Consider the following 55,579-nt stretch of genomic DNA (forward strand, 5'->3'; position numbering starts at 1 on the left):
CGCAAGAACGGCCTCCACATCATCACCGCGCTACGCGACGCCATCACCGGAAACCCCTGGCTGCCAACGAACACCGAAATGCCCTGAACAGTTACCATTCAAGACGTTCGAACGCAGCCGCCCGCTCAGCACCGACCGACCCGAGTTGCGAAGAGCGCAACCAGTTGCGCATCAATCACCGAACCTCACTCATGCGGATGTCGCCATCTCCGCGTGATCCGTGATTAGCTGCGGGCAGAACCAGCAAAAGCCGGAAGGTGGATTCGCATGCCGTACGAGGTCCAGGGGGTCGTTTCGGGGGCGAAGGGCGAGCCCGTTTCGCTGGAGACCGTGCTCGTGCCCGATCCCGGGCCGGGCGAGGCCGTCGTGAACGTGCAGGCCTGCGGGGTCTGCCACACCGACCTGCACTACCGCGAGGGCGGGATCAACGACGACTTCCCGTTCCTGCTCGGCCACGAGGCCGCCGGCGTCGTCGAAGCCGTCGGCGAAGGCGTCACCGACCTCGAACCCGGTGACTACGTCATCCTCAACTGGCGCGCCGTCTGCGGCACCTGCCGCGCCTGCAAGCGCGGCAAGCCCTGGTACTGCTTCTCGACCTTCAACGCCACCCAGCCGATGACGCTCCAAGACGGCACCAAGCTGTCGCCCGCGCTCGGCGTCGGCGCCTTCCTCGAGAAGACGCTCGTCCACAGCGGACAGTGCACGAAGGTCAACCGTGAGGCCGAACCCGCGGTCGCCGGGCTGCTCGGCTGCGGTGTCATGGCCGGGCTCGGCGCGGCCATCAACACCGGCGCCGTCACCCGCGGCGACTCGGTGGCGGTCATCGGCTGCGGTGGCGTCGGCGACGCGGCCATCGCGGGCGCGAAGCTGGCTGGCGCCACGACGATCGTCGCGATCGACATGGACGACCGGAAGCTGGAGTGGGCGAAGGACTTCGGCGCCACGCACACCGTCAACAGCAAGGGCCTCAGCGAAGAAGCCGTCGTCGAAGCCATGCAGGACGCGACGAACTCCTTCGGTCCGGATGTCGTGATCGACGCCGTCGGCCGCCCGGAGACCTGGCGGCAGGCGTTCTACGGGCGCGATCTGGCCGGCACGGTCGTGCTCGTCGGCGTGCCGACGCCGGAGATGCGCCTGAACGACCTGCCGCTGATCGACTTCTTCTCGCGCGGCGGCTCGCTCAAGTCGTCGTGGTACGGCGACTGCCTGCCGAGCCGTGACTTCCCGATGCTGGTGGACCTCTACCTGCAGGGCCGGTTGCCGCTCGACAAGTTCGTCACCGAGCGCATCGGCGTCGACGGCGTCGAGCAGGCCTTCGAGCGCATGCACCACGGTGACGTCCTGCGCAGCGTGGTGACCTTCTGACCCTGTTCACCGACGACGAATACCCGGCCGAGCCCTACCCGGGGACTCGGCCGGGTTATTCGTTCGTGCACGTCGACGGCGTCGGGCATCCCCTCGGCACCGCGCCCGGCGGCTGGCGCGACCGGATGGCCGTCCTCGCTTACGGCTCGAACGCGAACCCGTCGAAGATCACCTGGCTGCGCGGGCGGCTCGGGCTCGAAGGGCCGGTCGTCGTCGCGCACGCGCGCTGCGGCGGGCTCGCCGCCGTGTGGGCGGCCGGCTTCCGCGTGGTCGACGACCAGCGCCCGGCCACCCTCACCGCGATGGACGGCGTCGAGGAGCACGCCATCTGGTTCGTGACGCCGGATCAGCTCGCCGTGCTCGACCGCTGCGAGGGCCGCGGCACGCGCTACCACCTGGCCCGGTTGACCCAACCCGACATCACGCTCGAAGACGGCACCCGCCTGACCGAGGTCCACACCTACGTCGGCGCCGCGCCGATCCGCTACCCGCTGCTGGTGGACGGCAACCCCGTGCGCACCACCGACGTCCCGCAGGCCGACGCGGCGAAGCTCGACGGCGTCGCCGCGGACGGCCACGGCGTCCCCTGCGAAGTGCTCAGACCAGCTTCCCCGGGTTGAGGATCCCGGTCGGGTCGACCGCCGACTTCGCCGCGCGCAGCACCTCGACGCCCAGCGAACCGATCTCCGCCTTCAGGTACGGCGCGTGGTCGACGCCGACGGCGTGGTGGTGCGAAATCGTGCCCAGCCCGGTGATCGCTTCGCACGCCGCCGCTTTCGCGCGCTGCCATTGGCTGATCGGGTCGGTCTCGTCGCGAGCCGTCAACACCGTGAAGTACAGCGACGCGCCGGTCTCGTACGCGTGCGAAATGTGGCACATCACGATCGACCGGCCCAGCGACGCCGTCAACGCCGCCCGGACGTCGTCGCGCAGTTCGTCCACAGTGGACCAATAGGCCGCGGTCTCCAGCGTCTCGACGCAGATTCCTTGGTCCATCAGGACATCCCGCTGCCGGGGACCGGCGAACCGGCCGTGCCGCCAGGACTCGCCGAGCGCCTTCCCGACGCGCACCGCACCCGACGCCTTCAACCGGCGCGTCGTCTCGCGGCGGCGCAGCGCCACGTCGTGCGCAGTGCCTTCCCAGCCGACGATGAGGAAGCACGGCCGCGCCACCCCGCGTGCGGCGAGGTACTTGCGCAGCGCCGTCGTCTTGAGACCGGCGTTCAGCGCCAGGGAGACTTCGGTTTCGTCCCCGTCGGACAGCCGGGTGATGTCCGCGAGCGCGTGGTTCTGCGCGAGGTCGCGGACGGCCTCCCGGCCCGCTTCCCAGCTCGGCAGCGCGTAGCCCTCGTATCGCTTGACCGGCGGCGCCGGGCGCACCCGCAGCGAGACCTCGGTGATCACGCCGAGCGTTCCCTCGCTGCCGACCGCGAGCTGGCGCAGGTCGGGCCCGGCGGCCGACGCCGGCGCGACGCCGAGCTTCCACTCGCCGCGCGGGGTGGCCAGCCGCACACCCTTGACCATGTCTTCGAACCGCCCGTAGCCCGACGACGCCTGCCCGGCCGAGCGCGTCGCCGCGAAGCCGCCGATCGTGGCCCGCTCGAACGACTGCGGGATGTGCCCGAGCGTCAGGCCGTGCTCGCCGAGGAGGCGCTCGGCCTCGGGACCGCGGACGCCGGCCTGGAGGACGGCGAGGCGCGACTCGGCGTCGACCGACACCAGCGCGTCGAGCCGGACGAGGTCGAGCGCGATCACCGACGCCTTGTCCCCGCGCAGCGCCGCGACCCCGCCGACGACCGAGGTGCCGCCGCCGAAGGGCACCACTCCGATGTCGTGCCGGACGCACGCGTCGAGTACCGCTTGGACTTCGTCCGGACCGGCGGGCAGCACGACCGCGTCGGGGACCGGGAAGTCCGCGGTGGGCGAACGCCGGCGCAGCAAGTCGAGGTAGGACAGCCCGGTCGCGCGCGCCAGCCGGGCCGCGTCGTCTACCAGCACGTTCTCCGCGCCGACCACTTCGGACAACGCGGCGACAGCAGATTCGTCCAGTTTCGGTGACGGTATTTCCACCGGCAAATCGCCCGCCGGGGCAGCACCGGGAGCCGTCTGGCCTATACGCTGTTCAAGCCACTCGGCCGCCCGCACGGGCAGCCGGGCGGCATCGGCGGCTTCCGAGGTCCAGGACCGTCGAAGGCGGTGGTCAATGAGCGCGTTCACCGATACAGTGTGACATATGGACGTGAAACGTCACACAATGGAGACCGCGGGATCCTCCGCGCTCGCGGACACCCGCAGCCGTCAGACGGCCACCCGCGTGGCCGATGACGTGCTGCTCGACGCCGCGCGCGCGTGCGTGCTGGCCGTCGGTGTGCGCCGCACCACACTCGCCGAAATCGCCCGCACCGCGCGCGTCAGCCGGATGACGGTGTACCGCCGCTTCCCCGACGTCCGCAGCGTGCTCGCGGCGTTGATGACTCGCGAGTTCAGCGGGTTGCTGCGCACGGCGAGCGAACGCGGCGCCGAGGCCGCGAACAGCCGCGAGCGGCTCGTGCTCATCGCGTCGGCCGGCGTCCGCGCGCTGGCGGCCGACCCGCTGTTCCGCACGCTGCTCGACGTCGACCCCGAACTGGTCCTCCCGTACATCGTGGAGCGGCTGGGCGCGACGCAGAAGTTCGCCGAACAGGCGATGCACCAGCTGCTGGAGGCCGGTCACCAGGACGGGTCGATCCGGCGGGCGCCGGTCGCGGCGCAGTCCCGGTCGGTGCTGCTGGTGGTCCAGTCCTTCGCGTTCTCGCTGCGGCCGGCCACGGCGGACGTCGGCGAGGCGGCGCTGCTGGCGGAGTTCACCCACGTGCTCGACGCGGCGCTGAAACCGTGACGTCCGGCTCGCTCAACGCGCGGCGCCGCGAACGCGAGCTCGCGGAGCTGGCGGCGGGCGAGCGCGTCGACGTCGTCGTGGTCGGCGGCGGCGTCACCGGCACGGGCATCGCCCTGGACGCGGCTTCGCGCGGGTTGTCGGTGGCGCTCGTCGAGGCGCACGACCTCGCGTTCGGGACGTCCCGCTGGTCGTCGAAGCTCGTGCACGGCGGCCTGCGGTACCTGGCGCACGGCGAGTTCGGCTTGGCGCACGAAAGCGCGGTCGAGCGCGGCATCCTGATGACGCGCACGGCCCCGCACCTGACGCGGGCGATGCCGCAGCTGTTCCCGTTGTACCCCAGCACCTCCCGCGCGCAGCAGGCACTGGTGGCGGCCGGTCTCCGGGCCGGCGACGGCCTCCGCCGGGCGGCGCGGACGCCGTCGTCGGTGCTGCCGCGGCCGCGTGCGATCCCGTTGGCCGAGGCGTTGGCCCTGGCTCCCGGGCTTTCTCCGGTGGGCCTACGCGGCGCCTTGCTGGCTTACGACGGCGCGTTGGTCGACGACGCGCGGCTGGTGGTTTCCCTGGCGCGGACGGCAGCGTCGTTCGGCGCCCGGATCTTGACGCGGCTTTCGGCTGCCTCGGTTTCCGCGGACCGGGTGACGGCGGTCGACGGCGTTTCGGGTGACACGCTGGAGATCCGCGCGCGCCAGGTGATCAACGCGACGGGCGTGTGGGCGGGGACGCTGACCGGCGCGGTGCGGTTGCGGCCGTCGCTGGGTTCGCACCTGGTGCTCGCGCCGGGGACCGTTCCGTTGGGCACGACGTCGGTGAACATCCGGGTCCCGGGCGAAACGAACCGGTTCGTGTTCCTGCTCCCCCAGCCGGACGGCCGCGTCTACTTGGGACTTACGGACGAGCCGGTTTCGGGTTCGATCCCCGATGTGCCAACGGCTCCCGAGTCCGATGTGGACTTCCTGCTGTTGTTGGCCTCTTCGGTACTGGCCCGGCCGCTGACCCGGGCCGACGTGGCCGGTTCGTTCGCGGGCTTGCGGCCGCTGATCGAGGGGACGGGCGGGCGATCGGCGGACCTGTCCCGCAAGCACGCGGTGCTGGTGGGCTCGGACGGGCTGCTGACGGTGGTCGGCGGCAAGCTGACCACGTACCGCCGGATGGCGCAGGACGCGGTCGACGCGGCGGTTCGCCTCGCCGGCCTCAGTGCCTCGCCTTGCCGAACCGCGCGATTGCCGTTGCTGGGAGCGGCTTCGCGGCCACATCTGTCTCTTGTGGACGCTTCGCCGCGACTCGTGGGTCGTTATGGCACGGAGGCCCCCCGGGTGGCGGCATTGGGCGAACTGGACGCGGAGTTCGCAGTCCCGGTGGCCCCCGGCTCGGACATCACGGCGGCCGAGGTGGTGTGGGCGGTCCGCAACGAGGGGGCGCTGGACGTGGCGGACGTGCTGGAGCGCCGGACGCGGTTGGCCTTGATCCCGGCGGACGCCGAGGCCGCGCAGGCGCGGGTGGCGGAGCTTGTCGACAAGTCGCTCGCCGGGCTCGCTTGACTCAGGGGCCGGGCCCACCCTTCCCTGGGGCGACGGCAGCCCGAATGTCAAGGCTCCGGCAAAGCCACGGCCGCGTGCGGAGCCGGGTGTCGCGAATGAGTCATTGGGGACGCCGGAGGTCCCGAATGACTCATTCGCGACGTTGGGCGGGGGTTGGCGACGTCATGAACGACTCTTTCCTGTCGTCCAGCGTCATGAACGACCCTTTCATGACGCCCCGCCCCGGCAAACGCGACTTTGCCGAGGCCCTGAGTGCCCACCCTGTGCACCACCGGGCTTGATGTTCACTTAACTTGACGACCCGTTGGGTTTTTGCAACAGTTACCCCATGAGCCCGGTCAGACGCGGCAAAGAGCTGCCGATCTACAACCGGCTCCCCGTGCTCCGGGCCGAGCGCGGGCTGAGCAGGGCCGCGCTCGCGAACGCCGTCGAGGTCAATCCTCAAACCATCGGCGCTCTCGAGCGGGGCGATCACTATCCGAGCCTGGACCTGGCCTTCCGGATCTGCGCGGTGTTCGACCTGCCGGTCGAAGCGGTGTTCAGCCGCGCGCCGTTCACGCCACTGTCCACTCAGGTCTACCGCGAGGGGGGAGCATGACCGCACAACCGGGCCGGCTCGCGGCCTACTGGGAACGCCGGCTGGACGAGATGGACGAGCGCGAACTGCGGCACTCCCGGCGACTGCCGGGCTGGCGCACCCGCCGGCGGCGCCGGGCCCTCACCCGGGCACTCGTGCTCGCCGATCTCGGGCTGATCGCCGGCGCCTCGATCTTCACCACGGGCAGCGAATGGCTCTTCAGCAGCCTCTGGGGCGGCGGCATCCTCCTCGGTGGCGCGTCGTTCGTGCTGCTGCGGATCCTCACCGGCCGGATGAGCGGCGGCTTCTCGCGGCTGCTGGACGAACGCGAGCGCGAGTGGCGCCACCGCGTCACCTACGTCGGCTTCCAGATCCTGAGCTACCTGATGATCGCCGCGATGCTCTACACCGTCGTCGTCGCCCACACCGAAGACGGTGGCCTGCGCGGCGCCATGATGATGTCCGCGCTCCTGGTCACCGGCACGACCATCCCGACCATCGTGCTCGGCTGGTCGCTGCCGGACGACGACCCCGAAGATTTCGAAGAGGGGATGGGGAATGCCTGAGGGGACACTGGAGATCGACGGGATCTCCAAGCGCTACGGGGCCAAAGTCGCGCTGGACGGCGTCACGTTCGACGTCCGCGCCGGCGAACTGTTCGGGTTCGTCGGCAGCAACGGCGCCGGCAAGACCACGACCATGCGGATCGCGCTGGGCGTGCTCACCGCCGACAGCGGTGAGGTGCGCTTCAAGAACGAAAAGATCACGCACGAAGCCCGCACCCACTTCGGCTACATGCCCGAGGAACGCGGGCTCTACCCGAAGATGAAGGTCCTCGAGCAGCTGGTCTACCTCGCCGAGCTGCACGGCCTCGGCGCGAACGAGGCCCACCGCAACGCGGAGAACTGGATCGGCAGGCTCGGCCTGGCCGAGCGCCGCAAGGACGAGGTGCAGAAGCTGAGCCTCGGCAACCAGCAGCGCGTCCAGCTGGCCGCCGCGCTCGTGCACGACCCGGCCGTGCTGGTGCTCGACGAGCCGTTCTCCGGCCTCGACCCGCTGGCCGTCGACGTCATGAGCGGCGTGCTGCGCGAGAAGGCCGCGGCCGGCGTGCCGGTCATCTTCTCCAGCCACCAGCTCGACCTCGTCGAGCGGCTGTGCGACCGGGTCGGGATCATCCGCAACGGCCGGATGGTCGCCGTCGGCACCGTCGGCGAGCTGACCGCCGGCGCGAGCAGCAAGCTCGTCGTCACCGCGCCGGCCGCGCCCGAAGGCTGGGCCGCGGGCCTGCCCGGCGTGCGCGTCCTGGAAAACCACGGCACCACCACCGTGCTCGACCTCGACCCGAGCGCCGACGACCAGGCCGTGCTCGCCGCGGCGCTGGCCACCGGGCCGGTCACCGAGTTCAGCCGCCGTCGCCGGTCGCTGACCGAACTGTTCCGCGACGCGGTCTCAGAAGAGGGGGTCCCGCGATGAGGAAGCTGAGTGGCCGGCGAGCCGTCTGGCTCGTCATGAAGCGCGAGCTGAACACCCGGCTGCGCACGCGTTCGTTCGTCATCGGCACGGTCGTGATGCTGGTGCTGCTGCTGGGGTACGTCGGCTTCCAGACGTCGCTGGCGGGCGCGGCGGACAAGAACACCGTCGGGCTCACCGGCCAGGCCACCGGGATCGCGCGGCAGCTGCAGGTCGAAGCCGCTCAGTCCGGCCGGCAGATCTCGACGGTCACCGTCACCGACCCGGCCGAGGGCCGGCAGAAGGTCGAGGACGGCGACCTGGACGCGCTCGTCTCGGGCAGCGCGGCGAAGCTGACCGCCACCTACAAGTCCTCTTTGGACGACCAGCTGCGCAAGGTGCTCGACCTGGTGGCCCAGCAGCAGGTGCTCGACGGCGTCCTGTCGTCCGCACAGCTCGAACCGGCCGACGTGATGGCGCAGGTCGACGGCACCCACGTGCAGGACGACCCGATCTCGCCCGAGCCCGCGGATCACACGCAACGCCTGATCATCGGCTTGATCGTCGCGTTCCTGCTCTACATCAGCATCATCACCTACGGGATGATGGTCGCCCAGGGCGTCGTCGAGGAGAAGTCGAGCCGGGTCGTGGAGATCCTGCTCGCCAGCGTGCGGCCGTGGCAGCTGTTGCTGGGCAAGGTGATCGGGCTCGGCCTGGTCGGGCTGACGCAGCTGGTGATCCTGGCCGCGGCCGGGCTCGTGGCGGCGTCGGTGACCGGGGTGTTCACGCTGTCCGGCTTCGCGACCGGCACGTTGCTGTGGGGCCTGCTCTGGTACCTGCTCGGCTTCCTGCTGTACGCGACGATCTACGGCGCACTGGGATCGCTGGTGTCGCGCCAGGAGGACACGCAGTCGGTGGTCACGCCGCTCAACATCATCCTGATCGTCGGGTTCATCTCCGGGATCAACCTGCTGCTGCAGGACCCGTCGGGCACGGGGGTGAAGGTGCTTTCGCTGATCCCGCTGCTCTCGCCGATCCTCATGCCGGCCCGGATCTCGACCGGCGCGGCGGCAGGCTGGGAGATCGCGCTCTCGCTCGGGCTGACGATCGCGCTCGTCGCGCTGCTCACCTGGCTGGGCGGCAAGATCTACGGCAACAGCGTGCTGCGCATCGGCAGCCGCATCAAGCTCTCGGAGGCATTGCGCGGCTGAGGTCCGTCCACAGTGTCGGGCTACGGCGGAAACCACCGTCCTGACCGGCAAACCGCTGAACCGGGAGTGATCGAGTGCGTGTTCTGTTGTCCGGGTACGACTCGCGTGGGGGCGTCGAGCCGCTGGTGGCGCTCGCGGTGCGGCTGCGGGCGCGCGGTGCCGACGTGCGGGTGGGCGCGCCACCCGACGAGGAGTTCGCGCGGCGGCTGGCCGGCGTCGGCGTGGAGATGGTGCCGATCGGCCAGGCCGTGCGGCCGCTGGTGACCGGGGCGAAGCCGCCGACGGCGAAGGGCCTCCCCGAGCGGGCGGCCGAGCTGATCGCCGCGCAGTTCGCCGCGGGCGCCGACGGGTGCGACGCGGTGGTGGCGACCGGCCTGGTGCCCGCGGTGGCCGCGGCGCGGTCGGTGGCCGAGCTGCGCGGCATCCCGTACCTGTACGCGACGTTCCAGCAGCTCACGCTGCCGACGCCACACCACCCGCCGCGGCTGACGCACGCGGGCCGGTCGCTCCCGCCGGAGACCGACCACCGGGCGCTGTGGAAGCTGGAAGCCCGGAACATCGACGCGCTGTTCAAGACGTCGCTCGACACCCAGCGGGCGGCCCACGGCCTGGCGCCGGTGGACAGTGTCCTCGGCTACGTGCTCAGCGACCGCCCGCTGCTGGCGACGGACCCGGTCCTCGATCCGTGGCAGGAGACGACCGACCTCGACGTCGTGCAGACCGGCGCGTGGATCGTGCCGGACGATCGCCCGCTCTCCGCCGACCTCGAAGCTTTCCTTCGAAAGGGCGAACCACCCGTGTACGCGGGCTTCGGCAGCATGCCCATGCGTGCTTCGCAGGACGCCGCCCGCGTCGCCGTCGAAGCGATCCGTGCGCTTGGCCGTCGCGCGGTCGTCGCGCAGGGCTGGGCCGGCCTCGGCCACTCCGACGAGCGCGACGACTGCTTCGTCGTCGGCGAGGTCAACCACCAGGCGCTGTTCGGCCGGTGCGCCGCCGTCGTGCACCACGGCGGCGCGGGCACCACGACGACCGCCGCCAGGTCGGGCACGCCCCAGGTGGTGGTCCCGCAGAACGGCGACCAGCCGTACTGGGCCGGCCGCGTCGCCGAGCTGGGCATCGGCGCGGCGCACGACGGCCCGGCCCCGGCCGTCGAGTCCCTGTCCGCCGCGCTCGAGACGGCTCTGGCGGCCCAGGCGCGGGCGGCCGCCGTCGCCGCCACGATCCGCACCGACGGCGCGGACCTGGCCGCGAAGCTGGTGCTCGACGAGATCGCTACGAGGTGATCTTCCCGTACCGCTCCAAGGACACCTGGCGCTCGTGGGCGTGGTCGACCATGGGCTCCGGGTAGTCCTCGGGGCGGTCCTTCAGCTGGTGGACGGCCTTTCCCGCGACCGTCCGCAGCTCCGGCACGTACTTGCGGACGTAGTCGCCGTTCGGGTCGAACTTCTCCCCCTGCGTCGTCGGGTTGAAGATCCGGAAGTACGGCGCCGCATCCGTGCCGGACCCGGCGACCCACTGCCAGTTCAGCTGGTTCGACGCGAGGTCGCCGTCCACGAGGTGCTTCATGAAGTGCCGCGCCCCGAGCCACCACGGCAGGTGCAGGTCCTTCACGAGGAAGCTCGCGACGACCATCCGCACGCGGTTGTGGATCCAGCCCTCGGCCAGCAGCTGCCGCATTCCGGCGTCGACGATCGGGTAGCCGGTCTTGCCCGCGCACCACCGCTCGAAGGCCTCGCGGTCGTCGTCGTGCATCATCGCGTCGAACCGCTTGTCGTAGTTCTTGCGCGCGGTTTCCGGGCGGTGCCACAGGACGTCGGCGTGGAACTCGCGCCAGCAGAACTCGCTGCGCAACGACTTCGCGCCGACGCGGTCGTCACCCTCCAGGTCGGCCAGCAGCGTCCGCGGGTGGACGCAGCCCCAGCGCAGGTACGGCGAAAGCCGCGTCGTGCCTTCGCGGTCCGGACGATCACGATCGGAGTCGTAGGTCTCGATGCCGTCGTCCAGGAACTCGTGCCAGACGTCGAGCGCGGCCTGCTCACCCGGCTCGGGCAGCGTCGCGGAGACCTCGGGCGGCTGGGGGATCTCGAGCGAGCGAGGCGGTACCACCCAGTCCACAAGGGACGGTCCGGTGTCGGCGGGAGAGTGCCAGCCGTGCGCGGTCCACGCCCGGCGGAACGGCGTGAAGACGCGGTACGGATCGCCGTCCGGCTTGGTGACGCGGCCCGGCGTGACGGCGTACGACGAGCCCGTCTCGACCCAGTCGATGTTGTTCTCCGCCAACGCTTTCGCGACTTCGGCGTCCCGGCGGCGGCCGTAGGGCCCGGTGTCTGCGCTGACGTGCACCGCAGCGGCACCGATCTTCTTCGCGGCCTTCACGACCTCGGTGGCCGGTTCGCCGCGCACCAGCATCAGCCGTCCGCCGAGCTGCTCGTTCAGCTTCTCCAAGCACCCGTAGAGGAACGCCTCGCGCGGCGCGCCGCCCGGCTTCAGCAGCGCCTCGTCGAGGACGTACAGCGCGAGGACGTGCTTGCTGTGCTTCGACGCTTCGAGCAAGGCAGCGTGGTCGCCCAGCCGCAGGTCGCGGCGGAACCACACGACGACGGGTGCTTCTTTGGTCACGCGGCCCAACGATAAGCGCCCCGCCGTGCCAGTGCACGACGGGGCGTTTACGTCAACCAGCCGGGGCTCAGCGCTCCGACATCGGGGTGTAGTCCCGCGAAGCGTGGCCGGTGTAGATCTGCCGCGGGCGGCCGATCTTGGTGGCCGGGTCGTTGATCATCTCGCGCCAGTGCGCGATCCAGCCCGGGAGCCGGCCCAGCGCGAACAGCACCGTGAAGAACTTCGTCGGGAAGCCCAGCGCCCGGTAGATCAGGCCGGTGTAGAAGTCCACGTTCGGGTACAGCTTGCGCGAAACGAAGTAGTCGTCCGAAAGCGCGGTCTCTTCGAGCTTCTTGGCGATGTCGAGCAGCTGGTCGCCGCCCTTCAGCTTGCCGAGGATCTCGTCCGCGGTGTTCTTGATGATCTTCGCGCGCGGGTCGTAGTTCTTGTAGACCCGGTGCCCGAAGCCCATCAGCTTCACGCCCTTTTCCTTGTTCTTCACCCGCTCCACGAACTTGGCGACGTCGCCGCCGTCGTTCTTGATGCCCTCGAGCATGTCGAGGACCGCGGCGTTCGCGCCGCCGTGCAGCGGGCCGAACAGCGCGTTGATGCCGGCCGAGATCGACGCGAACAGGTTCGCCTCGGACGAGCCGACCAGGCGCACGGTCGAGGTCGAGCAGTTCTGCTCGTGGTCGGCGTGCAGGATGAACAGCAGGTCGAGCGCCTTCGCGACGTCCGGGTCGACCTCGTACGGCTCGGCCGGGAAGCCGAACGTCATGCGGAGGAAGTTCTCGACCAGGCCGAGCGAGTTGTCCGGGTACAGCAGCGGCTGGCCGACGGACTTCTTGTACGCGTACGCGGCCAGGGTCGGGACCTTGGCGAGCAGCCGGATGGTGGACAGCTCCACGTTCGGCTCGTCGAACGGGTCGAGCGAGTCCTGGTAGAAGGTCGACAGCGCCGACACCGCGCTGGACAGCACCGGCATCGGGTGCGCGTCGCGCGGGAAGCCGCTGAAGAACGCCTTCAGGTCCTCGTGCAGCAGCGTGTGGCGCTGGATCTTCCCGGTGAAGTCGGCCAGCTGCGCCTCGGTCGGCAGCTCGCCGTAGATCAGCAGGTAGGAGACCTCGACGAAGGTCGACTTCTCGGCCAGCTGCTCGATCGGGTACCCGCGGTATCGGAGGATCCCGGCGTCACCGTCGATGTAGGCGATGGCGGACGACGCGGCGCCGGTGTTGACGAACCCGGGGTCGTAGGTGATGTACCCCGTCTGCGCCAGCAGCTTCCCCAGTTCGATCCCGGGCGCGCCCTCGACCGGGTGGACGATCTTGAACTCGTGCTCGCCACTCGGCAGGGTCAGCTTCGCGGTTTCGCCGCCGGACTGCCCCGCAGTCGTCGCGTCGGACATACAAGTCCCTCTCACGTTCGGCACGGGTCGGCGGCGCCTGCGGGTTCCACAGGTAGCCACGTGTTGACGCGAGGAAACACTGGCGCCTCGCTGCACACCGCCCCGCTGGGGTATGAAGAATGCCTCTCTACGCTAGTCGAGAAACGGGTGTTCGCGCAGCGGTGGCGTTGCTCATGGGGGCCCCTTTGGGACCAGGTTCACACGGCGGCCGCAATATCGGCGGACGTGGGCGGCTCGGCCCCGCTCCGAGAAACGGTGATGGACGCCGCCTTCGCCGCGAATTCCAGCGCTGCACGCCACGCTCCCGCGTCGAGAGAGGCCAGGTCGGTGATCTCGCGGGTGTGCAGCCAGGCCAGCAGCGCACCCTGGATCGTGTCGCCGGCGCCGATGGTGTCGACCACCGTCACCTTCCGCGACGGCACGTGGGCCAGCTCACCTGCGGCGGTGATCACCGCGACGCCGTCGGTGCCCCGGGTGAGCACCACGGCGTCCACTCCGGACTCGATCCACGTCTTCGCGGCGGCGACCGGGTCGGCGCCTTCGGTGAGCCACGCGGCGTCGTCGTCGGAGATCTTGAGCAGCCGGACGTCCGGCAGCCAGGACGTGAACCGGGCCCGGTAGGCCGCCGGGTCGGTGATGAGCGCTTCGCGGATGTTGGGGTCGAGGACGGTCAGCACGCCGCGGGCGGCCTCGCGCCGCAGCATCGCCTCGTACGCCGACGCGCCGGGTTCGAGGACCATCCCGAGGGTGCCCAGCGAGAGCGCGGTCACGTTCTCCGGGAGCGGTCCCGGGTCCGCGACGAGCCGGTCCGCGGTGCCCTCGACGTAGAACGTGTAGCGCGCGGCGCCCTTCGCGTCGAGGGCGACGACAGCGAGCGTCGTCGGCTCGTCACCGCGCTGCAGCAGCGCCGTGTCGACGGCGGAGGCGTGCAGCCGCTCGACCATCGCTTCGCCGAAGCGGTCGGTGGACACGCGGGAGAGGAACGCCGTCGGCACGCCGAGGCGGCCGGCCGACAGCGCGACGTTGTACGGACCGCCACCGAGCCGCGGCAGCAGCGCGCGCAGCCCACCGTCCACAGTGGAATCCAAGGGGTCGCCGGGAACCAGGTCGACCAGAGCTTCTCCGCCTACGACGATCACGCACGGAGTTTAATGGAGTTCCGGCTGACAATTCCTGTCCGCTATTTGTTCAGGCCGCCGAGCAGCAGCTCACCCAGGGCGGTGAACGCTTCGGCGTCGGACACGTCGATCCGCTGGCCGAGCACGCCGGTCTGGATGCCTTCGACGATCAGCCCGGTCATCTCGGCCACGAGCCGGGCGTGGACGTCGCGGAAGACGCCGTCGGCGACACCCTGGTCGATGAACTGACGCAGCCGCTGGGCCGCGAACCGGCTGTTGACCTGGTAGGCCTCACGCGCGGGGCCGAACTCGGCGAGGTCGCGCATGAACGACGGCGACGCCCGGTTCAGGTGCTCGGCGACACCGGCGAGGTACTCCCCGATGAGCTTGCGGGCGTCGTCGATCCCGGCGATCCGCTCTTCGATCCGCTCGCCGGCGCCGCGGAAGAAGTGGGTGACGACCTTGACGGCGAGCTGCTCCTTGCTCGGCGCGAGCGCGTAGAGCGTCGACTTCGAGCAGCGCAGGCGGCCGGCGAGGTCGTCCAGCGTGAAGTCGGCGAAGCCCTCCGCGAGGAAGAGCGCCTCGAGGTCGCCGAGCAAGGCCCGCTGACGCGCGGTCGGCCGGCGGCGGGGTTCCGGGGGCATGGCTCACTGTCTCCTACGTCTTCCGGCCACCCCAGGCAGGTCTTACTGTACTCTAAGCGGGCCCACAGTACTGTTTTCAGTACTGTTTTCAGTACCGCTTTGGAGGACGACGATGCCCGCCGAACGCCTGCTGCCGGATTCGGACGCCGAAGACCTGGTCGCACTGGCCCGGGAGATCGCCCGTGACGAACTCGCGCCCCGGGCGGCGGCCGCCGAGGAGGCCGAGCAGTTCCCGCGCGAGCAGTTCCGCCTGCTGGGCAAGTCCGGGCTGCTGGGCCTGCCGTACGCGGAGCGCTGGGGCGGCGGCGACGTCCGGTACGAGGTGTACCTGCAGGCCCTGGAGGAGATCGCGACCGCGTGGATGACGGTCGGCGTCGGGCTGTCGGTGCACACGATGTCCTGCTACGCGCTCGCGGAGTACGGCACGGACGAGCAGCGCGACGAGTGGTTCCCGGACATGCTCGAAGGCTCGCTCTTGGGCGCGTACGCCCTGTCGGAGACGCAGGCGGGCTCGGACGCGGCCGCTTTGTCGACACGCGCGCGTCTCGACGGTTCCGACTACGTCGTGAACGGCACCAAGGCGTGGATCACGCACGCGGGCGTGGCGGACTTCTACACGACGATGGTGCGCACCGGCGACTCGGAGATCTCCTGCCTGCTGGTTCCCGGGGCGACCGAAGGTCTCTCGGCGGCACCGCGCGAACGCAAGATGGGCCTCACCGGCTCCCCGACGGCCCAGCTGATCTTCGATGGCGCGCGAGTGTCTTCTTCGCGGCGGCTGGGCGAGCCGGGAGCGGGGATGCGGATCGCGCTGTCGTCGTTGAGTTCGGGCCGGCTCGGCATCGCGGCGTGCGCGGTGGGCCTGGCCCAGGCGGCGCTGGACGAGGCGGTGGCGTACGCGAAGGGCCGCTCGCAGTTCGGCCGGGCGATCATCGACTTCCAGGGGATCGAGTTCCTCCTGGCCGACATGGCGGCGGCGGTCGAGTCTTCGCGGGCGTGCTACCTGGAGGCGGCGCGGCGGCGTGACCGCGGGTTGCCGTTCCAGCGGCAGGCATCGATCGCGAAGCTGGTGGCGACGGACGGCGCGATGAAGGTGACGACGGACGCGGTCCAGGTCCTCGGTGGGGCCGGGTACACGCGGGACTTCCCGGTGGAGCGGTACATGCGCGAGGCGAAGGTGCCGCAGATCTTCGAGGGCACGAACCAGATCCAGCGGCTGGTGATCGCGCGGGAGCTGAAGAAGGCATAGCCCGATCGAGCGGGGACTGTCTCGCGCTTGCGACGGATACGGTGGGGCGATGCCCGGCCATCTGCTGACCATCGACGAGTACGCGGCGCTCGGGGAAACCGGCTTCGGCTTCACCGAGCTGACCGAGGGCCGCGTCGTGACCTGCCCCGGTTCCGGCCGGGCGCACGACATGGCGGCGTGTCTGCTGGCCGGACAGCTCGAACGGCAGCTGCCGCCCGGGCTCGCGTTCGCCGTGGCCACCGATCTCGACCTGTGCCTGGTTCCCACGGGCGAACCCGGGTTCTCCCGCCGGCCGGATCTGCTGGTCTTCGGCCGGGGCGCGCTCGCCAAGACCGGCGGCCTGCTGCGCGCCGACGAAGTGCTCGTCGTGGCCGAGATCGTGTCGCCGGGCTCGAAGCGCACCGACTACCGGGTCAAGCACGCCGAGTACGCCGATGCGGGGATCCCGCACTACTGGATCGTCGACCTCGCCGGGCCGGTCTCCTTGGTCGCGTGCCGCGCGGGTGCGACCGGCTACCGCGACGCGCCGGCGGTCACCGGCACCTTCACCACCGACGTCCCGTTCCCGGTCGAGATCGACCTGGCCGCGCTCCTCGGCGGAGATGATCGGACGGCACGCCGGAACCGCCCGGTAACCGGCGTGCCGTCCGAAACTCAGCGGGTCTCGCGGTAGCGGCGGTCCTTCGACACGCCTTCACCCAGAGTCTCGTCGAAGAGGTACACCTCGTCGCCCCGGACGAACACGCGCTGCGCCCGATTCATCACATCGAGCGGATCTCCGGACCACAGCACCACGTCCGCGTCCAGGCCCGGCTTCAGCGAGCCGATCTGGCCGTCGAGACCCAGCATCGACGCCGGGTTGATCGTCAGCGAGCGCAGCGCCGTCGCCGGGTCGAGGCCGTCCTTGACCGCCAGGGCGGCCTGGTAGACCAGGAAGTTGATCGGGATCACCGGGTGGTCCGTCGTGATCGCGATCTTGACGCCGGCGCGGGCCAGGATGCCGGCCGACCGCAAAGTCCGGTTGCGCAGCTCCACCTTGGACTTCGTGGTGAACAGCGGCCCGAGGATGACCGGGACGTCGCGCTCGGCCAGCAGGTCCGCGATCAGATGGCCCTCGGTGCCGTGGTTGATCACCAGTTTGTAGCCGAACTCGTCGGCCAGCCGCAGCGCCGTCACGATGTCGTCCGCGCGGTGGACGTGCTGGTCCCAGTACAGCTCGCCGTCGAGGACCTTGGACAGCGTCTCCATCGTGAGGTCGACCTCGTGCGGCTTGCCCTCGGCCTCCGCGTGCGCGCGCTTGGCCTGGTAGTTGCGGGCCTTGGTGAACGCCTCGCGCAGGATCGCCGCGACGCCCAGCCGGGTCGACGGCGTCTGCTTCTTCTCCCCGTACACGCGCTTCGGGTTCTCGCCGAGCGCGCTCTTCACGCTGACGTGCTCCGCGAAGACCATGTCGAGGATGCTGCGGCCCCAGGTCTTGACGCCGATCGTCTGGCCGCCGATCGGGTTCCCCGACCCGGGCTTGATGACGACGCTCGTGACGCCGCCGGCCAGCGCGTCGTCGAAGCCGGACTCGTAGGGGTCGATGCCGTCGACGGCGCGGAAGCGGGCGCCGTTCGGGTCGGTCATCTCGTTGGTGTCGTTGCCGGACCAGCCTTCGCCGTCCTCGTGCACGCCGAGGTGCGCGTGGGCGTCGATGAAGCCGGGCAGTACCCAGGTGCCCGCCGCGTCGACCAGTTCGGCGTCCTCCGGGATGTCGACATCCGCCTCGGTGCCGACCGCGACGATCTTGCCGTCGTCGATCAGGACCGTGCCGCCTTCGATGGGATCACCGTCGATGGGGACGACATGGCCCCCGACAATTGCCTTCGCCATAGTTCGCCACGCTAACGAACTCACTCGGGCGGCCGCACGCGGGCCTTCTCCAAGTGCACCAGTTCGTGGTTGTTCTCCGGCGTCCGGTGCGTCTCGCGGTAGCCGTGCTTCGCGTACAGGTGTAGCGGCCCCACGCTTTTCGAGCCGGTGAAGAGCCGGAACAGCGTCACCTCCGCAGGTGCTTCCGACTCCATGAACCGCAGCAGCCCGCTGCCCAGCCCGCCGCCCTGGCGGTCGGGCGCCACGACCAGCCTGCCGATCACCCCGACGTGTCCGGTCACCGTCAGGCGCACCGACGCGACCAACCGGTCGTTCTCCCGGATGCCCCAGGACAAACACGACGAAAGCGCCGCCCGCGTCTCGTCCAGGGTCTCCAGCAGCGGCGGCAGGTCCCAGTCGTCGTGCGCGCGGGCTTCGGTGACGTACGCCGCGCGTTGCAGCGTCAACACTTCGCCCGCGTCGGAGACGCCGAGCCGCTTCACGAGACTCGGATGCCCCAGCTGCCCGACCACGACGTCGCCGGCTCGAGCTCGATCAGGTCCGTCCCGGTGTTGAGCGCGTCCGCCGGGCAGGTCATCGGCTCGATCGCGACCGCGCGGCCGCGGCCGACCAGGTCGTCCGGGGTGAACACCTGCGCCCAGTGGAAGTCCGGGCCGGTCCAGACCAGCAGCCGCTGCTCCTCGTGGGCCAGGACGAAGTGGTGCAGCCCGTCGTCGGCCGCCGCCAAGGACCCGAACGCCGTGTCCAGGTCGACGCCCGCGAGCACCCGGCCGGCGCGGAAGTCGTACTCCGTGCCCTCGACGTCCTGCTCCGGCGCGTACGGCATCTGCTCATCGCCCCGGTACGGCCGGACGCGGCTCGCCGGCAGCGTCAGGGTCAGCTCGTCGGTCGGGACGTCGCCGATCCGGAAGTACGGGTGTGTCCCGACGCCGACGCCGATCGGCCGCTCGCCCTCGTTGCGGATCTCGTGGGTGATCGTCAGTTCGCGCGGCGAAACCTCGTAAGTGACGGTCGCGCGCAGCGGCACCGGCCAGCCCGGCTGCACCTCGACGTCGACGGCCAGGGTGATCGACGACTCGGCGTGCTCCAGCAGCTCCCATTCGAGGTGCCGGGTCAGGCCGTGGATGGCGTTGCCGCGCGCCTCTTCGGTGACCTCGAGCTGCTGCTCCTCGCCCTGGAACGTCCACTTGCCACTCTTGGTCCGGTTCGGCCAAGGCAGCAGCACCTGCCCAGCGCCCTTCGGCGGCTTCGCGTCTTCGGGGAACTCCTCGACGTACGGCACTCCGCCGACCTCGAACGCGCGCAGTCCCGCGCCGATTTCGGTGACGACGGCGCGCGCGTTGCCGCGGGTGATCTCGAACTGCTGACCGGTCGGGTTGCCCATGCGAAGACCTTACCGAGAACCATACTTACTAGACCGGTCGTCATAGTTTGCGCTACAGTCACGCCATGGTCCGTCGCACCGACACGCGGCAGCGGATGCTCGACACCGCCGCCGACCTGTTCCACTCGCAGGGCTACCACGCCACCGGCCTCACCCAGCTGACCACGGCCGGGGGCGCGCCGAAGGGGTCGCTCTACTTCCACTTCCCCGGCGGCAAGGAGCAGCTCGCCGCCGAGGCCGTCCGGCTTTCGAGCGAGCGCACCGGCGCGCTCCTCGAAGCGATCCTGCGTGACGCACCGGACGCCGTGACCGCGATCGACCGCGCGGTGGACGCGCTCGCGGGTTTCCTGACCGAATCGGGCTTTCGGCGCGGGTGTCCACTCGCGACGGTCGCGCTCGACGCGGCCGCGGAGAGCGAACCGATCCGCGAAGCCTGCGCCGACGGCTATTCGACTTGGCACGACATCCTTCGCAACTACCTTGCGGGACAAGAGCTTTCCGCCGAACGCGCGGACGAGCTGGCCACCGTCGTGCTCGCCGCGATCGAAGGCGGGCTGCTGCTGGCCCGCACCCGCCGCGACCTCGCGCCGCTGCGCGCCGTCGCCACCCACCTGCACGCCACCCTCGACCGGGAGTTCTCCTGATGCGCGTCCACCACCTGAACTGCGGCACCCTGCGCCCGCTCGGCGGCGGGCTGATCGACGGCCGGCCGGGCCTGTTCCGGCGCGCCACCATGGTCTGCCACTGCCTGCTGCTCGAAACCGGCACGGGCCTCGTGCTCGTCGAAACCGGGATGGGCACACCGGCCGCCGTCGACCGGAATGCCTGGCTGGGTGCGGGTTTCGTCCGCCAGTCCAACCCGGTCGAAGATCCCGCGCAAACCGCGATCGCGCAGATCCGCGCGCTCGGCTTCGACCCCGCGGACGTCCGCGACATCGTGCTGACCCACCTCGACCTCGACCACGCCGGCGGGCTCATCGACTTCCCGTGGGCGCGCGTGCACGTCTACGCCGAAGAGCTGCGGGCGTTCCGGGAGCCGCGCGACGCCGCCGAGCGCGGCCGCTACCGCACGATCCAGTTCGCCCACGGTCCACAGTGGACGTCCTATGCGGACACCGGCGAACCGTGGTTCGGGTTCGACGCCGTCCGGCAGCTCGACGGCCTGCCGCCGGAGATCCTGCTGGTCCCGCTCTCCGGGCACACGCGCGGTCACGCCGGGGTCGCCGTCGACACCGGTGAAGGATGGCTGCTCAACGCCGGCGATTCGTACTTCTTCCACGGGCAGGTCGACCCGGCCCCGCACAGCCCGCCCGGCCTGAAGTGGTTCGAAGGCCGCGTGGAGACGGTCAAGGGTGCCCGGCTGGACAATCACCGCCGCCTGGGCCAGCTTGTTCAGGAGCACGGCGACGAGGTGACCGTCTTCGCCGCGCACGACGAGACCGAGTTCCTCCGGCTGAGCTCCAGTGACAACCGGGGCTTCCCCCCGGGCCGGGGGCTTCGCCACCCGGACCCCCGAAAAACGAGCAGGAGCAGGGTATGAAGGTGCACCACCTGAACTGCGGATCGATGCGCCCGGCGGGCGGCAAGCTGCTCGACGGCGAGCCCGGCCTGCTGCGGCGGGCGGAGCTGGTCGCGCACTGCCTGCTGATCGAGACCGGCGACAGCCTGGTGCTGGTCGACACCGGGTTCGGCAGCCAGGGGGTGGCCCGACCCGGCGAGTGGCTGGGCCGGCCGTTCATGGCGATGGTCGGCGCGCGGGTCGAGGCCGCCGAGACGGCCGTGGCGCAGATCAAGGCGCTGAAGTTCGACCCCGCCGACGTCCGGCACATCGTCGCGACGCACCTCGACGTCGACCACGCGGGCGGGCTGGCCGACTTCCCGAACGCCGTCGTGCACGTCCGTTCCGAGGAACACCGGGCCGCGACGTCGCCGTCGAACGCGGCCGAGAAGAACCGCTACCGCGCGGCGCAGTTCGCCCATCGCCCGCTGTGGAGCACCTACGACGAGCGGGGCGAGCCGTGGTTCGGCTTCGAGGCGGTCCGGTCGTTGAAGGGGCTGCCGGAGGAAATCCTGCTGGTCCCGCTCACGGGCCACACGCGCGGCCACACGGGCGTCGCGGTCGACACGGGCGACGGCTGGCTCCTGCACGCGGGCGACGCGTACTTCTTCCACGGCCAGCTGGACCCGGTCGCGCCGCACTGCCCGCCGGGCATGACGGCGTTCCAGAACCTCGTCCAGACGGACCGAAAGGCCCGGCTGGCGAACCTGGAGCGGCTGCACGAGCTGGCGCGCGAGCACCAGGACGAGGTCAAGGTGTTCTCGGCGCACAGTCCGGTCGAGCTGGCCGCACTGCGCCGCTGACCGGTCAGCTGGCGTCGAGGGCCGCCTTGACCAGCGGGGCCATCTGCTCGGCCGTCATCTTCGCCGGGCCCGTGTAGTTGACCAGCACCGGCGTGCCCGACACCAGCTCGGCCGACGCGAGCGTGGCCGTCTTCTGCTCGTCCACGTAGAACACCGCGCCGTCCGGGAAGCCGGCCACGTCCTGCGCGCCCGCCTTCGCCTTCTTGATCGACGCCACCATGTCCGCCGGCTTCGCCTGGCGGCCTTCGTAGCGGGTCACCGCGAGCGCGCCGGCGGCCTTGCCGTTGAGCTGGTACTCGCAGCTGCGGGCTTTGCCGCCGTTGGCCGCGTTGTCCTGGACCGGGCCCGCCACCGCCTGGAGGTTGTCCAGGAACAGCGCCTTCGACACGGCGGCCGCGGGCAGCAGCTTGCACGGGTCCAGCGACGCCGCCGCGGCGTTCGAGCTCGGCTTCGGCGCGGACGACGGCTTCGACGACGAAGGCGTCTTGGCCGGCTCGTCGCCCGAAGAGCAGGCGGTCAAAGCGGCAAAAGCGACCAAAACGACAGCAAAGGTACGCATATCCGGCACCCTAGCCCGGAAGAACTAAGCGGTGGGAGCCCGGTACCGCCAGAACGCCGGGAGCAGGAACATCGACGCGCAGACCGCCACGATCACCAGCAAGCCGCCGACACTCGCCGCGGCCGCCGTGCCGAACGCGGCCGCGCCCCAGCCGTGGACCAGGTCGGCGATCCGCGGGCCGCCGGCGACCACCACCGTGAACACACCCTGGAGCCGGCCGCGCATCTCGTCGGTGGTCGCGACCTGCAGGATCGCCATCCGGTAGACCGCGCTGACCATGTCCGCCGCGCCGGCCACCGCCATGAAGACGACCGCGAGCCAGAGCGAGTGCGCGAGCCCGAACGCCGCCACCGCCGCGCCCCACGCGCAGATCGCCACGACGACCGCGACGCCCTGGCGATGGATGCGCGTCAGCCAGCCGGAGAACAGGCCGATCAGCATCGCGCCCGCGGGCAGGGCGGCGTAGAGCCAGCCGAGCGCGGGGCCGCCGCCGGGTGGATCGCCGAACGTCCGTTCGGCCATTTCCGGGATCAGCGCGCGCGGCATGCCGAAGACCATCGCGATGATGTCGGCGACGAACGAGGCCAGCAGCACCTTTTTCGTCGCGAGGTACCGGAAGCCTTCGATGACGTCGCTGACGCCCGCGCGCCGCGACGGGCCGTTGAGCGGCGGGAGCGCGGGTAGCCGCCAGACGGCGAGCAGCGTGATCGTGAGGGCGACGACGTCGATCAGGTAGAGCGTCGAAAGGCCGAGGACCGGGATGAGCGCACCGGCGAGCAGCGGGCCGAAGACGGCGCCGAAGGTCGACATCGTCGAGCTCAGCGCGTTGGCCGAGGGCAGCAGCTCACCGGGCACGAGCCGCGCGACGACGGCGCCGCGCGTGGGCATGTTGATCGCGAAGAGGGCCTGGTTGACGGCCAGCAGGGCGAGGACGAGCCACACCGAGCTGAAGTTCAGGAAGGCTTGCAGCCACAGCAGCGCGGAGGTGATGGCGACGAGGACGTTGGTGACGACGAGCAGCTTCCGCCGGTCGACGGCATCGGCGACGGCGCCGCCCCAGAGGCCGAAGATCAGCAGCGGGACGAGCGCGACGAGCCCGGTGAGGCCGACGTAGGCGGAGGACCCGGTGAGGTCGAAGACCTGCTTGGGCACGGCGACGGCGGTCAGCTGCGTGCCGACGGCGGTGACCACAGTGGACAGCCAGAGCCGCCGGAAGGCCGGGATCTTCAGCGGCCGGGTGTCGACGATGATGCGGCCGAGGAGCTTGCGGACACCGCCCGGACGGGGCGGCAAGGTCTCGGGCTCGGAAGTCACAACCGATGAGTTTAGCTGGGCTAACTATCTCGGGTCGCGTGATTTCCGTCGCCCGGGAGAGCGCCCCAATATGGCCTTCGGTGCGTCAGACGCACCCAAGGCGGCCTTCGGTGCGTCAGACGCAACCAAGGCCGCCTTGGGGCGCTGGCACTCAGGGGGCGACGCGCTCGATGTTCCAGCCGTCGTCGTTCCGGACGTACCGCAGCCGGTCGTGCATCCGGTCCTCGCGTCCCTGCCAGAACTCGACCAGGTCGGGCCGGATCCGCCACCCGCCCCAGTGCGGCGGAGCCGGGATCTGCTCGACGTCCGCGAAGCGGCGCTCGATGCCGCTCAACGCGTTGTCCAGCGCGCGGCGGCCGTCGACCACCCGGGACTGCGGGGACGCCCACGCCCCCAGCTGCGAACCGCGGGGGCGCTGGGCCCAGTACTCCGCCGTCTCCTTGACGCCGACCTTCTCGACCTCGCCGCGGACGTGGACCTGGCGGTGCAGCGCGTACCAGGGGAACGTCACCGACGCGTACCGCGTCGCCGTCAGGTCGTGGCTCTTCTCCGACGTGTAGTTCGTGTAGAACACGACACCCCGGTCGTCGAGGCCCTTGCACAGCACGGTGCGGGAGGACGGCCGGCCTTCGGCGTCCGCCGTCGCCAGCACCATCGCGTTGGGTTCGGCGATCCCGGCGGCGACGGCCTGGTTCAGCCAGCCCTGCAACTGATCGGTCCAGGTGGCCGCCAGCGCGGATTCGTCGAACGCGGCACCGTCGTACGCGACCCGCATCCCGGGCAGGCGAACCACGGCGTCTTCCACGTGATCCTCGATCCTCGGCGTCATAGCCAAACCTCCACGCCCGGTCGGGGCATCAGTCGACTTCGGCCCTAGGCACGTTAGGGCCTTCCGAGCTGCAGCGGAACCCACTGAACGGTGACACCCGACACCACTTCGGCGCCATCAGCCCGTAACCGCTGGACAGCAAGCCGTAACTCCCGCGTTACCCGCCGGACCAGGATCGATACAGCCGAGCCCTACCTTCGGCCCGTTCCCCACCACCCCGGAGGCAGGCATGACCGAGACCCTGTCGAACGCCGAAGAAAGCGCTCCACCGAAACGCCGGTACGCCCCGCTCGCGGCGAACGAAAACCGCGAGGACTACTCACTGCGCTTCGCCGCCCATTCATTCCGGAAATGGTCACCGTTCGTGGTCGCGACGACGGCGCTGGGCGGTATCGCCTACCTCGCCGACTTCGCGATCGGGGCCAGCATCGTCCTCTCCTACGGCTTCACGTCCGGGATCCTCGCGATCCTCGCCGCGGCCGTCGTCATCTTCACCACGGGCGTGCCCATCGCGGCCGCCTGCGCGAAGTCCGGAGTGGACATGGACCTGCTGACCCGCGGAGCCGGCTTCGGCTACTTCGGGTCGACGCTGACGTCGCTCGTGTACGCGAGCTTCACCGTCATCTTCTTCTCGCTCGAAGGCTCGATCATGGGTCAGGCGTTCGAACTGGCCCTCGGCATCCCGCTGCCGGTCGGCTACCTGCTGGCGACGCTGATCGTGTTGCCCTTCGCGCTCTACGGCATGGGCGCGGTCGCGAAGATGCAGACCTGGACGCAGCCGCTGTGGCTCGCCGGCCTGGTGCTGCCGTTCGTCGTCATGCTGGTCCGCGAGCCGGGCAAGTTCGCCGAGTTCGCGCACTTCGGGGGTACCGAAGGCGCCGGCTCCGGGTTCTCCGCGATCGGGTTCGGCCTCGGTATGGGGGTCGCGCTGTCGCTGATCGGGCAGATCGGCGAGCAGGCCGACTACCTGCGGTTCATGCCCGAGAAGACGGCGGAGAACAAGCGGTCGTGGTGGGCCGCGGTGCTTGCGGCCGGACCCGGTTGGGTGATCCTCGGGGCCGCGAAGCAGATCGGGGGCGCGCTGCTGGCGTTCCTCGCGCTCGGCGTCGTCGGGAAGACGCACGCGCTGGAGCCGATCGCGCCGTACCTCGAAGCGGTGAAGCCCGCGCTCGGCCCGGTGGCGCTGACGTTCGCCGCGCTGTTCGTCGTCGTCTCGCAGATCAAGATCAACACGACGAACGCGTACTCCGGCTCGCTGTCGTTCGCGAACTTCTTCTCCCGCGTGCTGCACAAGCACCCGGGACGCGTCTGGTACGTGCTGGTGAACTGCGGGATCGCGCTGGCGCTGATGGAGTTCGGCGCGTTCGGCTTCCTGAACAAGATCCTGGGCTTCTACTCGAACGTCGCGATCGCGTGGATCGGCGCGGTGTGCGCGGACCTGGTGATCGCGAAGCCGCTCGGGCTCTCGCCGCGCTACATCGAGTTCAAACGGGCCTACCTGCACAAGATCAACCCGGTCGGGTTCGGCTCGATGGTCGTCGCGTCGACGGTGTCGATCGTGGCCTACTTCGGCGCGTTCGGCCCGTTCCTCGCGGCGTTCAGCCCGCTGCTCGCGCTGGTCATCGCCGTCGCGCTGGTGCCGGCGCTGGCGGTGGCGACCCGCGGGAAGTACTACCTGGCCCGGCCGAACACGGTCGCCGGGCCGGACGTCGACGCCGATCTGCGGGCGACGCACACCTGCTCGGTCTGCGGTGACCCGTACGAACTGCCGGACGTCGCCGACTGCGCGAAGCAGGACGGCCCGATCTGCTCGCTGTGCTGCACGCTCGACAACAGCTGCCACGACGTGTGCCGCACGACCGGCCCGGTCGCGCTGGGCTTGCCGACACCACGCCAGGCGTAACGTCCGTCAAGGCCCGGTACCCGCGTCCGCCGCGGGTACCGGGCCTTCACGTTCGCCGGGCTCCCCCCGTACCCCCGCCCGGCTTGCCTCTTCCACGCCGGAGGGCGCGCCGGGGTTGCCTGGCATTTCCAAGATCTTTTCCGGGCGCATGATGGCCGCCAGCATCAGGGCGCGCAGCTCCCCGCCGACCTCCTCGACCGGCAGCGGCGGGTCGTGCGCCTGCCATTCGCGCAGCAGGCCGGTGCCCGCCCCGACCAGGGCGATCGCCGTCAGCCGGTAGTCCCGCACCGGCGCGACGCCGTGCTCGGCGGCGCGGCTCGCCTCGGCGGCGATGAAGTTCGCCCAGCGGTCGACCCACACCTGGTGCTGCGCCTCCAGTTCGGCGCTGACGCCGACGGCTTCGACGTAGGTGAGGCGCGGCATCCGGGGATCCGCGGTGACGGTCGCGATGAAGACGTCCAGCAGCGTCGCGATGCGGGTCATGGCGTCGGCGCCGGCGACCTTGTCGAGTTCGGCCGTGACGTGGTCGAGCGCGAGGCTGTTGATCCGGTCGTGCAGGGTGCGGAGGACGTCCTCCTTGCCGGTGAACTCCTCGTAGAAGTTGCGCGTCGAGACGCCGGCGCGGGCGCACACCTCGGTGATCTTCGTGTGCCGGAAGCCGGTGGAGGTGAAGAGCTCGAGGCCGGCCGTGAGCAGCCGCTCACGGCGGTCGGCGCGGCGCTGCTCGGGAGCGACGCCGCCGTACGTGCGAGCCACCGGTTCTCTCCTCCTTCTGAGGGATTGCCAGATCCTACCCGGCCGACTACTTTGTGAAAATCTCAATTACCAAAGGGTTCGCCGGAGAGGCCGCAGGGGGTCTTCTCCGGCGAGCGGTGAAGTTCGTGAAGGCCACCTTGAGGAACTTGAAGTTCCTCAAGGTGGCCTTCACGAACTTTGGAAGGGGCGCAGGGCCGTGACCGCGTCCGGCGCCAGAGACGTCGTGAGCGTCCCGCCCGCGGCGAGCGGCGTCCGGGACCACCACTCGCCCGAGGCCGCCGGGAGATCCGGGCCGCCCACCACCAGGTCCGTCGCCAGCACCCGGCGGCCGGCCAACACGGCCAGGCTCGAGTCCAGCGCCGGGTCGCCGACAGTGAGAGTCTGCCGCAGCACCGGCACGGGACCCCGGGTCACCTGCGACGACGTAGTCAGCGAGCCCGGGCGCTCCCCGGCCCGGCCCAGCACCAGCACCTCGCGCGTGTGCAGGTACGCCTCCGAAGCCAAAGAAGCACGGAACACCGCCGTGTGCCGGGCGCGGGACGTGATCACCGTCGGCTCCGGCCGGTACTCCAAAGAACCACCCTCCTCGACGACCACGGAAACCGTGGACAACGAGCCTTCGCCGTGAAGCCCGGGCAGAGCGAGAGTGGCCGCGACGCCGGACAGCCGCAGAGACGCGCCGGGACCGACGTGGATCGACAGCAGCAAGTCGTCCCCGCCCAGGGGCGAGGTCGCCGAGTTGACCAGGTGCACCACCGCCGCCGAGCCTCGGCCCCGGCGGGGGAACAACGTCAACGGCGCCATCGAACGCAGCTCGCGCAACACCGTGCGCGTGCCGTCGAAGCACGCCGTCAGCCGGGCGTGGGCCTTCACAGCAGGGAGCGGACCCAGGTGGCGACGTCGGGTGCGTCCGGGGTGTCCACAAGGGACTGCGTGATGACCGGCAGCTCTCCCCGCATCCGGTGCGCGTCCGAAGTCATCACGTCCATGTCCGCGCCCACCAGGTGTGCGAGGTCGATCTTGTTGATCACCAGCAGGTCCGCGGTCGTGACGCCGGGGCCGCCCTTGCGCGGCACCTTGTCGCCGCCCGCCACGTCCACCACGAAGATCTGACTGTCGGCCAGCCCGCGGCTGAACACCGCCGTCAGGTTGTCGCCGCCGCTTTCGATGATCACCAGGTCCAGGCCCGGGAACTTCTCTTCCAGGCGCTCGACCGCGTCCAGGTTCGCGGTGATGTCGTCGCGGATCGCGGTGTGCGGGCACGCGCCCGTCTGCACCGCCTCGATCCGCGCCGGGTCCAGGACCCCGGCCCGGCGCAGGAAGTCCGCGTCTTCGGTCGTGTAGATGTCGTTCGTGACGACGGCCAGGTCGACCTCGTCACCCAACGCTCGGCACAGCGCCGCGGTCAGCGCCGTCTTGCCCGAGCCCACCGGGCCGCCGATGCCGATGCGGTACGCGCGCCCGGCCGTCGGCGCCGCGTCGTAGTGATCGGGCTCGGCGGCCGTCGGGTCGAAGCTGACCTCGTGGAAGTGTCCATGACCGTTAGCTGGCAAAGAGACGCACCTCTTCCTGGTGGTGCCGGGCGTGCGCCTCGGCGAACAGATCCAACGCGGGCGACCCCGGCGACGGCAGCGACGCCGGGTCGTCGCCGGCCACGGCCGCTGCCTCGGAGCAAACGGAATCGAGATCCAGCCGGGCCACGACGGCGTTGACGCCGAAGGGATCCAGCCCGAGCAGCCGCACCGCCGCGCTCGCCGGACCGCTCACCGAAAGGTAGGCGACGGCCATCGCGGCGTCGTACGGCGAACCGCCCGCGACCCCGACCAGCGCACCCAGCATCACCGGGTGGTGCGGCCGCGGAGTCTCGGCCAGCAACGCGTCCAAAACGGGTGACGGCCAGGCGATCCGCCCGGCCCGCGCGGTCCCTCGCCCCTGCGCTCGCGACGCCGCCCGCTGCGCGAGCGACGGCGTCCGCGCATCGAGTTCGACGTCCAGAAGAGACCAATGTCCATTGGAGACAGAGCGCGCCGCCGCGTGCGCCGAAGCGGCAGCGAAAACCGCGGCCAGGAAACCCGCCGTCCGCAACCGTCCGGAAAGGAATCCCGGTAGGTCGCGCACAGAAGACACCAGCCGCCGGGAGACGACCTCTTCCAGCCCTCCACTGTGGACGTGCCCGCCACCGGGGAAGCGGGAATCCGCGAGGATCAACGCCGAGAGGTCCATCAGAAGAGGAAGTACCGTTGGGCCATCGGCAACTCCGTCACCGGCTGCGGTTCGATCAGCTCGCCGTCGACGTGCACCGCGAAGCTGTCCGGCTCGACGCGGACGTCCGGCGTGGCGTCGTTGAGCACCATGTCCGCCTTGGTCCGCGCGCGCGTGTTCGACACGGCGACGAGCGGGCGTGTGATACCGAACGTCTCCCGCAATTCACTGTCCAAAGCGGACGGTGCGACGAAGTGCAGGCTCAGCGCCGCACCGATGTTCGCCCCGAACATCGGGCGCGCCATGACCGGCTGCGGCGTCGGGATCGACGCGTTCGCGTCGCCCATCGCCGCCCACACCGGGAAGCCGCCCTTGAGGACCACGTGCGGCCGGACGCCGAAGAACTTCGGCTCCCACAACACCAGGTCGGCGAGCTTGCCGACCTCGACCGAGCCGATTTCGGTCTCCATGCCGTGCGCGATGGCCGGGTTGATCGTGTACTTGGCGACATAACGACGGGCGCGCAGGTTGTCGGCCGCGCCGTCGCCGGGCAGCGCGCCGCGACGGCGTTTCATCACGTGCGCGGTCTGCCACGTCCGGATGATCACCTCGCCGATCCGGCCCATCGCCTGCGAGTCCGAGCTCATCATCGAGATGGCGCCCAGGTCGTGCAGCACGTCCTCGGCGGCGATCGTCGACGGCCGGATCCGGCTCTCGGCGAAGGCGAGGTCCTCGGGCACCGACGGGTTGAGGTGGTGGCAGACCACCAGCATGTCGAGGTGCTCGTCGAGGGTGTTGGCCGTGTGCGGCCGGGTCGGGTTGGTCGACGACGGCAGGATGTTCGGCAGCGAGACGACCTCGATGATGTCGGGCGCGTGCCCGCCGCCGGCGCCTTCGGTGTGGTACGCGTTGATGGAGCGGCCACCGATGGCGTCCACAGTGGACTCCAGGAAGCCGGCTTCGTTCAGCGTGTCCGTGTGGATCGCGACCTGGACGCCGGACTCGTCGGCCACGGTCAGGCAGGCGTCGATGGCGGCCGGGGTCGTGCCCCAGTCTTCGTGCAGCTTGAAGCCACCCGCGCCCGCCGCGAGCTGCTCACGCAGGGCCTCGTGCCGGACGGTGTTCCCCTTGCCCAGCAACAGGACGTTCACGGGGTAACCGTCCATGGCGGACAGCATCCGGCCGAGGTTCCACGCCCCGGGCGTGACGGTCGTCGCCTTCGTGCCCTCGTTGGGCCCGGTGCCGCCACCGACCAAAGTGGTCAGCCCGGCGGCCAGCGCCGTGTCGACGAGCTGCGGGCAGATGAAGTGGACGTGGCAGTCGATGCCACCGGCGGTGAGGATCTTGCCGTTGCCGGCCAGCACTTCCGTCGACGGCCCGATGACCAGGGCCGGGTCGACGCCGTCCATCGTGTCCGGGTTGCCCGCCTTGCCGATGCCGACGATCCGGCCGTCGCGCACGCCGACGTCGGCCTTGACGACGCCCCAGTGGTCGAGGATGACGGCGCCGGTGATGATCAGGTCCGGCGCGCCCTCGGCGCGGGTCGCCATCCCCTGGCCCATCGACTCGCGGATGACCTTGCCGCCGCCGAAGAGCACCTCGTCGCCCGAGCCGCCGGGCCCCATCGAGCGGTCTTCGGTGACCTCGATCAGCAGGTCGGTGTCGGCGAGCCGGATGCGGTCGCCGGTGGTCGGGCCGAACAGTTCGGCGTAGCGCTCGCGGTCGATCTGCGGCATTCAGACTGCTCCTATGCCTTCTCGGCGGGAGGGAGTACCTCGAAGGATCCCGCGAATTCGGACCGCAAGCCCGGCACCCGCCGCGCGCCGGCGAGCGGAACAAGGTCGACTTCCCGTTCTACGCCGGGTTCGAACCGCACCGACGTGCCGGCCGGGACGTCGAGCCGGTGGCCGCGGGCGGCGTCGCGGTCGAATTCGAGGCCGGGGTTCACCGCGGCGAAGTGGTAGTGCGAGCCGACCTGGACCGGCCGGTCGCCGAGGTTGCGCACGAGCAGCCGGACGCGCTCGCGGCCGGGGTTCAGCTCGACCGGCTCGTCGCCGGGAATGATCTCACCTGGGTGCATCCGGTCCTCCTCAGACGATCGGGTCATGCACGGTGACGAGCTTGGTGCCGTCCGGGAAAGTGGCCTCGACCTGCACGGAATCCACCATTTCGGAAACGCCGTCGAGCACCTGCGCCCGCGAGAGCACGGTCCGGCCACTGGCGACGAGCTCGCTGACCGTGCGGCCGTCGCGAGCCCCTTCGAGGACGTGATCGGTGATCAGGGCGACCGCTTCCGGGTAGTTCAGCCGGACACCGCGGTCCAGCCGCTTCCGCGCGACGTCGGCCGCCACGTGAACGAGCAGCTTGTCGCGCTCCTGCGGGCTGAGGTGCATCGCTCAGGTCTATCACCCGGACCAGCGCTCCGCCTGGTTCGGAAACATACCTTTAACCTGGACTTCGTCACACTGCGTGGTGAAAATTCTCCTGTCGTACGGCCTCGGTGACTGAATCGTTCTCGTAATCGTGACCGAAACCACCGCATCTTTCGATTGCCCCTCGGCGATCGAGGGAGCAAGGTCTATCCATCCGTGCGATGGTGCGCGCTTTCCGTGCGCTATTCCGTCCGCGCGAGCACCACCACCAAGACGGGGAAAAAAGCGCACCGGAAGGTCCCGCGAAACAGTGACTACCTCCACGATCAGCAAGCCACAGCCGTCCGGCGAACCCGACGACGGCTTCCGACCGGGTCTGGAGGGCGTCGTCGCCTTCCACACCGAGATCGCCGAGCCCGACCGGGACGGCGGTGCGCTGCGCTACCGCGGCGTCGACATCGAGGACCTCGCCGGAAAGGTGACCTTCGGCGACGTGTGGGGCCTCCTCGTGGACGGCCGGTTCGGCCACGGCCTCCCGCCCGCCGAGCCGTTCCCGCTGCCGGTGCACACCGGCGACGTCCGGGTCGACGTCCAGGCCGCGCTGGCCATGCTCGCGCCGATCTGGGGCTACCGCCCGCTGCTCGACATCACCGACGAAGAGGCCCGTGAGCAGCTGGCCCGCGCCTCGGTGATGGCGCTGTCCTACGTCGCGCAGTCGGCGCGCGGCGTCGGCCAGCCCGCCGTGCCGCAGACCCGCGTCGACGAGGCCCACTCGATCACCGAGCGGTTCCTCATCCGCTGGCGCGGCGAGCCCGACCCGGCGCACGTCCGGGCGCTGGACGCGTACTGGGTGTCGGCTGCCGAGCACGGCCTCAACGCGTCGACCTTCACCGCCCGCGTCATCGCGTCCACCGGCGCCGACGTCGCGGCGGCCATGTCGGGCGCCATCGGCGCGATGTCGGGCCCGCTGCACGGCGGTGCGCCGGCGCGCGTGCTGCCGATGATCGAAGAGGTCGAACGCACCGGCGACCCCGCCGGCCTGGTCAAGGGCATCCTCGACCGCAAGGAACGCCTGATGGGCTTCGGCCACCGCGTCTACCGGGCCGAGGACCCGCGGGCGCGCGTGCTGCGCCGCACCTGCCAGGAGCTCGGCGCGGCCCGCTACGAGGCGGCCGCCGCGCTGGAGCAGGCGGCGCTGACGGAGCTGCGCGAGCGGCGTCCGGACCACCCGATCGAGACGAACGTCGAGTTCTGGGCCGCGGTCATCCTGGACTTCGCCCAGGTCCCGCCGCACATGATGCCCGCGATGTTCAGCTCGGCCCGCACGGCCGGCTGGGCGGCGCACATCCTGGAGCAGAAGCGCACCGGACGTCTGGTGCGGCCGTCGGCCAAGTACATCGGCCCGGCGCCCCGCACCCCGGAAGACGTCGAGGGCTGGGAACTGGTCACCAAGCACTGACGCTGTTGTTCGTGAAGGCCACCTTGAGGAACTTGAAGTTCCTCAAGGTGGCCTTCACGGCTTTAGGGCTACCTCGTGGGCGGCGGTGGCGCCGAGCATCGCGGTGAGCTGGTCGACCAGCCACGTGTCCAGGGCTTCGCGCGGGAGCGTGCGTTCTTGGAGCCAGCTCAGCAGGGCGCCCTCGACGACCGCTGTCCAGCAGCGCAGCGTGAGAGAGAGCAGCGGTGAGGGATCTGTGACGCTGAGTGCGTCCAGGATCAGGGACACCGCGCGGTTGCGGACCGCGTCGACCGCCGCGTCCGTTTCGGACGTCGCGATCACCGAACCGCTGCGCAGCAGGGCGATGTAGCCCGCGCGGTAGTGGTCGGCAACGTCGATCAGGCCTCGGACGGCGGCGCGCAGACGGGTCTCCGGCGGGCCCTCCTCGAGGCCGGCCAGGACGTCGATGAGCCCGTCGGTGACCGTGCGCAGGGCCTCGACCTGCAGCTCGCGCAGGCTGGGGAAGTACCGGTAGAACAACGGCCGCGACACTTCGGCGCGCGCGACGATGTCGTCCACGGTGACCAGCTCCGGCGCGCGCGAGCCGAACAGGTCGAGCGCGGCGCGGATCAGGTCGTCGCGGCGGGCCTGCGGCGACATCCGCCGCGGGCGGCTCACGGCGTCAGGTCCAACTTGGCCGCCTGGCGCAGCAGTCCGGGCGTCAGTCGCGAAAGGACCAGCGCGGCCTTGGCCTCCGGTGTGGACGGTGCGATGGCGATGTCCTTCTCCACCGCTCGCAGGATGTCCTTGGCGACGCCTTCCGGGCCGAACCCGCGCCGCGCGTAGAGCTTCGAGCTCTGCTGCTGACGCCGTCGTTGCTCCTCTTCGGACACTCCGACGAAACGCGTTGTGTTCGTGATGTTCGTCTTCACGATGCCCGGGCACACCGCCGTGACCCCGATGTGGTGCTCGGCCAGCTCGGCCCGCAGGCAGACGCTCAACGTCAGCACGGCGGACTTCGTCGTCGCGTAGGCAGTGAGGATCTTCGACGGCAGGTAGGCGGCCACCGAGGCGAGGTTGACGATCTGGCCGCCTTCGGCGCGTTCGGCGAGCATCGGCGCGAAGGCGCGGCAGCCGTGGATCACGCCCCAGAGGTTGACGTCGATGACGCGTTCCCAGTCTTCGACGGACGTGTCGAGGAACGGGCCGGACATCCCGATCCCGGCGTTGTTGACGACGATGTCCGGTACGCCGTGGTTCTCGCGGACGTCCTCGGCGAAGCGGTGCACGGCGTCGCCGTCACTGGAGTCCACTGTGTACTCCGCGACCCCGTGGTTTTCCAGGAGTTTCAGGGTTTCCGCGGCGGCCGCCGGATCGATGTCGGTGATGACGACGTCGGCCCCTTCGGCGGCGAAGGCGAGCGCCGTGGCCCGGCCGATTCCGCTGCCGGCGCCGGTGACGACGACCAGCTTGTGCTCGAACCGGCCGGTGCCCACCCGCGCCCGGCGAAGGGCTCGGCTCTCGGCGCCGGTTTCGACGTACTCGATCAGCTCGGCGGCGGCTCCGGCGACCACCGCAGGCTTGGCCCGGGTCACCCAGTGCGTCCCGACGATCGGGCGGACCCGCAGGTCGGGAACCCAGCGCGCGATCTCGGTCTGCAGCGGCGTGGTGACGTAGGCGTCGCCGGTCGGGGCCAGGACCTGCACCGGGACGTCGGCGGCGCGCGGCGCGGGCCGGGACAGGCGGGTGAACATGTTGGCGCGGTAGAGCTCGAGGCCGTGGATGCCGTCGCTCTTGTCCGCCTTCGCGGCGTCGGGCTCCATGCGCTGGATCTGCGCGCCCAGCAGGCCGGTGCGCCAGAGCAGCTGCGGGACGAGCGGGACCTGGAACGCGAGGATGTACCACGAGTGGAGGAACTGGCTCAGGGCATTCTTGAGCCGCTTCGGCGTCGGCCGGGTGAGCTGCGCGCGGAACCAGGCGCCGGCGTGGTCGAGACTCGGGCCGGAGATCGACGTGTAGGAGGCGATCCGGCCGCGCAGCCCGTCGCCGGTGACGGCGTGCCAGGCCTGGATCGAGCCCCAGTCGTGGGCGAGGAGGTGGACCTTGCCGTGCGGCTTCACCTCGTCAACGACGGCGCGGAGGTCGTCGGCCAGCTGGTCCAGCCGGTAGGACGCGCGTCCCGACGGCTTGTCCGACTGTCCGGCGCCGCGGACGTCGTAGGTGACGACGCGGTGTTCCGCGCTCAACTCCGCGACCACCCCGCCCCACATCGAGCTGTTGTCGGGGTAGCCGTGCACGAGCACCACCGTGGGCCCGTCTTCCCGGCCGTCGATGGTGACGGAGAGGCGGACACCGTCGCCGGCGGTCACCCACTTGTGAGACATTCCGTCATATTAGACAACTTGTCAACAGGGTGATTCACCCGCGCGGCGGCTGGTGGCTCGATGTTGTTCATGCATCCGCCGGGTTTTTGCTTGTATGACAGCGTTTTCGTGGTTCCACGGGAAACCAGGGCGAGCCGCGGCTGACGACGCTGTCCACCGATCGGTGGACAGCGGGATTCAGCTGAGCGAAGCTCCCGTCGCCCGCTCCGAACGACCAAGCTTGGGCCATGACCACAGCAGTGAGCGTGCGCGGCCTGCGCAAGCAGTACCCCGATCACCTCGCGGTGGCCGGGCTCGACCTGGACATCGCCCGGGGCGAGGTCTTCTCCCTGCTCGGCCCGAACGGCGCCGGGAAGACCACGACCGTCGAGATCCTCGAAGGCCACCGGCAGCGGACCGCCGGCGAAGTCACCGTCCTCGGCGAGGACCCCGGAAAGGCCGGCCGCGCGTGGCGGTCGCGGATCGGGATCGTCCTGCAGACCGCCAACGACGCCGCCGAGCTGAGCGTCGCGGAGACCGTGCGGCACTTCGCGAAGTACTACCCCGACCCGCGCGACCCCGACGAGGTCATCGAGAAAGTCGGGCTCGCCGAGAAGGCCAAGGCACGGGTCAAGTCGCTCTCCGGCGGGCAGCGCCGCCGCGTCGACGTCGCGCTCGGCATCATCGGCCGGCCCGAGCTGCTCTTCCTCGACGAGCCGACCACCGGCTTCGACCCGGAGGCGCGGCGGCACTTCTGGACGCTGATCAGCGAACTCGCCGCCGAAGGCACCACCATCCTGCTGACCACCCACTACCTCGACGAGGCCGAAGCGCTCGCCGACCGCGTCGCGGTGATCGCGCGCGGCGAGATCGTCGCGCAGGACACCCCGCAGAACCTGGGCGGCCGCGCCGCCGCCGAGGCCACCGTGCGGTGGACCGACGAACGCGGGGAGCACGTCGAGCGCACGTCGTACCCGACCAAGCTCGTGAACGAGCTCTCTGCCGGGGGTAGGGAGCTCGCCGGCCTGACCGTGACCCGGCCGAGCCTGGAGGACATCTACCTGGACCTGATCGGAGACAAGGCATGACCACCGCGGCATCCGGGGCCCGAAAAGCACCGGTGACATCCGGGGCTTCGCCCCAGGCCGGGGGCTCCGCCACCGGCAACCCCCGAAAAGCGAGTGGGGCCCTCCCCGGCCCGCTGTCGCTGGGGCTCGCCCGCGGCGGCACCGAGCTGCGGCAGTTCTTCCGGCACAAGGAGCAGGTGGTCTTCACCTTCTCCCTGCCCGCGGTCCTGATGATCCTGCTCGGGTCCATCCTGGACGGTCCGACGGCGCTCGCCGGCGTCACCTCCGGACAGCTGCTGGCGGCCGGGATGATCGGCTCCGGCATCGTGTCGACGTCGTTCAACAGCATCGCGACCGGCGTCTCGGCCGACCGGGAAACCGGTGCGCTCAAACGCCTTCGCGGCACGCCGATGCCGTCGTCGTCCTACTTCATCGGCAAGATGGTGCTGGTCGCGGTGTCGAGCCTGGCCCAGACGGTGCTGATGTCCGCGGTCGCCGTGCTGCTCTTCGGGCTGAAGCTGCCCACCGAACCCGAGAAGTGGCTGACGCTGCTGTGGGTGTTCGCGCTGGGGATCGTTTCGTGCACGCTGCTCGGGATCGCGCTCAGCTCGCTCGCGAAGTCCACCACCGGCGCGGTCGCCGTGGTGCAGATGCTGTACCTGGTGCTGCAGTTCATCTCCGGCGTGTTCGTCACGCCGATCACGAACCTGCCGAAGATCATGGTTGACATCGCGTCGTTCTTCCCGTTGAAGTGGATCTGCCAGGGGTTCCGGTCGGTGTTCCTGCCGGACGGCGCGGTCGGAATGGAGATGGCTGGGTCATGGGAACTCCCGCGGGTGGCGCTGGTGCTGGGGATCTGGTGCGTGGTGGGCGCGGTGCTGGCGCGGCTGAGCTTCCGGTGGACCGACACGAAGTGAAGGACGCCTGGGACCGGTTCAACTGGCTCTGGGAGATCCTCTTCGCGGTCGCTTACCTGGCCACGACGACGCTGGTCCTGCTGGACGAGACCGATCCGGTCCGCAGCGTCGTCGCGGTCGGGGCGCTGACGGCCCTCGCGCTGACCTACCTGCTGTGGGGACGGCGGGTGGTCCGCGACGACGGGCACCTGCCGCAGCGGTGGACGCTGGCCCTGGTCGTCGTGGCGCTGGTCGCGGTCGCGATGTTCGCCAACACGACGGCCAGCTTCATCCTGTTCATGGTGTGCCCGCTGCTGTTCTCGACGCTGGAGTTCCGGCCGGCCGCGGTGCTCACCACGCTCGCCATCCTGCTGAGCCCGCTGTCGGCGATCGCCGCCGATGGGCTGCGGGGGCCGGCGTTGCACATCCTGCTGCCGATGACCGCGATCCTCGTCGTGTTCGGGATCCTGTCCGGCAAGTTCATCCTGCACGTCATCGAGGAGAGCCGGGCGCGGGCGGACCTCATCGACCGGCTCGAAGCGAGCCAGGCCGAGGTCTCCCGGCTCTCCCGCGAGGCGGGCACGGCGGCCGAGCGCGAGCGGCTCGCCCGCGAGATCCACGACACGCTGGCCCAGGGCTTCACCAGCATCGTCACGCTCGCCGAGGCCATCGAGTCCGAATTGGACACCGACCCGGCGGCGGCCCGGCGGCACGTCGAGCTGGCCGCCCGCACCGCGCGGGAGAACCTCGCCGAGGCCCGCACGATGGTCGCGGCGCTGGCGCCGGCGGACCTCGCGTCCGGGTCCCTCGTGGACGCGATCCGGCGTCAGGCCGACCGGCTCGCCGACGAGACGAGCGTGTCGGTCGAGTACGAAGTGGACGGTGCGCTTCCGGCGATCGGCATGGCGGGCGAAGTCGTCCTGCTGCGCGGCGCACAGGAGGCGCTGAACAACGTCCGGCGGCACGCGGCGGCGTCGTCGGTATCGGTATGTCTGTCCGTTGTGGACGATGCCGTGCGGCTGTCCGTCCGGGACGACGGCGTCGGCTTCGACCCGGACGGCGCCGGCGGCTTCGGCCTGCGCGGCATGCGGTCCCGGGCCGAGCAGGTGGGTGGCAGACTGAGCGTCCGGAGTGGCCCGAGCGGCACCGAACTCACCCTGGAGGTGCCGGCTTGATCCGCATCATGCTCGTCGACGACCACCCCGTCGTCCGCGAAGGCCTCCGAGGCATGCTCGAAGCCGAGCCGGACCTGACGGTGGTCGGCGAAGCGGGCTCGGGCGACGAAGCCGTCGCGCTCGACCGCGTCGCCCGGCCGGACGTCGTGCTGATGGACCTGCGGATGCCCGGCCTCGACGGCGTCGGCGCGACGAAGCGGATCCTGCGCGAGCAGCCGGGCCGGCGGATCGTGGTGCTGACGACGTACGAGACGGACGCCGACATCCTGCGCGCGGTCGAGGCGGGGGCGTCGGGTTACCTGCTGAAGGACGCGTCGCGCACGGAGCTGGCGAACGCGATCCGCGCGGCTTCGCGCGGGGAGACGGTGCTGGCGCCGTCGGTGGCCGGGAAGCTGGTCAACCGGGTGCGCAACCCGGAACCGCAGTCGTTGTCCGCGCGCGAGGTGGAGGTGCTGCGCCTGGTCGCGAAGGGCGGCACGAACGCCGACATCGGCCGGGCGCTGCACATCAGCGAGGCGACGGTGAAGACGCACCTGCTTAGGGTGTTCGGCAAGCTGGGGGTGTCCGACCGGACGGCCGCGGTGACGACAGCGATGTCGAGGAACCTGCTCAACTGACCGGCATCGGGTGTGAGGTCCGGCGCCGGAACCTGCTCCACCGGCCCGTGCGCGGCAGAATGCCCCCATGCTTGAGTCGACCGAACACGCCCTGCTCCGCCGGATCGCCCACGAACAGGCGGCCTGCCGCGCTCCCTCGCTCGTCGCCGCCGTCGTGCGGGACGGCGAGATCGTCTGGTCCGGGAGCCGCGGGCACGTCGGCGACCGGCGGCCCGGCACCGACACCCAGTACCGGCTGGGCTCGATCACCAAGACCCTCGTCGCCACCGCCGTCATGCGGCTGCGCGACGAAGGCCTGCTCGACCTCAACGACCCCCTGGAAAAGCACGTCCCGGGCACACCCTTCGGCGCCGCCACCGTCGCCCAGCTGCTGTCGCACACCTCTGGCCTGACCTCGGAGTCGCCCGGGCTTTGGTGGGAGCGCACCCCCGGCGCCGACTGGGACGCGCTCGCCGGGAGCCTCGCCGAGGGCGCCACCAAGCACCGGCCGGGCGCGAAGTTCCACTACTCGAACGTCGGCTACGGCGTGCTCGGCGAGCTCGTCTCGCGCCACCGGGGCAAGGGCTGGCTCTCCGTGCTCGACGAGGAGGTCCTCGGCCCGCTCGGGATGACCCGCACCAGCCCGCACCCGGTCGGCGCGCACGCGCAGGGCTTCGCCGTGCACCCCTTCGCCGACGTCCTCCTGCCGGAGCCGAGCCCCGACGCCGGCGCGATGGCCCCCGCCGGGCAGCTGTGGTCCACCGCCACCGACCTCGGCCGCTGGACGGCGTTCCTCGGCGGCCACGGCGGCGGCGTGCTCGCGCCGGAGACCATCGAGCAGATGCGGACCATGGTCACCGTCGACGACACCGACGCCTGGACGACCGGTTTCGGCCTCGGCCTGATGCTCGTGCGCTACCAGGGCCGTCGGCTGGCCGGGCACACCGGCTCGATGCCCGGCTTCCTCGCCGTCACGCTGGTCGACCCGGTCGCGCAGACCGGCGCGCTCGTGCTCACGAACTCCACGTCCGGCGTCGGCATCACCCAGCTCTGCCTGGACCTGATCACGACGACCGAAGAGCTGGAGCCGCGCCTGCCCGCCGAGTGGCAGCCGTCGGCGGTCGACCCCGCGCTGCTCGCCCTCACCGGGCTCTGGCACTGGGGCCCGACGCCGTACCACCTGCGGATCCAGGGTGACGGGCTGCTCCTGCTGGCGCCGGCCGAAGGCGCCGGGCGCAGCTCGCGCTTCCGCGCCACCGGCCGCGACACCTACGTCGGCCTCGACGGCTACTACGCCGGCGAGACGCTCGAAGTGGGCCGTGGCGCCGACGGCGTCGCCACGCACCTGGACCTCGCGACGTTCATCTTCACCCGCACGCCGTACGACCCGGCCGCGCCGGTGCCGGGCGGCGTCGACGGCTGGCGCTGATTCACCGGGCCCCGCTCACACCCCCAGGGTGGTGAGCGGGACCCGGAGGCACCTCATCGCGGGAAGCTACCGGTGGTGCGGACCTCCGGGAAACCGTGTTTTTACCCCCACGGCCCGCCACGAGAAGCCGCCGGACGGACGAGCCGCCTACAGTCGAGCGCGGGCGTCCCGGCGCCCGGAACACCCCTTGTTCCACATAGCGGACACCTGAGAACCGCCTTCACCAGCCGCATCCCGACCTGAGAGACTGGCCACATGACCGACGCTGAGTTGACCATCCCCGCAGACCTCAAGCCGGCCGACGGCCGCTTCGGCTGCGGACCGTCGAAGGTCCGCGCCGAGCAGCTGAGCGCCCTGGCGGAGTCCGGCTCCACCTACCTCGGCACGTCGCACCGGCAGAAGCCGGTCAAGTCCCTCGTCGGGCGCGTCCGGGCGGGCCTGTCCGAGCTGTTCTCCCTGCCCGAGGGCTACGAGGTGATCCTGGGCAACGGCGGCACCACGGCGTTCTGGGACGCGGCCGCGTTCGGCCTGGTCCGCGAGCGCTCGCAGCACTTCACCTACGGCGAGTTCTCCTCGAAGTTCGCCAGTGTCACCAAGGGCGCGCCGTTCCTGGCCGACCCGATCGTCGTCAAGGCCGACGCGGGCAGCGCGCCGGACATCGCCTACGAAGCCGGCGCGGACCTGGTCGGCTGGGCGCACAACGAGACGTCGACCGGGGTCGCCGTCCCGGTCCGCCGCCCCGAGGGCAGCGGCGACGCGCTCGTCGCGATCGACGCCACCTCCGGCGCCGGCGGTCTCCCGGTCAAGGCCGAGGACTTCGACGTCTACTACTTCGCGCCGCAGAAGTCGTTCGCCGCGGACGGCGGCCTGTGGATCGCGCTGGCCTCGCCCGCCGCGGTCGAGCGGATCGGCGAGATCGGCGGCGGCGACCGCTGGATCCCGGAGTTCCTGTCGCTGACCACCGCGCTGGACAACTCCCGCAAGGACCAGACGTACAACACCCCGGCCGTCGCCACGCTCTTCCTGCTCGCCGAGCAGATCGAGTGGATGAACGGCCAGGGCGGCCTCGAGTGGACGACCGCGCGCACGAAGGACTCGTCCTCGCGGCTGTACGAGTGGGCCGAGAAGACGAGCTACACCACGCCGTTCGTGAAGGACCCGGACCTGCGCTCGCAGGTCGTCGGCACGGTGGACTTCAGCGACGAGGTCGACGCCGCCGCGGTGGCGAAGGTGCTGCGCGCCAACGGGATCGTCGACACCGAGCCGTACCGCAAGCTGGGCCGCAACCAGCTGCGCGTCGGCCTGTTCCCGGCCATCGACCCGGACGACATCACGAAACTCACGAAGAGCATCGAGTACGTCGTCGAACACCTGGGCTGATCGAACGCCGAGCTAGACGTCCGTGAAGGCCTCCTTACCGGCATCTTGAGCCGGTAAGGAGGCCTTCACGGCTTTCAGGCGGGGTGCGGCGAAGGCGGCCAGGAGCAGCAGGACCAGGCCGAACAGCTCGTAGGACTCGGTGGCGAGCCACCAGCCCGCCGACGGCGCCGGGCGCGGCGCGAACCACATCGGGCCCCAGATGAACAGCGCGACCCCGGCCACGACGATCGCGCCCGACCACCACGTCACGACCCGGTCGGTCCGCCACGCGCGGACGCCGTAGTAGCCGGCCAGGACCAGGATCGGCACGCACCAGGTCCAGTGGTGGGTCCACGAGATCGGCGACACGAGCAGCCCGCCGAGCGCGCACGCGGTCAGCGCGAGCACCGGCTCGCCCGCCCGCACGATCACCACCGCGACCAGGGCCATCACGGCGAGCGCGGCCAGCAGCCACACGACGTTCCCGGCGGTCTCCGGCAGCCCCAGCCGCGTCACCAGCCCGCGCAGCGACTGGTTGCCGACGTAGTCGACGCCGCCGATGCGGCCCGCGTCGAAGACGAGCTTCGTCCAGTAGGTGAAGGACGCCGACGGCCGCACCAGCCACAGCAGCGCGCCCGCCGCGAGGAACCCGCCGACGACGCGCGCGGCCGAGCGGAAGTCGCGGCGGACCAGGAAGTAGACGACGAAGACGGCCGGGGTCAGCTTGATCGCCGCGGCGATCCCGATGAGCAGGCCCTTGGTCCGCTTGCGCTCGCCGGGGAGCAGGACGTCGAGCACGACCAGGACCATGAGCAGGGCGTTGATCTGCCCGAAGCCGAGCGTCGAGCGCACGGGCTCGAGCAGGGCTCCGGCGAGCTGCGCCCCGATGGCGACGAGAGCGGCGGCGGCGCGGCCGGTGACCTTCGAGGAGTCGGTGAGCGAGCCGTTGAGCGTCGCGACGTAGAGGTAGGCGACGACCCCGGTCGCGACGATCGAGGCGATGCTGACCAGCTTCATCGTCGCGGCGAAGGGCAGCAGCGTGCCGGGCAGGAACACGGCCGCGGCGAAGGGCGTGTAGGTGAACGGCAGCAGGATCTGGTGGGTGGTCGGCACCCAGGCGTCGTAGGGCGAGCCGTGTTCGGCCAGCGCCTTGGCGCCACCGAGGTAGACCTCGAGGTCCAGGCCGTCGAACCGCTTGAGCAGGAGGACGAGCACGACGGCGGCGACCTCGAGCACGGCGAGCCCCGCCAGGAGCTTCCGCCCCGACCACCCCGACACGCATTACCCCCACTCAGCCGGCCTCCGACCGGCCGAGATTACCGGGCGCTCAGCAGCAGCTGTGCACCGGCAAGCCCACTGACCTGGCGTTCACCCCCGCACCCGCCGCCGCCTCCACGCCGGACAGCAGCCCGTCCAGCGCCGGGCGGTCGAATACCCTCCCCGCCGCGATCACCGTGTCGATCCGGCGGACCGCGCGGATGTCCGCCAACGGGTTCGCGTCGAGCAGGACCAGGTCCGCCTCCTTGCCGGGGGTGATCGTGCCCGCCGTCGCGGCGCGGCCGAGGAACGCCGCCGCGTCGCGGGTCACCACCTGCAACGCCCGGCGCGGCGACAAGCCGGCTTCGACCAGGTAGTCCAGCTCGTCGTGCAGGCTGAAGCCCGGGAAGACGTACGGGTTCAGGCAGTCCGTGCCGCCGAGGAGACCGACCCCCGCCCGGTGCGCCGCGCCGACCAGCTCGACCTGCGCGTGGAAGTAGGCCTCCTGCCGCGCGATCTCCACCGGGGTGACCGGGGTGCGGATCCGCACCTGCTCGGCCCAGAAGTCCCGCAGGTCGCGTGGCACGTACTTCAGCCGCGGGTCGTGCGCGAAGGTGTCCGCGGGCGAGCAGATCACCCGGTTCACGACCATCGTCGGGCTCAGCCGGGTGCCGTTGCGGACGAGCCGGCCGAAGAACTCCCGGGCCCGCCACGGGCTGTAGACCTCCGTCGCCTGCCGGTCCAGCTCGCGGGCCAAGGCGAAGAACGCCCGCGGGTTCGCCGGGTCGAACGGCGTCGCGGCGAGCGTCGCGAGGATCTCGTCCCGGCGCGCGGACGTGTAGGCGGGGACGCCGAAGAGGTGTTCGAAGCTGCGCTGGCCCGCGTCGCTCGCCGCCGGCTGCGGAACCCGGTACGGCCAGTGCCCGGCGAACGGCAGCCCCACGCGTCGGCACTCGTCGACGATCGCGTCGTACGCTTCCGCGCCCAGGTACGAGTACACCTTGACGAAGTCGGCGCCTTCGGCCTCGGCGGTCCGGACGGCCGCCCGGGCCTCGTCGGCCGTCGCCACCTTCGTCACGGATGGCCCGAGCAGGGACACCGGGCCGTCGATGATCGAGCTGCCCATGACCGCCCGGGGCCCGGCCAGCTCCCCGCGGACGATCTTGTCGCGCGCCGCGCGGTTCTCGGCGTAGCCCCACATCTCGCGGATCCCGGTGACGCCGTTGGCCAGGTACAGCGGCGGGAAGATCGCCTCGTAGTCGAGGCCGTGCGTGTGCAGGTCCCACAGCCCGGGCACGAGGTACCGCCCCCGGCCGTCGACGACGCGGACGCCGGTCAGGGGCGGCAGGTACGCGGCGGGACCGGCCCAGGCGATCCGGTCGCCGACCAGCACGACCGCCGAGTCCGGCGCGGGCGGGCCGTCGGTGCCGTCGACGACGGTGGCCCCGAGCACCACGACGACGTCCGCGCCGGCCGCGGCGGCCTCCTGGGCGAACACCGCGGGCGCGATCCCCGCGGCGGCGAGCCCGGCACCGGCGACCGCCAGCCACCGGAGGAAGTCACGCCGGTTCGCCTCGACCCGCTCCACGGCCGCCCCTTTCGCTCGGGTTGGCCGCCCATTCAACTCGCCGGACGGCGGCCGCGGATCTTCCACCGTGCGCTCTTGCCCCTGCGCACGCTCGGAGGTAGCGCAAGCGGAGCTTCCACGTGACAGCTCCGCTTGCGCGTCAGGCCAGCGCCTGCGTCGGCGCCAGCCGGGCCGCCCGCACCGCCGGGTACGCCCCCGCGATCGCCCCCACCAGGGCCGCCACGCCGACTCCGCCGGCCAACGTGGCCCACGGCAGCACCGCCGGCCACCCCTGGCTCAGCGCGTAGCCCGCCGTCACCAGCACCCCGGCCAGCACGCCCGCGAGCCCGCCGAGTCCGGACAGCAGCACCGATTCGGCCAGGAACTGCCCGCGGATCTGGCGTTTCGTCGCCCCGAGCGCGCGGCGCAGGCCGATCTCACGCCGCCGTTCCAGCACCGAGATGACCATCGTGTTGGCCACCCCGACCCCGCCCACCAGCAACGCCACGCCGCCCAGCCCCAGGAACAGCGCGCTGTAGGTCGTGTCCGTCAGCTTCTGCGCGGCCAGCGCGTCCGACGGGCGGCGCACCTCGACCTCGTTCGGCGCCTGCGGGTTCAGCGTCGCGCCCAGCACCGAGCGCACACCGTCCACTTGGGACTCATCCGCGCGAACGTACACAGTGGACGGATGGCCGTCGAACCCGAGCAGCCGCTTCGCGACGTCCCAGCCGACCAGCACCGACCGTTCGACTTCCGGCGCGAGCGGCATCGGCGCGAGGATCCCGACCACCGTGAACCACTGCGTCCCGATCAGCACCTGCGGCGGCCGCGCCGGGTCACACGGGCTTTCCGGGGGTTCCGGGTGGCGGAGCCCCCGGCCCGGGGCGCAGCCCCGGATATCGACGCGGTCGATCCCGAGCCGGGCCGCGGCCTGCGAACCGAGCACCGTCACCGGGTAGTCCTGGTTGCCCGACGCCAGGAACGCCCCCACCCGGACCTGCCCGCCGAGCACGCCCAGCAGGTCCGGCCGGGCGGCGAACACGGCGAGCCCGGACGTCTCGTCCGGCGCGATCTTGTCGCTGCGCCGCACGCTCGCCGACGTGTTCCCCGTGCCGCTCGCCGCCTCAACCGGCCCGATCCGCTTGGCCATCGGGATCGCGTCGCCGGGCAGGGTCGCGTCGTCCCCGAACAGCGTCTGCCCCGGCCCGGCGGTGAGCAGGTTCGTGCCGAGCGCGGCCAGCCGGTCGTGGAGGGCCTGCGCGCCCGACGCCGGGATCGCCAGCACCGCGACCATCGCCGCGACGCCGATCGCGATGCCCAGCGCGGAAAGCACCGCGCGCACCGGCCGCGTGCGCATGCCGTGGGCACCGAGCGCGACGACGTCCGGCGGCTTGAGCCGGGCGGGTTCCGGCAACGTCACCAAGGTCATCGCGCACCCACCAGGCCGGTGTCCAGCCGCAGCCGGCCGTCGAGCAGCTCGATCCGGCGTGGCATGCCGGCGGCGATCTCCCGGTCGTGGGTGATCACGACGATCGTGGTGCCGCCGGAGGACAGCTCGCCCAGCAGCGCGAGCACGGACGCGCCGGTGCCGGTGTCAAGGTTGCCGGTCGGCTCGTCGGCCAGCAGGATCGACGGGTCGTTGACCACCGCCCGCGCGATCGCGACGCGCTGGCGTTCCCCGCCGGAGAGCTCCCCGGGCCGGTGCCACGCCCGGTGCCCCAGCTTGACGCGGTCGAGCGCGGCCAGGGCCCGCTCGCGACGCCGTCGCCGCGGCACCCCGGCGTAGAGCAGCCCGGTGCACACGTTGTCCACCGCACTCATCCCTTCGTCGAGGAAGAACTGCTGGAACACGAACCCGATCCAGCGCGACCGCAACGCCGAGACCTTGCGGTCCGGGAGCGCGGCGACGTCGTGGCCGTGCAGCTCGATCCGCCCCGACGACGGCCGGTCGAGCGTGCCCATCAGGTGCAGCAGGGTGGACTTGCCGGACCCCGACGGCCCGACGATCGCCACCATTTCGCCGTCCTCCAACGCAAGCGAGACGCCGTCGAGCGCGGCGACCCCGCCGGGGTAGGTGCGCGTGACCTCGTGGACGCGCAGCACGGGCGTCACGACGTCGTCACCACCCGCATGCCGGCGCTCAGGCCGGTGCCGGTGACCTCGACCTTGCCGCCGCTGAACAGTCCGGTTTGGACGGCCACGAGCCGCCGCTGCCCGTTCTCGTCGACCTCGACCGCGTAACCGCCTTCGGCGAGCGCGAGCAGCGAGCCGACCGGGACCGCGAGCACGCCCTGGTGGACGTCCTTGGTGAACCGGACGGTCGCCGGCGCCGAGTCGAGCGAGCCGGCGACGGCGGGGTCGTCGAGCCGGACGCTCACGGTGATCTTGGGCTTGCCGTCGTCCTGGCCCGCCGCGTCCTTGCCCTCGACGGCGGTGCGCCCGACGTCGGTGATCGTGCCCTGCGTCGTCTTCCCGTTGATCGTCACGGACGCCTTCGCGCCCTGCTGCGCGAGATCCTGCTTCGCCGCGTCGAGCTTCACCTGCACCGAGCGGACGGTCCCGGTCGTCTTGAGCACTTCGCCCTGGGCCGGCGAACCGGGCTTCGCCGCCAGCGCCGACACGCGGACGTCGCCGGCCGCGAGCACGACGTCGCCCTGGCCGAACGCGCCGGTCTGGTCCAGCCCCAGCGACTTCTGCCACTTCTTCAGCGCGGCCGCCGTCGCCGACGTGAACTTCTTGTCCGGCGTACCGAAGCCGCCGAACCCGCACGCCTTGAGGTTCTCCTCCAGCTGCTTGACGTCGGCGCCGTCATCCGCGCCGGCGGCGAGGTCGCGGTAGAAGGGCAGCGTGCCGACGAACAGCGGCACCGGCTTCGCGTCCACTCCGTACACCGGCTTGCAGCGGGTGATCGTGGCACCGGCCGCCGGCAGCGACGTGATCGTGCCGGGCTTGCGGCCCTGGACGCTCTCCTCGTCGCCGTAGCCGAGAGTGCCGTCCGCTTCCTCCTCCTCGCTGAGGTCGGTCTTGACGACCTCGGCCGTCTCGACCGAGGGCGGCGTGGCCTCCTTGATCGGCGTCGCACTCGACACGCGCGTCAGGATCACGACGGAGCTGGTGCCGAGCACCACGACGAGGACCGCGCCGGCGATGAACCAGCGCGTCCGGCCGCGGCGCCGGGGCTTGAGGTGGGTCACTTCGCTCACTTCGCCGCCTCGGAGTGCATGGTCATGCCGAGCCCGCACGCCTTCGCGGCGGCTTCGAACTTCTTCGGGTCGTCGCCCGGCCCGCCGATCCGCGTCGCGCCCTTGCCGCTCGGATCGGGGTCGGGCATGTCGATGCCGTGGTCGCGCATGCACTTGGCGTCCTTGCGCATCTTGTCGAGCTCCTCGGCGCTCGGCGGCTTCATCTCGCCACCGTTGGGCATGAGGCTCTTGCACGCCTTCTGCGCGGTCTCGATCTTCGACGCGTCGGCGCCGTCACCGCCCAGGGTGATCGCCATGCCACCGCCGTCACCGGCCGGCTTGGGGTCGGGCATGTCGACGCCGTGCTCGCGCATGCACTTGGCGAAGTCGCGCATCTTGTCCTCGTCGCTCTTGCCGCTGGTGTCCGCGGCCGTGGGGCCGCCTGACTTCGGCGGCGTCGAGATCGACGCGACCTTGTCGCCGTCGTCCCCCTTGGCGCCGCAGCCCCCGAGCAGCAGGGCCGCCCCGAGCGCCGCGACGACGATCCGTGTCCGCATGGCTCGCTCCTTTCGTCCGGATGGGAGCCAGGTCTACGGATCGGGGGGTTCGGGCGCGCTAAGCGACGTCGCTTATGCGGTCCTTATGGCCTCCCTGCGCAGACTGGGCGGGTGCGCGTGCTGGTGGTGGAGGACGAACGGCTGCTGGCCGACTCCGTGGCGGAGGGGTTGCGGCGGTTTTCGATGGCCGTCGACGTCTGCTACGACGGCGAGCAGGCCCTGGAGCGGGTCGGCGTGCACGGCTACGACGTCGTGGTCCTCGACCGCGACCTGCCGAAGGTGCACGGCGACGCCGTGTGCGCCGCGGTGGTCCGGGCGGGCGGCGAGGCCCGCGTGCTGATGCTGACGGCGGCCGCCGACGTCACCGACCGCGTCGCGGGCCTGGGCCTCGGCGCCGACGACTACCTGACGAAGCCGTTCGCCTTCGCCGAGCTGGTCGCCCGGGTCCAGGCGCTGTCGCGGCGCGCCCGGCCCGCGTTGCCGCCGGTGCTGGAGCGCGACGGCGTCGTGCTCGACCTGCCCCGTCACCAGGCCGCGCGCGACGGCCGGTTCCTGCTGCTCTCGCCGAAGGAGTTCGCCGTGCTCGAGGTGCTCATGCGGGCGGAAGGCGCGGTGGTCAGCGCCGAGGACCTGCTGGAGAAGGCGTGGGACGAGCACGCGGACCCGTTCACGAACGCGGTGCGTGTCGCGATGATGACGTTGCGCCGCAAGCTCGGCGACCCCCCGGTGATCGAGACCGTGCCCGGCGCCGGCTACCGGTTCGGCACGCCGTGAACGGCTTCTCGGTCCGCGCGAAGCTCACCGCCTGGTACGGCGCGCTGTTCCTGCTCGCCGGGCTGGTGCTCGTGGTGATCAACTACCTGCTGGTGCAGAGCACGCTGCCGGACCCGGCCCGGGTCGCCTTGTCGACGGTCGGCTCGGCCGACCTGACCTACGGCGTCCCGGCGGAGACGGTGCCCGCGGCAGGCGTCGCGATGCGGCTGGTCAGCGGCTCACTCGACGAATACCGCTCCTCGACGCTGTCCACGCTGGTCGTCGGCTCGGCGATCGCGCTGGTGGCGACGGCCGCGTTGGCCGTGCTGTTCGGCTGGCTGATGGCGGGCCGGGCGCTGCGTCCGCTGCACGACATCACGTCGGCGGCGCGGCGGCTGGAGGCGGGCAAGCTCGACCGGCGGATCAACCTGGAGGGGCCGCCCGACGAGCTGAAGGAGCTGGCGGACACGTTCGACGGCATGCTCGACCGGCTCGCGGAGTCGTTCGACAGCCAGAAGCGGTTCGTCGCGAACGCGTCCCACGAGCTGCGGACGCCCCTGGCGGTGCAGCGGACGCTGATCGAGGTGGCGATGGCCGACCCCGAAGTGGCACCGGAGCTCGAGAAGCTCGGCACCCACCTGCTGCACACGAACGAGCGCAGCGAGCGGATGATCGAGGGTTTGCTGGTCCTGGCCCGCAGCGACCGCGGGCTCACCGCGCGCGCCCCGGTCCGCCTCGACGAGGTGGTCGCGTCGGTGGTCCGGGCGACGGCTTCCGCGGCGTCGTCGGCCGGGGTGACGGTGGAGACGCGCCTGCGGCCGCGCACGGTGGCGGGCGACCCGGTGCTGCTCGAGCGGCTGGTGACGAACCTGGTGGTCAACGCGATCACGTACAACGCATCCGGTGGCTGGGTGTACGTCGAGGTGCGCGGGGATCCGGCCCTGGAGGTCCGGAATTCGGGGCCGGTGGTGCCGCCCGAAGCCGTGCCGACGTTGTTCGAGCCGTTCCGCCGGGTCGGTTCGGAGCGGACCGGCGACACGCGGAACGCGGGGCTGGGGTTGTCGATCGTGCGGTCGGTGGCCCAGGCCCACGGCGGTTACGCGGAGGCCCAGCCGGGCCGCCGGGGCGGGCTGACGGTGACGGCCCGCCTGCCGCTGTGACGGCACGTGCTCGTCTCAGCGCGGCTCGCCGAGCGACAAAAAGGGTCGTTCACGGCGCACTCCACGAACGTCACACCAGCTCCACCAGCTCCACCAGCCCCACCAGCCCCACCCGGCCACGGGCGGCCGGACCGCCTCTTGATCCACTCGATCGTGACTGACCGTGTCCGGCGTGTCACCCGGTGGCCGCCGACCTGGGTGATCCATGATGCGGACGTCGCGAAGTGAACAGCGGGCAGTTCGGTGCGGACTCGGCGCGCCTCGCACGTCAAGCCGACGCGCCGTTCTAACGTGGGCACCCACAACGGTGAAGCATCGGGGAAGGCGAACAATGCGCACGCTGCAAGTGGTCGGGTTGCACGAGGACGGTAAGTCCATCGTGTGCGAAGACTCGGCGAGCGGTACGCGCTTCCTCCTCCCGGCCGATGAAAGACTGCGCGCGGCGGCGCGGGGTGACCTCACCCGCCTCGGTCAGATCGAAATCGAGTTGGAGAGCCAGATGCGGCCACGCGAGATCCAGGCGCGAATCCGCGCCGGCGAATCAGTCCAGCAAGTGGCGAGCGGCGCCGGTATCTCCGAGCAGCGCGTCGAGCGCTACGCCTACCCCGTCCTCCTCGAGCGGTCCCGGACCGCCGAGCTCGCGCAGAGCGCGCACCCCGTCCGCGAGGACGGCCCCGACGTGCAGACGCTCGGCGAGGTCGTCGCGTACGGCTTCGGCGTCCGCGGGCACGACTACTCGCAGGCCACCTGGGATTCCTGGAAGGGCGACGACGGCCGCTGGGTCGTCGTGCTGCAGTGGAAGGCCGGCCGGTCGGACAACCGCGCGCACTGGGCGTTCTCGCCCGGCGCGCACGGCGGCACGGTCATGGCGCTCGACGAGAACGCCGAGGTCCTGCTCGACCCGAACGCCTACCGCGCGCCCCGCACGGTCCGAGCCCTCGACCCGGCCCGCGACGCGGAGTTCCAGCCGACGCTGGACTCGGTGCCGCCGCAGGAGCACGCCGAGCTGCCGGCCGCCGAGCCGGACCCGGACGACGACACCCGCGAGATCCCCCGCGTCCCGGCGGATCCCGAGGAAGACACCGCCGCCGACCAGCCGCGGCCGAAGGCCAAGAAGAACCACCCGATCGTGCCGTCCTGGGAGGACGTGCTGCTCGGGGTCCGCTCGCAGCGCGGCTAGACCCAAGCCACCAGCGCCGCGAGCGTCTTCGGGGCCACCTGCCGGTAGGCCTCCCGCACGATCCGGTCGATCTCGCCCCAGTCGACGTCGACGTCCAGCCGCACGCCCAGCCAGCCGCGGTGCCCGACGTACGCCGGCCGGAAGAAGCGCCCGGGCTCGGTGCGCACCAGCTCCTCCTGCGCCCCGGGCGGCGCCGGGCACCAGAAGGCGAGCCTGCCGTCGCCGTGGTGGTCGTCAGCGAACATGACGAACGTCTTCTTGCCGCGCACGAACCACGCCGGCGACCCGTGGCTGAGCCGCTCGGTCGCTTCGGGCAGGGCCAGGCACAGCTTCCGCAACGCGTCGAGCTGCCGCATGCCCGTCAGGTTACGTCCCGCTAGAAGACGATCACCAGCACGCCGATCCACGCGATCACGACGCCGGCCGCCGCGCCGTACGCGACCCAGCGCAGGATCGGGGTGCGGCGGATCAGCCACAGCGACGGCGTGATCCCGGCCGTCACGATGACCGACCCCGCGAGGGCCAGCCAGCCACTGGTCTGGCGGACCAGGGTCGAGGCCAGCGCCAGCATGGCCACCACGACCACCGCCGCGATGAACGCCGAGACGGTCAGCCCGGTCAGCCACGGCGTCGGCTCCCCGGGCGGGCCGGCCGGGCCGAGCACCGACCGGACGAGCCGGTGCCCGGGAGCATCGGCGCGCGGGGCCGGTTCGACGACCGTGTCGACGCCCGTCACCGGGTCCACGAACCGCACGGTCGTGCCCATCACCGACGCGAGCCGGGCGGCCAGCTGACGGCCGCGCTGCGAGACGACCGCGCCCGCTTCGGCGCCGGAGTCGGCGGAGATCGCGGACGCGACGCGGGCCCACTCGTGCAAGGCCTGCGCGAGGTCCGCCCCGATCGCGAGCTTGTGCGGGTCGACTTCGCGCGCCTGCTCCCCGCCGGGTCCGGCCAGCACCGCGCGCTCACCGCGGATCCGCAGCTCCATGGTGTCCTTTCGCGCCGCCCGCTCGTTCCGAGACCAGAACCTTAGTCGGCCCGCGCCAGTTCGTAGAAGGCCACGGCGGCGGCCGTCGCGATGTTGAGGGAGTCGACTCCGGCCGGCATGGGTATCCGGACCGCGTGATCAGCCGCCGCCAGCGCCGTTCCGGTCAGTCCGGGGCCTTCCGCGCCGAACAGCAGCGCGACCCGCCCGGGCACGTGCGCCCGCAGCTCGCGCAGCGGGACCGAGCCCGGCCGCGGCGTGAACGCGGCGACGGCGAACCCGCGCGCCTTCAGGTCGTCGAGCCCGCCCGGCCAGTCCGTGAGGTGCCCGAACGGCACGCGCAGGACGTGGCCCATCGACACGCGCACGCTGCGCCGGTACAGCGGGTCGGAACAGCCGGGTCCGAGCAGCACGCCGCCGACGCCGAGCGCGGCCGCGTTGCGGAAGAGGGCGCCGAGGTTTTCGTGGTCGCCAACGCCTTCGAGCACGGCGATCGTGCCGGCGTCCGCGACGACTTCGGAAACCGTCAGGGGTGGCGGCCGGTCCGCGACGGCGAGGATCCCGCGGTTGAGGTGGAATCCGACGACGTCGGCCATCGTCTCCGCGGAAGCCGCGTACTGGGGCACGCCGGTCCCGGCGAGATCGTCCGCCAGCTCGGCGAACCGCCGTTCGACGCCCAGCAAAGCCCGTACCGGGTACCGGGACGCCAGCAGCCGGGACACCACGACGGTGCCTTCGGCGATGACGAGTCCCTTGCCACCCGGGCGGTCCGGACGGCGGTCCGCTGTGGACAGGTGCCGGAAATCGTCGACCCTGGGGTCTTCGCGGCCGGTGATGTGGATCAGGCCCATCCGCCCAGTCTGTCACCCGCTTGCCGGGCGCTTCACTGGTCCGAACGTCCCGTGGTCCGTGGTACGAACGGGGGTATTTTGCTGTCGGTTAACCCCCCGTGACGGAGAGCACCAGTTTGGCCGCTAGCACGGGTTGCATCGCCTGTGAAACGGTTGTCCGCCGGGACCTGAAACATGTCCTAGTTCCACGCCGACGCACGAAGCAGGGATGGTCATGGGGATGGACCTCGCGGCTCAATCGTTCAACACGCTGGACCGCGGGCGGTACCGCCGCAAGGTGCAGCGATGCCTGGACACCTTGGCCCGCATGCTCACCGACGGCAGTTTTTCGTTCCCCCGCAAGAACATCGGCCTCGAGGTCGAGCTGAACCTGGTCGACCGCGAACTGCGCCCGTCGATGACGAACGCCGCGGTGCTGGAGGCGCTCGACGACCCGTCGTTCACCACCGAGCTGAGCCAGCACAACATCGAGCTGAACGTGCCGCCGCGGCCGCTCGCCGGCGATTCGGCCCTGCAGCTCGAAGACGACCTCCGCGCGTACCTCGCCACCGCGGCGTCGAAGGCCCGCGACACCGGGTCGTCGCTGGCGATGATCGGCATCCTGCCGACGTTGAAGCACGAGCACTTCGACCAGAAGTGGCTCACCAACAAGGCCCGCTACGCGACGTTGAACGACCAGATCTTCGCCGCGCGCGGCGAACGCACGGTGCTCGCGATGGAAGGCGCGCCGCTGCCGGGTCAGCAGCCCGAGCGGCTGCGCAGCTACGCGGAGTCGATCCTGCCGGAGGCCGCCTGCACCAGCGTGCAACTGCACCTCCAGGTCGCGCCCGAGGAGTTCGCGGCGCACTGGAACGCGGCGCAGTGCCTGGCCGGGCCGCAGATCGCGCTCGCGTCGAATTCGCCGTTCCTGCTGGGGAAAGCGCTCTGGCACGAGACGCGGATCCCGCTGTTCCTGCAGGCGACCGACACCCGGCCGGAGGAGCTGAAGAACCAGGGCGTGCGGCCGCGCGTGTGGTTCGGCGAGCGCTGGATCACGTCGATCTTCGACCTGTTCGAGGAGAACGTCCGCTATTTCCCCGGCCTGCTCCCGGAAACCGACGCCGAAGACCCGATCGAGGCGCTCGACGCGGGACAGGCGCCCAAGCTCACCGAACTGCGCATGCACAACGGCACCATCTGGCGCTGGAACCGCCCGGTGTACGACGTCGTCGACGGCCTGCCGCACCTGCGCGTGGAGAACCGCGTGCTGCCGGCCGGGCCGACGGTCGTCGACACCGTGGCGAACGCGGCGTTCTTCTACGGCGCCCAGCGCGCGCTCGCCGAGGCGGAACGCCCGGTGTGGAGCCAGATGTCCTTCCAGGCGGCGGAGGAAAACCTCTACGCCGGCGCGCGCCGCGGCTTCGAAGCGCAGCTGTACTGGCCGGGCATCGGCTGGATCCCGCCGGACGAGCTGGCGCTGCGCGTGCTGCTCCCGCTCGCCCACGAGGGCCTGCGCCGCTCCGACGTCTCCGACGAGGCCCGCGAGCGCTACCTCGGGATCGTCGAGCGCCGCTGCCTCGCGCGGCGGACCGGGGCGACCTGGCAGCGCGACTACGTCCAGCGCGCGCAGGAACGCGGGCTCGACCGCGAGGCGGCGCTGAGCCGGATGCTCGGGCGCTACCTGGAGCTGTCGGAGTCCGGCGAGCCGGTGCACACCTGGCAGGTGAGCGACTGAGGGCTAGCCTGGGCCGATGCCGAAGATTCTCGGTGAGTCGCTCGAGGCGCACCGGCGCGAGGTGCGGACGCGCGTCTTCGAAGTCCTGCGCGCCCAGCTCTACGAACGCGGCTTCGACGCGATCACGCTCGCCGGCGTCGCCGCGGCGGCCGGGGTGGGCCGGACCGCGCTGTACAACCACTTCCCGGACAAGGAAAGCCTGCTCGTCGCGTTCGTCGAGGACGAAGCGGCCCGGTACGTCACGCGGCTGACCGAAGCCGTCGAAGCCCACGCCGACCCGGTCGACCAGCTCGCCACGTTCGTCCGGCTGCAGTTGCGCGTGCTGGCCGAGTACCACATGCCGCCGGGCACGGCGCTCGCGTCGGCGCTGGCGCCCGCGGCGTACCGGCGGATCAGCGCGCACGCCGACCCGATCACCGACCGCCTGCGCGCGATCCTGGCCGGCGGCGTCGATCTGGGACGCTGG

56 protein-coding genes (1 of these 56 cut by a window edge) are annotated in these 55,579 nt (G+C 71.2%); 27 read left to right on the forward strand and 29 right to left on the reverse strand.

Features of this window, described 5'->3' with window-relative positions:
• Positions 1-267 precede the first annotated feature (267 nt).
• Together AB0N03_RS02670 and AB0N03_RS02675 are read left to right on the forward strand one after the other, a co-directional pair.
• On the forward strand, positions 268-1,365 hold the full coding sequence (locus AB0N03_RS02670) for an S-(hydroxymethyl)mycothiol dehydrogenase (RefSeq protein WP_364364292.1): 1,098 nt from the start codon (positions 268-270) through the stop codon (positions 1,363-1,365).
• A gap of 65 nt (positions 1,366-1,430) precedes the next feature.
• Positions 1,431-1,985 (forward strand): gamma-glutamylcyclotransferase family protein, encoded by a 555-nt coding sequence (locus tag AB0N03_RS02675; RefSeq protein WP_364364295.1) that lies wholly within the window; start codon positions 1,431-1,433, stop codon positions 1,983-1,985.
• Here AB0N03_RS02675 and AB0N03_RS02680 read toward each other — a convergent pair.
• Entirely contained in the window at positions 1,963-3,381 is a 1,419-nt protein-coding gene (locus tag AB0N03_RS02680; RefSeq protein WP_364365318.1) for an FAD-binding oxidoreductase, read from the reverse strand. The genes AB0N03_RS02675 and AB0N03_RS02680 overlap by 23 nt on opposite strands.
• Positions 3,382-3,679: 298 nt before the next feature.
• On the opposite strand from AB0N03_RS02680, the gene AB0N03_RS02685 reads away from it, so the two are divergent.
• The 7 genes from AB0N03_RS02685 to AB0N03_RS02715 all read left to right on the forward strand — a co-directional run bounded on the left by AB0N03_RS02685 (position 3,680) and on the right by AB0N03_RS02715 (position 10,301).
• On the forward strand, positions 3,680-4,243 hold the full coding sequence (locus AB0N03_RS02685) for a helix-turn-helix domain-containing protein (RefSeq protein WP_364365321.1): 564 nt from the start codon (positions 3,680-3,682) through the stop codon (positions 4,241-4,243).
• A complete protein-coding gene (locus AB0N03_RS02690; RefSeq protein ID WP_364364298.1) occupies positions 4,240-5,781 on the forward strand; it encodes a glycerol-3-phosphate dehydrogenase/oxidase in 1,542 nt (513 codons plus the stop codon). Before AB0N03_RS02685 ends, AB0N03_RS02690 begins: the two co-directional genes overlap by 4 nt.
• 328 nt (positions 5,782-6,109) lie before the next feature.
• Positions 6,110-6,379 carry a helix-turn-helix transcriptional regulator gene (locus AB0N03_RS02695; protein ID WP_284742952.1) on the forward strand — a complete coding sequence of 90 codons (270 nt, stop codon included), beginning with the start codon at positions 6,110-6,112 and terminating at the stop codon, positions 6,377-6,379.
• Entirely contained in the window at positions 6,376-6,924 is a 549-nt protein-coding gene (locus AB0N03_RS02700) for a hypothetical protein (protein WP_364364300.1), read from the forward strand. Before AB0N03_RS02695 ends, AB0N03_RS02700 begins: the two co-directional genes overlap by 4 nt.
• Entirely contained in the window at positions 6,917-7,831 is a 915-nt protein-coding gene (locus tag AB0N03_RS02705; RefSeq protein WP_364364303.1) for an ATP-binding cassette domain-containing protein, read from the forward strand. The genes AB0N03_RS02700 and AB0N03_RS02705 overlap by 8 nt, the downstream gene beginning before the upstream one ends.
• Positions 7,828-9,018: an ABC transporter permease gene (locus tag AB0N03_RS02710; RefSeq protein ID WP_364364306.1), complete on the forward strand. Its 1,191-nt coding sequence runs from the start codon at positions 7,828-7,830 to the stop codon at positions 9,016-9,018. The genes AB0N03_RS02705 and AB0N03_RS02710 overlap by 4 nt, the downstream gene beginning before the upstream one ends.
• Positions 9,019-9,092: 74 nt before the next feature.
• Positions 9,093-10,301: a glycosyltransferase gene (locus AB0N03_RS02715; RefSeq protein WP_364364309.1), complete on the forward strand. Its 1,209-nt coding sequence runs from the start codon at positions 9,093-9,095 to the stop codon at positions 10,299-10,301.
• On the opposite strand, the gene AB0N03_RS02720 is transcribed toward AB0N03_RS02715, so the two are convergent.
• The 4 genes from AB0N03_RS02720 to AB0N03_RS02735 all read right to left on the reverse strand — a co-directional run bounded on the left by AB0N03_RS02720 (position 10,291) and on the right by AB0N03_RS02735 (position 14,783).
• Complete coding sequence (locus tag AB0N03_RS02720) at positions 10,291-11,637, reverse strand: deoxyribodipyrimidine photo-lyase (protein ID WP_364364312.1); 1,347 nt, start codon at positions 11,635-11,637, stop codon at positions 10,291-10,293. The genes AB0N03_RS02715 and AB0N03_RS02720 overlap by 11 nt on opposite strands.
• Before the next feature lie 67 nt (positions 11,638-11,704).
• Positions 11,705-13,021 (reverse strand): citrate synthase, encoded by a 1,317-nt coding sequence (locus tag AB0N03_RS02725; protein WP_364364315.1) that lies wholly within the window; start codon positions 13,019-13,021, stop codon positions 11,705-11,707.
• Between the two features lie 197 nt (positions 13,022-13,218).
• Positions 13,219-14,160: a carbohydrate kinase gene (locus AB0N03_RS02730; protein ID WP_364364318.1), complete on the reverse strand. Its 942-nt coding sequence runs from the start codon at positions 14,158-14,160 to the stop codon at positions 13,219-13,221.
• A 41-nt stretch (positions 14,161-14,201) separates the two neighbouring features.
• Positions 14,202-14,783: a TetR/AcrR family transcriptional regulator gene (locus AB0N03_RS02735; protein ID WP_364364321.1), complete on the reverse strand. Its 582-nt coding sequence runs from the start codon at positions 14,781-14,783 to the stop codon at positions 14,202-14,204.
• 112 nt (positions 14,784-14,895) lie between these two features.
• On the opposite strand from AB0N03_RS02735, the gene AB0N03_RS02740 reads away from it, so the two are divergent.
• Entirely contained in the window at positions 14,896-16,032 is a 1,137-nt protein-coding gene (locus tag AB0N03_RS02740; RefSeq protein WP_364364323.1) for an acyl-CoA dehydrogenase family protein, read from the forward strand.
• Between the two features lie 49 nt (positions 16,033-16,081).
• On the forward strand, positions 16,082-16,705 hold the full coding sequence (locus tag AB0N03_RS02745) for a Uma2 family endonuclease (RefSeq protein ID WP_364364326.1): 624 nt from the start codon (positions 16,082-16,084) through the stop codon (positions 16,703-16,705).
• Here AB0N03_RS02745 and AB0N03_RS02750 read toward each other — a convergent pair.
• The 3 genes from AB0N03_RS02750 to AB0N03_RS02760 are packed head-to-tail and all read right to left on the reverse strand — an operon-like array spanning position 16,687 to position 19,288.
• Positions 16,687-17,904, reverse strand: a complete 1,218-nt coding sequence (locus AB0N03_RS02750) for an amidohydrolase (RefSeq protein WP_364364329.1) — start codon at positions 17,902-17,904, stop codon at positions 16,687-16,689. The genes AB0N03_RS02745 and AB0N03_RS02750 overlap by 19 nt on opposite strands.
• A 20-nt stretch (positions 17,905-17,924) precedes the next feature.
• A complete protein-coding gene (locus AB0N03_RS02755) occupies positions 17,925-18,416 on the reverse strand; it encodes a GNAT family N-acetyltransferase (RefSeq protein WP_364364332.1) in 492 nt (163 codons plus the stop codon).
• Positions 18,383-19,288, reverse strand: a complete 906-nt coding sequence (locus tag AB0N03_RS02760; protein WP_364364335.1) for an aldose 1-epimerase family protein — start codon at positions 19,286-19,288, stop codon at positions 18,383-18,385. The genes AB0N03_RS02755 and AB0N03_RS02760 overlap by 34 nt, the downstream gene beginning before the upstream one ends.
• Before the next feature lie 65 nt (positions 19,289-19,353).
• Between AB0N03_RS02760 and AB0N03_RS02765 the strand changes: the two genes are divergently transcribed.
• The 3 genes from AB0N03_RS02765 to AB0N03_RS02775 are packed head-to-tail and all read left to right on the forward strand — an operon-like array spanning position 19,354 to position 21,649.
• Positions 19,354-19,932 carry a TetR/AcrR family transcriptional regulator gene (locus AB0N03_RS02765; protein ID WP_364364338.1) on the forward strand — a complete coding sequence of 193 codons (579 nt, stop codon included), beginning with the start codon at positions 19,354-19,356 and terminating at the stop codon, positions 19,930-19,932.
• Positions 19,932-20,828 carry an MBL fold metallo-hydrolase gene (locus tag AB0N03_RS02770; RefSeq protein WP_364364341.1) on the forward strand — a complete coding sequence of 299 codons (897 nt, stop codon included), beginning with the start codon at positions 19,932-19,934 and terminating at the stop codon, positions 20,826-20,828. Before AB0N03_RS02765 ends, AB0N03_RS02770 begins: the two co-directional genes overlap by 1 nt.
• Positions 20,825-21,649 (forward strand): MBL fold metallo-hydrolase, encoded by an 825-nt coding sequence (locus tag AB0N03_RS02775; RefSeq protein WP_364364344.1) that lies wholly within the window; start codon positions 20,825-20,827, stop codon positions 21,647-21,649. Before AB0N03_RS02770 ends, AB0N03_RS02775 begins: the two co-directional genes overlap by 4 nt.
• A gap of 4 nt (positions 21,650-21,653) precedes the next feature.
• Here the strand turns inward: AB0N03_RS02775 and AB0N03_RS02780 are convergent, their stop codons facing one another.
• From AB0N03_RS02780 to pdxH, 3 genes are all read right to left on the reverse strand, one after another.
• Positions 21,654-22,208, reverse strand: a complete 555-nt coding sequence (locus tag AB0N03_RS02780; protein ID WP_364364347.1) for a DUF3558 family protein — start codon at positions 22,206-22,208, stop codon at positions 21,654-21,656.
• A gap of 24 nt (positions 22,209-22,232) precedes the next feature.
• Positions 22,233-23,501: an MFS transporter gene (locus AB0N03_RS02785; protein ID WP_364365324.1), complete on the reverse strand. Its 1,269-nt coding sequence runs from the start codon at positions 23,499-23,501 to the stop codon at positions 22,233-22,235.
• Between the two features lie 172 nt (positions 23,502-23,673).
• Positions 23,674-24,351 (reverse strand): pyridoxamine 5'-phosphate oxidase, encoded by a 678-nt coding sequence (pdxH, locus tag AB0N03_RS02790; protein WP_364364349.1) that lies wholly within the window; start codon positions 24,349-24,351, stop codon positions 23,674-23,676.
• Positions 24,352-24,580: 229 nt separating this feature from the next.
• Between pdxH and AB0N03_RS02795 the strand changes: the two genes are divergently transcribed.
• The gene (locus AB0N03_RS02795) at positions 24,581-26,254 is read left to right on the forward strand and encodes a hypothetical protein (protein WP_364364351.1); all 1,674 of its coding nucleotides are present in this window, start codon (positions 24,581-24,583) and stop codon (positions 26,252-26,254) included.
• Between the two features lie 6 nt (positions 26,255-26,260).
• Here AB0N03_RS02795 and AB0N03_RS02800 read toward each other — a convergent pair whose 3' ends face one another.
• The 7 genes from AB0N03_RS02800 to AB0N03_RS02830 all read right to left on the reverse strand — a co-directional run bounded on the left by AB0N03_RS02800 (position 26,261) and on the right by AB0N03_RS02830 (position 31,605).
• On the reverse strand, positions 26,261-27,010 hold the full coding sequence (locus tag AB0N03_RS02800; protein ID WP_364364354.1) for a TetR/AcrR family transcriptional regulator: 750 nt from the start codon (positions 27,008-27,010) through the stop codon (positions 26,261-26,263).
• A gap of 168 nt (positions 27,011-27,178) precedes the next feature.
• Entirely contained in the window at positions 27,179-27,883 is a 705-nt protein-coding gene (locus AB0N03_RS02805; protein WP_364364357.1) for an urease accessory protein UreD, read from the reverse strand.
• Positions 27,880-28,563 carry an urease accessory protein UreG gene (gene ureG, locus AB0N03_RS02810; RefSeq protein WP_364364360.1) on the reverse strand — a complete coding sequence of 228 codons (684 nt, stop codon included), beginning with the start codon at positions 28,561-28,563 and terminating at the stop codon, positions 27,880-27,882. Before ureG ends, AB0N03_RS02805 begins: the two co-directional genes overlap by 4 nt.
• Complete coding sequence (locus tag AB0N03_RS02815) at positions 28,553-29,233, reverse strand: urease accessory UreF family protein (RefSeq protein ID WP_364364363.1); 681 nt, start codon at positions 29,231-29,233, stop codon at positions 28,553-28,555. The genes ureG and AB0N03_RS02815 overlap by 11 nt, the downstream gene beginning before the upstream one ends.
• A complete protein-coding gene (locus tag AB0N03_RS02820; RefSeq protein WP_364364365.1) occupies positions 29,233-30,948 on the reverse strand; it encodes an urease subunit alpha in 1,716 nt (571 codons plus the stop codon). Before AB0N03_RS02820 ends, AB0N03_RS02815 begins: the two co-directional genes overlap by 1 nt.
• 11 nt (positions 30,949-30,959) lie before the next feature.
• A complete protein-coding gene (locus tag AB0N03_RS02825; protein ID WP_364364368.1) occupies positions 30,960-31,292 on the reverse strand; it encodes an urease subunit beta in 333 nt (110 codons plus the stop codon).
• 10 nt (positions 31,293-31,302) lie between these two features.
• Complete coding sequence (locus AB0N03_RS02830) at positions 31,303-31,605, reverse strand: urease subunit gamma (RefSeq protein WP_364364371.1); 303 nt, start codon at positions 31,603-31,605, stop codon at positions 31,303-31,305.
• Positions 31,606-31,894: 289 nt separating this feature from the next.
• On the opposite strand from AB0N03_RS02830, the gene AB0N03_RS02835 reads away from it, so the two are divergent.
• A complete protein-coding gene (locus AB0N03_RS02835; protein WP_364364374.1) occupies positions 31,895-33,043 on the forward strand; it encodes a citrate synthase 2 in 1,149 nt (382 codons plus the stop codon).
• A gap of 54 nt (positions 33,044-33,097) precedes the next feature.
• On the opposite strand, the gene AB0N03_RS02840 is transcribed toward AB0N03_RS02835, so the two are convergent.
• A complete protein-coding gene (locus tag AB0N03_RS02840; RefSeq protein WP_364365327.1) occupies positions 33,098-33,682 on the reverse strand; it encodes a TetR/AcrR family transcriptional regulator in 585 nt (194 codons plus the stop codon).
• 14 nt (positions 33,683-33,696) lie between these two features.
• Positions 33,697-35,391: an SDR family oxidoreductase gene (locus tag AB0N03_RS02845; RefSeq protein ID WP_364365330.1), complete on the reverse strand. Its 1,695-nt coding sequence runs from the start codon at positions 35,389-35,391 to the stop codon at positions 33,697-33,699.
• Between the two features lie 242 nt (positions 35,392-35,633).
• Here AB0N03_RS02845 and AB0N03_RS02850 point away from each other — a divergent pair, with 242 nt between their 5' ends.
• The 6 genes from AB0N03_RS02850 to serC all read left to right on the forward strand — a co-directional run bounded on the left by AB0N03_RS02850 (position 35,634) and on the right by serC (position 41,928).
• Complete coding sequence (locus AB0N03_RS02850) at positions 35,634-36,473, forward strand: ABC transporter ATP-binding protein (protein WP_364364377.1); 840 nt, start codon at positions 35,634-35,636, stop codon at positions 36,471-36,473.
• A complete protein-coding gene (locus AB0N03_RS02855; RefSeq protein ID WP_364364380.1) occupies positions 36,470-37,369 on the forward strand; it encodes an ABC transporter permease in 900 nt (299 codons plus the stop codon). The genes AB0N03_RS02850 and AB0N03_RS02855 overlap by 4 nt, the downstream gene beginning before the upstream one ends.
• Positions 37,366-38,523, forward strand: a complete 1,158-nt coding sequence (locus AB0N03_RS02860) for a sensor histidine kinase (protein ID WP_364365333.1) — start codon at positions 37,366-37,368, stop codon at positions 38,521-38,523. Before AB0N03_RS02855 ends, AB0N03_RS02860 begins: the two co-directional genes overlap by 4 nt.
• Entirely contained in the window at positions 38,520-39,140 is a 621-nt protein-coding gene (locus tag AB0N03_RS02865; protein WP_364364383.1) for a response regulator transcription factor, read from the forward strand. The genes AB0N03_RS02860 and AB0N03_RS02865 overlap by 4 nt, the downstream gene beginning before the upstream one ends.
• A gap of 67 nt (positions 39,141-39,207) precedes the next feature.
• Positions 39,208-40,548: a serine hydrolase domain-containing protein gene (locus AB0N03_RS02870; protein ID WP_364364386.1), complete on the forward strand. Its 1,341-nt coding sequence runs from the start codon at positions 39,208-39,210 to the stop codon at positions 40,546-40,548.
• Between the two features lie 255 nt (positions 40,549-40,803).
• Entirely contained in the window at positions 40,804-41,928 is a 1,125-nt protein-coding gene (gene serC, locus AB0N03_RS02875; RefSeq protein ID WP_364364389.1) for a phosphoserine transaminase, read from the forward strand.
• Positions 41,929-41,940: 12 nt separating this feature from the next.
• Here the strand turns inward: serC and AB0N03_RS02880 are convergent, their stop codons facing one another.
• The 6 genes from AB0N03_RS02880 to AB0N03_RS02905 form a co-directional block, all read right to left on the reverse strand.
• On the reverse strand, positions 41,941-43,185 hold the full coding sequence (locus AB0N03_RS02880; protein ID WP_364364392.1) for a glycosyltransferase 87 family protein: 1,245 nt from the start codon (positions 43,183-43,185) through the stop codon (positions 41,941-41,943).
• Positions 43,186-43,234: 49 nt separating this feature from the next.
• Complete coding sequence (locus AB0N03_RS02885) at positions 43,235-44,752, reverse strand: amidohydrolase family protein (RefSeq protein WP_364364395.1); 1,518 nt, start codon at positions 44,750-44,752, stop codon at positions 43,235-43,237.
• Positions 44,753-44,891: 139 nt separating this feature from the next.
• A complete protein-coding gene (locus AB0N03_RS02890) occupies positions 44,892-46,160 on the reverse strand; it encodes an ABC transporter permease (RefSeq protein WP_364364398.1) in 1,269 nt (422 codons plus the stop codon).
• Positions 46,157-46,843, reverse strand: coding sequence for an ABC transporter ATP-binding protein (locus AB0N03_RS02895; RefSeq protein ID WP_364364401.1), 687 nt, complete (start codon positions 46,841-46,843; stop codon positions 46,157-46,159). Before AB0N03_RS02895 ends, AB0N03_RS02890 begins: the two co-directional genes overlap by 4 nt.
• Positions 46,840-47,934 carry a peptidoglycan-binding protein gene (locus AB0N03_RS02900; RefSeq protein ID WP_364364404.1) on the reverse strand — a complete coding sequence of 365 codons (1,095 nt, stop codon included), beginning with the start codon at positions 47,932-47,934 and terminating at the stop codon, positions 46,840-46,842. The genes AB0N03_RS02895 and AB0N03_RS02900 overlap by 4 nt, the downstream gene beginning before the upstream one ends.
• The gene (locus tag AB0N03_RS02905) at positions 47,931-48,470 is read right to left on the reverse strand and encodes a hypothetical protein (protein WP_364364407.1); all 540 of its coding nucleotides are present in this window, start codon (positions 48,468-48,470) and stop codon (positions 47,931-47,933) included. The genes AB0N03_RS02900 and AB0N03_RS02905 overlap by 4 nt, the downstream gene beginning before the upstream one ends.
• 111 nt (positions 48,471-48,581) lie before the next feature.
• Between AB0N03_RS02905 and AB0N03_RS02910 the strand changes: the two genes are divergently transcribed.
• The 3 genes from AB0N03_RS02910 to sepH all read left to right on the forward strand — a co-directional run bounded on the left by AB0N03_RS02910 (position 48,582) and on the right by sepH (position 51,563).
• Entirely contained in the window at positions 48,582-49,244 is a 663-nt protein-coding gene (locus AB0N03_RS02910; protein WP_364364410.1) for a response regulator transcription factor, read from the forward strand.
• Positions 49,241-50,383, forward strand: a complete 1,143-nt coding sequence (locus tag AB0N03_RS02915) for an ATP-binding protein (protein ID WP_364364413.1) — start codon at positions 49,241-49,243, stop codon at positions 50,381-50,383. The genes AB0N03_RS02910 and AB0N03_RS02915 overlap by 4 nt, the downstream gene beginning before the upstream one ends.
• A 331-nt stretch (positions 50,384-50,714) precedes the next feature.
• Positions 50,715-51,563, forward strand: coding sequence for a septation protein SepH (gene sepH / locus AB0N03_RS02920; RefSeq protein ID WP_364364416.1), 849 nt, complete (start codon positions 50,715-50,717; stop codon positions 51,561-51,563).
• Here the strand turns inward: sepH and AB0N03_RS02925 are convergent.
• Genes AB0N03_RS02925 through AB0N03_RS02935 form a run of 3 tightly spaced genes read right to left on the reverse strand, consistent with a single transcriptional unit; the run spans position 51,560 to position 53,399 of the window.
• Positions 51,560-51,919, reverse strand: coding sequence for an MmcQ/YjbR family DNA-binding protein (locus AB0N03_RS02925; RefSeq protein WP_364364419.1), 360 nt, complete (start codon positions 51,917-51,919; stop codon positions 51,560-51,562). The two genes, sepH and AB0N03_RS02925, sit on opposite strands and share 4 nt — an antisense overlap.
• A 20-nt stretch (positions 51,920-51,939) precedes the next feature.
• A complete protein-coding gene (locus AB0N03_RS02930) occupies positions 51,940-52,551 on the reverse strand; it encodes a DUF2537 domain-containing protein (protein WP_364364422.1) in 612 nt (203 codons plus the stop codon).
• Between the two features lie 41 nt (positions 52,552-52,592).
• Positions 52,593-53,399, reverse strand: coding sequence for an RNA methyltransferase (locus tag AB0N03_RS02935; RefSeq protein WP_364364425.1), 807 nt, complete (start codon positions 53,397-53,399; stop codon positions 52,593-52,595).
• A gap of 214 nt (positions 53,400-53,613) precedes the next feature.
• Between AB0N03_RS02935 and AB0N03_RS02940 the strand changes: the two genes are divergently transcribed.
• Complete coding sequence (locus tag AB0N03_RS02940) at positions 53,614-55,113, forward strand: glutamate--cysteine ligase (protein WP_364364428.1); 1,500 nt, start codon at positions 53,614-53,616, stop codon at positions 55,111-55,113.
• Positions 55,114-55,129: 16 nt separating this feature from the next.
• Positions 55,130-55,579, forward strand: partial view of a TetR/AcrR family transcriptional regulator gene (locus AB0N03_RS02945; RefSeq protein ID WP_364364431.1) — the 5' portion only. 153 nt of this gene lie beyond the right edge of the window; the window shows 450 of its 603 coding nt (coding positions 1-450); it begins with the start codon at positions 55,130-55,132; its stop codon lies off the right edge, out of view.

This window comes from Amycolatopsis sp. NPDC051061 (genome assembly GCF_040682935.1).
In the GTDB taxonomy this organism is placed as follows: Bacteria; Actinomycetota; Actinomycetes; order Mycobacteriales; family Pseudonocardiaceae; genus Amycolatopsis.

Excerpts from the sequence above, each read along its gene's own strand:
- AB0N03_RS02670 (WP_364364292.1), top strand. The coding sequence starts at position 268 with ATGCCGTACGAGGTCCAGGGGGTCGTTTCGGGGGCGAAGGGCGAGCCC.
- AB0N03_RS02695 (WP_284742952.1), top strand. The coding sequence starts at position 6,110 with ATGAGCCCGGTCAGACGCGGCAAAGAGCTGCCGATCTACAACCGGCTC.
- AB0N03_RS02700 (WP_364364300.1), top strand. The coding sequence starts at position 6,376 with ATGACCGCACAACCGGGCCGGCTCGCGGCCTACTGGGAACGCCGGCTG.
- AB0N03_RS02705 (WP_364364303.1), top strand. The coding sequence starts at position 6,917 with ATGCCTGAGGGGACACTGGAGATCGACGGGATCTCCAAGCGCTACGGG.
- AB0N03_RS02710 (WP_364364306.1), top strand. The coding sequence starts at position 7,828 with ATGAGGAAGCTGAGTGGCCGGCGAGCCGTCTGGCTCGTCATGAAGCGC.
- AB0N03_RS02725 (WP_364364315.1), bottom strand. The coding sequence starts at position 13,021 with ATGTCCGACGCGACGACTGCGGGGCAGTCCGGCGGCGAAACCGCGAAG.
- AB0N03_RS02735 (WP_364364321.1), bottom strand. The coding sequence starts at position 14,783 with ATGCCCCCGGAACCCCGCCGCCGGCCGACCGCGCGTCAGCGGGCCTTG.
- AB0N03_RS02740 (WP_364364323.1), top strand. The coding sequence starts at position 14,896 with ATGCCCGCCGAACGCCTGCTGCCGGATTCGGACGCCGAAGACCTGGTC.
- AB0N03_RS02745 (WP_364364326.1), top strand. The coding sequence starts at position 16,082 with ATGCCCGGCCATCTGCTGACCATCGACGAGTACGCGGCGCTCGGGGAA.
- AB0N03_RS02750 (WP_364364329.1), bottom strand. The coding sequence starts at position 17,904 with ATGGCGAAGGCAATTGTCGGGGGCCATGTCGTCCCCATCGACGGTGAT.
- AB0N03_RS02760 (WP_364364335.1), bottom strand. The coding sequence starts at position 19,288 with ATGGGCAACCCGACCGGTCAGCAGTTCGAGATCACCCGCGGCAACGCG.
- AB0N03_RS02765 (WP_364364338.1), top strand. The coding sequence starts at position 19,354 with ATGGTCCGTCGCACCGACACGCGGCAGCGGATGCTCGACACCGCCGCC.
- AB0N03_RS02770 (WP_364364341.1), top strand. The coding sequence starts at position 19,932 with ATGCGCGTCCACCACCTGAACTGCGGCACCCTGCGCCCGCTCGGCGGC.
- AB0N03_RS02775 (WP_364364344.1), top strand. The coding sequence starts at position 20,825 with ATGAAGGTGCACCACCTGAACTGCGGATCGATGCGCCCGGCGGGCGGC.
- AB0N03_RS02780 (WP_364364347.1), bottom strand. The coding sequence starts at position 22,208 with ATGCGTACCTTTGCTGTCGTTTTGGTCGCTTTTGCCGCTTTGACCGCC.
- pdxH (WP_364364349.1), bottom strand. The coding sequence starts at position 24,351 with ATGACGCCGAGGATCGAGGATCACGTGGAAGACGCCGTGGTTCGCCTG.
- AB0N03_RS02795 (WP_364364351.1), top strand. The coding sequence starts at position 24,581 with ATGACCGAGACCCTGTCGAACGCCGAAGAAAGCGCTCCACCGAAACGC.
- AB0N03_RS02815 (WP_364364363.1), bottom strand. The coding sequence starts at position 29,233 with ATGGACCTCTCGGCGTTGATCCTCGCGGATTCCCGCTTCCCCGGTGGC.
- AB0N03_RS02820 (WP_364364365.1), bottom strand. The coding sequence starts at position 30,948 with ATGCCGCAGATCGACCGCGAGCGCTACGCCGAACTGTTCGGCCCGACC.
- AB0N03_RS02825 (WP_364364368.1), bottom strand. The coding sequence starts at position 31,292 with ATGCACCCAGGTGAGATCATTCCCGGCGACGAGCCGGTCGAGCTGAAC.
- AB0N03_RS02830 (WP_364364371.1), bottom strand. The coding sequence starts at position 31,605 with ATGCACCTCAGCCCGCAGGAGCGCGACAAGCTGCTCGTTCACGTGGCG.
- AB0N03_RS02840 (WP_364365327.1), bottom strand. The coding sequence starts at position 33,682 with ATGTCGCCGCAGGCCCGCCGCGACGACCTGATCCGCGCCGCGCTCGAC.
- AB0N03_RS02850 (WP_364364377.1), top strand. The coding sequence starts at position 35,634 with ATGACCACAGCAGTGAGCGTGCGCGGCCTGCGCAAGCAGTACCCCGAT.
- AB0N03_RS02855 (WP_364364380.1), top strand. The coding sequence starts at position 36,470 with ATGACCACCGCGGCATCCGGGGCCCGAAAAGCACCGGTGACATCCGGG.
- AB0N03_RS02870 (WP_364364386.1), top strand. The coding sequence starts at position 39,208 with ATGCTTGAGTCGACCGAACACGCCCTGCTCCGCCGGATCGCCCACGAA.
- serC (WP_364364389.1), top strand. The coding sequence starts at position 40,804 with ATGACCGACGCTGAGTTGACCATCCCCGCAGACCTCAAGCCGGCCGAC.
- AB0N03_RS02890 (WP_364364398.1), bottom strand. The coding sequence starts at position 46,160 with ATGACCTTGGTGACGTTGCCGGAACCCGCCCGGCTCAAGCCGCCGGAC.
- AB0N03_RS02905 (WP_364364407.1), bottom strand. The coding sequence starts at position 48,470 with ATGCGGACACGGATCGTCGTCGCGGCGCTCGGGGCGGCCCTGCTGCTC.
- sepH (WP_364364416.1), top strand. The coding sequence starts at position 50,715 with ATGCGCACGCTGCAAGTGGTCGGGTTGCACGAGGACGGTAAGTCCATC.
- AB0N03_RS02925 (WP_364364419.1), bottom strand. The coding sequence starts at position 51,919 with ATGCGGCAGCTCGACGCGTTGCGGAAGCTGTGCCTGGCCCTGCCCGAA.
- AB0N03_RS02930 (WP_364364422.1), bottom strand. The coding sequence starts at position 52,551 with ATGGAGCTGCGGATCCGCGGTGAGCGCGCGGTGCTGGCCGGACCCGGC.
- AB0N03_RS02935 (WP_364364425.1), bottom strand. The coding sequence starts at position 53,399 with ATGGGCCTGATCCACATCACCGGCCGCGAAGACCCCAGGGTCGACGAT.
- AB0N03_RS02940 (WP_364364428.1), top strand. The coding sequence starts at position 53,614 with ATGGGGATGGACCTCGCGGCTCAATCGTTCAACACGCTGGACCGCGGG.